The 57,671-nt window shown below is 66.6% G+C and carries 51 protein-coding genes and 2 tRNA genes (2 of these 53 cut by a window edge); 19 read left to right on the top strand and 34 right to left on the bottom strand.

Annotated features, from left to right (window positions below):
- From H7A87_RS09420 to hisS, 11 genes are all read right to left on the bottom strand, one after another.
- A protein-coding gene (locus tag H7A87_RS09420) for a calcineurin-like phosphoesterase family protein (RefSeq protein WP_104648630.1) crosses the window boundary here: on the bottom strand, positions 1–947 show its 5' portion. The gene continues 640 nt to the left of window position 1, outside the view; 947 of the gene's 1,587 nt are visible here — the first part of the coding sequence; the start codon lies at positions 945–947; the stop codon falls past the left edge of the window.
- Positions 948–1,096: 149 nt separating this feature from the next.
- The gene (hisIE, locus tag H7A87_RS09415; RefSeq protein ID WP_104648629.1) at positions 1,097–1,717 is read right to left on the bottom strand and encodes a bifunctional phosphoribosyl-AMP cyclohydrolase/phosphoribosyl-ATP diphosphatase HisIE; all 621 of its coding nucleotides are present in this window, start codon (positions 1,715–1,717) and stop codon (positions 1,097–1,099) included.
- Positions 1,707–2,483 (bottom strand): imidazole glycerol phosphate synthase subunit HisF, encoded by a 777-nt coding sequence (gene hisF / locus H7A87_RS09410; RefSeq protein ID WP_104648628.1) that lies wholly within the window; start codon positions 2,481–2,483, stop codon positions 1,707–1,709. The genes hisIE and hisF overlap by 11 nt, the downstream gene beginning before the upstream one ends.
- A complete protein-coding gene (hisA, locus tag H7A87_RS09405; RefSeq protein ID WP_104648627.1) occupies positions 2,477–3,211 on the bottom strand; it encodes a 1-(5-phosphoribosyl)-5-[(5-phosphoribosylamino)methylideneamino]imidazole-4-carboxamide isomerase in 735 nt (244 codons plus the stop codon). The genes hisF and hisA overlap by 7 nt, the downstream gene beginning before the upstream one ends.
- Entirely contained in the window at positions 3,208–3,810 is a 603-nt protein-coding gene (gene hisH, locus H7A87_RS09400) for an imidazole glycerol phosphate synthase subunit HisH (protein ID WP_016904936.1), read from the bottom strand. The genes hisA and hisH overlap by 4 nt, the downstream gene beginning before the upstream one ends.
- Positions 3,807–4,934 (bottom strand): bifunctional histidinol-phosphatase/imidazoleglycerol-phosphate dehydratase HisB, encoded by a 1,128-nt coding sequence (gene hisB, locus H7A87_RS09395; RefSeq protein ID WP_119128440.1) that lies wholly within the window; start codon positions 4,932–4,934, stop codon positions 3,807–3,809. Before hisB ends, hisH begins: the two co-directional genes overlap by 4 nt.
- The gene (gene hisC, locus H7A87_RS09390) at positions 4,931–6,022 is read right to left on the bottom strand and encodes a histidinol-phosphate transaminase (RefSeq protein WP_119128439.1); all 1,092 of its coding nucleotides are present in this window, start codon (positions 6,020–6,022) and stop codon (positions 4,931–4,933) included. Before hisC ends, hisB begins: the two co-directional genes overlap by 4 nt.
- Positions 6,019–7,314 (bottom strand): histidinol dehydrogenase, encoded by a 1,296-nt coding sequence (gene hisD / locus H7A87_RS09385; protein ID WP_119128438.1) that lies wholly within the window; start codon positions 7,312–7,314, stop codon positions 6,019–6,021. The genes hisC and hisD overlap by 4 nt, the downstream gene beginning before the upstream one ends.
- Entirely contained in the window at positions 7,311–8,225 is a 915-nt protein-coding gene (hisG, locus tag H7A87_RS09380) for an ATP phosphoribosyltransferase (protein ID WP_104535551.1), read from the bottom strand. The genes hisD and hisG overlap by 4 nt, the downstream gene beginning before the upstream one ends.
- A 9-nt stretch (positions 8,226–8,234) precedes the next feature.
- The gene (locus tag H7A87_RS09375; protein WP_039521339.1) at positions 8,235–8,561 is read right to left on the bottom strand and encodes a YerC/YecD family TrpR-related protein; all 327 of its coding nucleotides are present in this window, start codon (positions 8,559–8,561) and stop codon (positions 8,235–8,237) included.
- 222 nt (positions 8,562–8,783) lie between these two features.
- A complete protein-coding gene (hisS, locus tag H7A87_RS09370) occupies positions 8,784–10,217 on the bottom strand; it encodes a histidine--tRNA ligase (protein WP_119128437.1) in 1,434 nt (477 codons plus the stop codon).
- A gap of 246 nt (positions 10,218–10,463) precedes the next feature.
- On the opposite strand from hisS, the gene H7A87_RS09365 reads away from it, so the two are divergent.
- Positions 10,464–11,087: a helix-turn-helix domain-containing protein gene (locus H7A87_RS09365; RefSeq protein ID WP_080591401.1), complete on the top strand. Its 624-nt coding sequence runs from the start codon at positions 10,464–10,466 to the stop codon at positions 11,085–11,087.
- A gap of 28 nt (positions 11,088–11,115) precedes the next feature.
- Here H7A87_RS09365 and H7A87_RS09360 read toward each other — a convergent pair whose 3' ends face one another.
- Positions 11,116–11,862 (bottom strand): murein L,D-transpeptidase catalytic domain family protein, encoded by a 747-nt coding sequence (locus H7A87_RS09360; protein WP_119128435.1) that lies wholly within the window; start codon positions 11,860–11,862, stop codon positions 11,116–11,118.
- Positions 11,863–11,963: 101 nt separating this feature from the next.
- A complete protein-coding gene (gene thrC, locus H7A87_RS09355) occupies positions 11,964–13,271 on the bottom strand; it encodes a threonine synthase (RefSeq protein ID WP_119128434.1) in 1,308 nt (435 codons plus the stop codon).
- Positions 13,272–13,417: 146 nt separating this feature from the next.
- Between thrC and H7A87_RS09350 the strand changes: the two genes are divergently transcribed.
- The gene (locus H7A87_RS09350; RefSeq protein WP_104585347.1) at positions 13,418–13,732 is read left to right on the top strand and encodes an EthD family reductase; all 315 of its coding nucleotides are present in this window, start codon (positions 13,418–13,420) and stop codon (positions 13,730–13,732) included.
- A gap of 74 nt (positions 13,733–13,806) precedes the next feature.
- Here the strand turns inward: H7A87_RS09350 and H7A87_RS09345 are convergent, their stop codons facing one another.
- The 4 genes from H7A87_RS09345 to H7A87_RS09330 form a co-directional block, all read right to left on the bottom strand.
- Entirely contained in the window at positions 13,807–14,757 is a 951-nt protein-coding gene (locus H7A87_RS09345) for a homoserine kinase (RefSeq protein WP_119128458.1), read from the bottom strand.
- Positions 14,758–14,786: 29 nt separating this feature from the next.
- Positions 14,787–17,294: a bifunctional aspartate kinase/homoserine dehydrogenase I gene (thrA, locus tag H7A87_RS09340; RefSeq protein WP_119128433.1), complete on the bottom strand. Its 2,508-nt coding sequence runs from the start codon at positions 17,292–17,294 to the stop codon at positions 14,787–14,789.
- A gap of 93 nt (positions 17,295–17,387) precedes the next feature.
- Positions 17,388–17,621 (bottom strand): hypothetical protein, encoded by a 234-nt coding sequence (locus H7A87_RS09335; RefSeq protein WP_119128432.1) that lies wholly within the window; start codon positions 17,619–17,621, stop codon positions 17,388–17,390.
- Positions 17,622–17,814: 193 nt separating this feature from the next.
- Entirely contained in the window at positions 17,815–18,315 is a 501-nt protein-coding gene (locus H7A87_RS09330) for a TspO/MBR family protein (protein WP_180496960.1), read from the bottom strand.
- 767 nt (positions 18,316–19,082) lie between these two features.
- On the opposite strand from H7A87_RS09330, the gene H7A87_RS09325 reads away from it, so the two are divergent.
- From H7A87_RS09325 to pgaD, 4 genes are read left to right on the top strand one after another with little or no spacing between them, the layout of a single operon-like run.
- A complete protein-coding gene (locus H7A87_RS09325) occupies positions 19,083–21,041 on the top strand; it encodes a tetratricopeptide repeat protein (RefSeq protein ID WP_119128431.1) in 1,959 nt (652 codons plus the stop codon).
- A complete protein-coding gene (pgaB, locus tag H7A87_RS09320) occupies positions 21,023–22,921 on the top strand; it encodes a poly-beta-1,6-N-acetyl-D-glucosamine N-deacetylase PgaB (RefSeq protein ID WP_119128430.1) in 1,899 nt (632 codons plus the stop codon). Before H7A87_RS09325 ends, pgaB begins: the two co-directional genes overlap by 19 nt.
- A gap of 3 nt (positions 22,922–22,924) precedes the next feature.
- Positions 22,925–24,178: a poly-beta-1,6-N-acetyl-D-glucosamine synthase gene (gene pgaC / locus H7A87_RS09315; protein WP_119128429.1), complete on the top strand. Its 1,254-nt coding sequence runs from the start codon at positions 22,925–22,927 to the stop codon at positions 24,176–24,178.
- A complete protein-coding gene (pgaD, locus tag H7A87_RS09310) occupies positions 24,175–24,621 on the top strand; it encodes a poly-beta-1,6-N-acetyl-D-glucosamine biosynthesis protein PgaD (protein WP_104585335.1) in 447 nt (148 codons plus the stop codon). Before pgaC ends, pgaD begins: the two co-directional genes overlap by 4 nt.
- A 200-nt stretch (positions 24,622–24,821) precedes the next feature.
- Here the strand turns inward: pgaD and H7A87_RS09305 are convergent, their stop codons facing one another.
- From H7A87_RS09305 to H7A87_RS09295, 3 genes are all read right to left on the bottom strand, one after another.
- Positions 24,822–25,355: a GNAT family N-acetyltransferase gene (locus H7A87_RS09305; protein ID WP_180496959.1), complete on the bottom strand. Its 534-nt coding sequence runs from the start codon at positions 25,353–25,355 to the stop codon at positions 24,822–24,824.
- Positions 25,356–25,504: 149 nt separating this feature from the next.
- Positions 25,505–25,942 carry a GNAT family N-acetyltransferase gene (locus H7A87_RS09300; RefSeq protein WP_119128428.1) on the bottom strand — a complete coding sequence of 146 codons (438 nt, stop codon included), beginning with the start codon at positions 25,940–25,942 and terminating at the stop codon, positions 25,505–25,507.
- A 308-nt stretch (positions 25,943–26,250) separates the two neighbouring features.
- Positions 26,251–26,327, bottom strand: a tRNA-Arg gene (locus H7A87_RS09295).
- A gap of 133 nt (positions 26,328–26,460) precedes the next feature.
- Here H7A87_RS09295 and H7A87_RS09290 point away from each other — a divergent pair.
- The 8 genes from H7A87_RS09290 to H7A87_RS09255 all read left to right on the top strand — a co-directional run bounded on the left by H7A87_RS09290 (position 26,461) and on the right by H7A87_RS09255 (position 34,711).
- The gene (locus H7A87_RS09290) at positions 26,461–27,993 is read left to right on the top strand and encodes an aldehyde dehydrogenase family protein (protein WP_119128427.1); all 1,533 of its coding nucleotides are present in this window, start codon (positions 26,461–26,463) and stop codon (positions 27,991–27,993) included.
- 341 nt (positions 27,994–28,334) lie between these two features.
- Complete coding sequence (locus tag H7A87_RS09285; RefSeq protein ID WP_016903110.1) at positions 28,335–28,619, top strand: DUF4190 domain-containing protein; 285 nt, start codon at positions 28,335–28,337, stop codon at positions 28,617–28,619.
- Positions 28,620–28,621: 2 nt separating this feature from the next.
- Entirely contained in the window at positions 28,622–29,389 is a 768-nt protein-coding gene (locus H7A87_RS09280) for a class I SAM-dependent methyltransferase (protein WP_164739366.1), read from the top strand.
- A 5-nt stretch (positions 29,390–29,394) separates the two neighbouring features.
- Positions 29,395–30,450, top strand: coding sequence for a quinone-dependent dihydroorotate dehydrogenase (locus H7A87_RS09275; protein WP_104585325.1), 1,056 nt, complete (start codon positions 29,395–29,397; stop codon positions 30,448–30,450).
- Positions 30,447–31,499 (top strand): UDP-N-acetylmuramate dehydrogenase, encoded by a 1,053-nt coding sequence (murB, locus tag H7A87_RS09270; protein WP_119128425.1) that lies wholly within the window; start codon positions 30,447–30,449, stop codon positions 31,497–31,499. The genes H7A87_RS09275 and murB overlap by 4 nt, the downstream gene beginning before the upstream one ends.
- Complete coding sequence (locus tag H7A87_RS09265; protein WP_104585321.1) at positions 31,493–32,404, top strand: DMT family transporter; 912 nt, start codon at positions 31,493–31,495, stop codon at positions 32,402–32,404. Before murB ends, H7A87_RS09265 begins: the two co-directional genes overlap by 7 nt.
- A 138-nt stretch (positions 32,405–32,542) precedes the next feature.
- On the top strand, positions 32,543–33,247 hold the full coding sequence (locus H7A87_RS09260) for an aspartate/glutamate racemase family protein (RefSeq protein ID WP_119128424.1): 705 nt from the start codon (positions 32,543–32,545) through the stop codon (positions 33,245–33,247).
- 165 nt (positions 33,248–33,412) lie between these two features.
- A complete protein-coding gene (locus tag H7A87_RS09255; RefSeq protein WP_119128423.1) occupies positions 33,413–34,711 on the top strand; it encodes an MFS transporter in 1,299 nt (432 codons plus the stop codon).
- Between the two features lie 81 nt (positions 34,712–34,792).
- Here the strand turns inward: H7A87_RS09255 and H7A87_RS09250 are convergent, their stop codons facing one another.
- A complete protein-coding gene (locus H7A87_RS09250; RefSeq protein WP_119128422.1) occupies positions 34,793–35,491 on the bottom strand; it encodes a phosphatase PAP2 family protein in 699 nt (232 codons plus the stop codon).
- The gene (gene ispG, locus H7A87_RS09245) at positions 35,472–36,737 is read right to left on the bottom strand and encodes a flavodoxin-dependent (E)-4-hydroxy-3-methylbut-2-enyl-diphosphate synthase (protein ID WP_104585313.1); all 1,266 of its coding nucleotides are present in this window, start codon (positions 36,735–36,737) and stop codon (positions 35,472–35,474) included. The genes H7A87_RS09250 and ispG overlap by 20 nt, the downstream gene beginning before the upstream one ends.
- Positions 36,738–36,857: 120 nt before the next feature.
- On the opposite strand from ispG, the gene H7A87_RS09240 reads away from it, so the two are divergent.
- Entirely contained in the window at positions 36,858–38,084 is a 1,227-nt protein-coding gene (locus tag H7A87_RS09240) for an ATP-binding protein (protein ID WP_164739365.1), read from the top strand.
- Positions 38,081–38,659 carry a response regulator transcription factor gene (locus H7A87_RS09235; protein WP_104585309.1) on the top strand — a complete coding sequence of 193 codons (579 nt, stop codon included), beginning with the start codon at positions 38,081–38,083 and terminating at the stop codon, positions 38,657–38,659. Before H7A87_RS09240 ends, H7A87_RS09235 begins: the two co-directional genes overlap by 4 nt.
- Before the next feature lie 788 nt (positions 38,660–39,447).
- Here H7A87_RS09235 and H7A87_RS09230 read toward each other — a convergent pair.
- A complete protein-coding gene (locus H7A87_RS09230; protein ID WP_104648599.1) occupies positions 39,448–40,404 on the bottom strand; it encodes a glycoside hydrolase family 5 protein in 957 nt (318 codons plus the stop codon).
- Between the two features lie 477 nt (positions 40,405–40,881).
- Here H7A87_RS09230 and H7A87_RS09225 point away from each other — a divergent pair, with 477 nt between their 5' ends.
- Positions 40,882–42,738 (top strand): EAL domain-containing protein, encoded by a 1,857-nt coding sequence (locus H7A87_RS09225; protein WP_119128421.1) that lies wholly within the window; start codon positions 40,882–40,884, stop codon positions 42,736–42,738.
- 93 nt (positions 42,739–42,831) lie between these two features.
- On the opposite strand, the gene H7A87_RS09220 is transcribed toward H7A87_RS09225, so the two are convergent.
- On the bottom strand, positions 42,832–44,394 hold the full coding sequence (locus H7A87_RS09220) for a sodium/sugar symporter (RefSeq protein ID WP_115677099.1): 1,563 nt from the start codon (positions 44,392–44,394) through the stop codon (positions 42,832–42,834).
- Positions 44,395–44,649: 255 nt separating this feature from the next.
- Entirely contained in the window at positions 44,650–47,262 is a 2,613-nt protein-coding gene (locus tag H7A87_RS09215) for an exo 1,3/1,4-beta-D-glucan glucohydrolase (RefSeq protein WP_119128456.1), read from the bottom strand.
- Between the two features lie 435 nt (positions 47,263–47,697).
- Here H7A87_RS09215 and H7A87_RS09210 point away from each other — a divergent pair, with 435 nt between their 5' ends.
- On the top strand, positions 47,698–49,653 hold the full coding sequence (locus tag H7A87_RS09210; protein ID WP_119128420.1) for an alkaline phosphatase PhoX: 1,956 nt from the start codon (positions 47,698–47,700) through the stop codon (positions 49,651–49,653).
- A gap of 335 nt (positions 49,654–49,988) precedes the next feature.
- On the opposite strand, the gene H7A87_RS09205 is transcribed toward H7A87_RS09210, so the two are convergent.
- The 8 genes from H7A87_RS09205 to pcnB all read right to left on the bottom strand — a co-directional run bounded on the left by H7A87_RS09205 (position 49,989) and on the right by pcnB (position 56,731).
- Positions 49,989–50,612 (bottom strand): AAA family ATPase, encoded by a 624-nt coding sequence (locus H7A87_RS09205; RefSeq protein WP_180496958.1) that lies wholly within the window; start codon positions 50,610–50,612, stop codon positions 49,989–49,991.
- A gap of 3 nt (positions 50,613–50,615) precedes the next feature.
- Entirely contained in the window at positions 50,616–50,960 is a 345-nt protein-coding gene (locus H7A87_RS09200; protein WP_119128419.1) for a type II toxin-antitoxin system prevent-host-death family antitoxin, read from the bottom strand.
- A gap of 155 nt (positions 50,961–51,115) precedes the next feature.
- The gene (gene pgi, locus H7A87_RS09195; protein WP_119128418.1) at positions 51,116–52,630 is read right to left on the bottom strand and encodes a glucose-6-phosphate isomerase; all 1,515 of its coding nucleotides are present in this window, start codon (positions 52,628–52,630) and stop codon (positions 51,116–51,118) included.
- Positions 52,627–53,007: an aspartate 1-decarboxylase gene (gene panD, locus H7A87_RS09190; protein ID WP_104582937.1), complete on the bottom strand. Its 381-nt coding sequence runs from the start codon at positions 53,005–53,007 to the stop codon at positions 52,627–52,629. Before panD ends, pgi begins: the two co-directional genes overlap by 4 nt.
- A gap of 177 nt (positions 53,008–53,184) precedes the next feature.
- Positions 53,185–54,027, bottom strand: coding sequence for a pantoate--beta-alanine ligase (panC, locus tag H7A87_RS09185; RefSeq protein WP_119128417.1), 843 nt, complete (start codon positions 54,025–54,027; stop codon positions 53,185–53,187).
- Entirely contained in the window at positions 54,024–54,839 is an 816-nt protein-coding gene (gene panB / locus H7A87_RS09180) for a 3-methyl-2-oxobutanoate hydroxymethyltransferase (protein WP_119128416.1), read from the bottom strand. The genes panC and panB overlap by 4 nt, the downstream gene beginning before the upstream one ends.
- Before the next feature lie 35 nt (positions 54,840–54,874).
- The gene (folK, locus tag H7A87_RS09175; RefSeq protein ID WP_119128415.1) at positions 54,875–55,360 is read right to left on the bottom strand and encodes a 2-amino-4-hydroxy-6-hydroxymethyldihydropteridine diphosphokinase; all 486 of its coding nucleotides are present in this window, start codon (positions 55,358–55,360) and stop codon (positions 54,875–54,877) included.
- 3 nt (positions 55,361–55,363) lie between these two features.
- Positions 55,364–56,731, bottom strand: a complete 1,368-nt coding sequence (pcnB, locus tag H7A87_RS09170) for a polynucleotide adenylyltransferase PcnB (protein WP_104582933.1) — start codon at positions 56,729–56,731, stop codon at positions 55,364–55,366.
- Positions 56,732–56,778: 47 nt separating this feature from the next.
- Between pcnB and H7A87_RS09165 the strand changes: the two genes are divergently transcribed.
- Positions 56,779–56,853 (top strand) — tRNA-Glu (locus H7A87_RS09165).
- A gap of 436 nt (positions 56,854–57,289) precedes the next feature.
- Here H7A87_RS09165 and folE2 read toward each other — a convergent pair.
- Positions 57,290–57,671, bottom strand: the final stretch of a protein-coding gene (gene folE2, locus H7A87_RS09160; RefSeq protein ID WP_119128414.1) for a GTP cyclohydrolase FolE2. It continues 542 nt past the right edge of the window; only the last 382 of its 924 coding nucleotides appear in the window; its start codon lies beyond the right edge, outside the window — the gene reads right to left on this strand; its stop codon occupies positions 57,290–57,292.

The raw sequence follows: 57,671 nt of genomic DNA, 5'->3' as shown, positions 1-57,671 counted from the left end.
AAATCCTTCAACAGGGCGAACAGGCGGCGGCGATCGGCATGCCGGAAGGTCTCCTGCCCCGGCGCTGCGTCGAACAACGGAATATGCATGCCCAGCACCAGCAGCCGCTCGCGCGGCAGCTGCGCCAGATAGGCCTGCAGGAACGCGAACTGGTCCTCGCGCAGGCCGCCGACATAGGCCGGTTTGCCGCCTGGCGTATAGATCACATCGTCCAGGAACACGAAGCTGGCGTTGGCCTCTTCCACCGCGTAGGTGTCCGGGCCGTAGACGGCACGCCAGCTGTCCAGCGACTGCGCATCGTCGCCCGCGTCGAAGTTGAGATCGTGATTGCCCGGCACATGGAACCACGGCACGCCCAGCTGGGTGGTGACCTTGTTCAGGGCCGGGTACAGGCTCAGATCGTCGCTGACGATATCGCCCAGCGTGGTGCCCAGCCGGGCCGGGGTCTTGCCGACGATCGGCGCGACGATATCGCGCTGGTAGTACCCCACGTCGGTCAGGCTGGCGGTCTGGCTGTCGGCGAACACCAGCATCTGGAGCCCATCCTTGCCGGCGCTGGCGCGCGGGGTCAGCGCGAAATCCCAGTGCCGGGTGTTGCGCCCGGTGGCGGCGATGCCAGGGTACTTGCGCCTGGCCGATCCCGTGGGTGCGTAGTGACGCCAGAAACCCGGCAGTCCGTCCGCGCTTGGCACAAAGCTGCGGTCGCCCGGCTTGATCACGAACACCGTCTGCCCGTCACGTACCGGCAGGCGGTAGCGGCCTTGCGCGTCGGTGCGCACCAGCTGCGCGCCGTTGGAGACGCTCACGTCGCTGATGCCCGGCTCGTCGGCGCTGCGTCCGGCACGCCCGTCGCGCTCTTCGTAGACGATGCCATCGACCACGGCATCGCGTGCGTACGCGCCCCCCGCGAGCAAACCCAGGGCCAACAGAGCGAAGCGAAGCTGCATGCGTTTTCCCGCGGAAAGACCAGCGGAAATTGTACCTGCCACGGCCGAGCGCACATCACGCCCCCCCCTCATCGTAGGAGCGCACCCGGGCGCGACGGGCGTTATCGGTAACGCTCCGTCGCGCCCGGGTGCGCTCCTACGGGGTGATGCTATTGGTGGCGCGACTCCAGCAGTGCCACCGCATCGCCCAGGCCCAGGCCGCGCGCGCGCAACAGCACGATCAGGTGATACAGCAGGTCGGCCGACTCGCCGAGCAACTCGGCATCGCCCTGCACCACGCCGGCCAGCGCGGTTTCCACGCCCTCCTCGCCCACCTTCTGCGCGATGCGGCGGATGCCTTGCTCGAACAGCTTGGTGGTGTAGCTGCCGTGCGGGCGCTCCTGCTCGCGCGTGGCGATCAAGGCATCCAGGCTGCCGAGGAACTGGCCGGGCGCGGTGGGGAAACAGCTGGTGCGGCCAAGATGGCAGGTCGGCCCATGCGGGCGCGCCTGCACCAGCAGCGTGTCGGCATCGCAATCGGTCTGGATCGACACCACCTTCAACACGTTGCCCGAGCTCTCGCCCTTGGTCCACAGGCGCTGCTTGCTGCGGCTGAAGAAGGTGACTTCGCCGCGCTGCTGCGTGACCGCCAGCGCTTCGGCGTTCATGTAGCCCAGCATCAGCACGCGCAGGTTGTCGGCGTCCTGCACGACCACCGGCAACAAGCCATCGCCCTTGCTCCAGTCCAGCGCGGCGAGCGCGTCGCCCGCTGCCGTCTCGTTACTGCCCATCACGTACCTCGATCTGTTGCGCGCGCAGGAATTGCTTGAGTTCCGGGATAGGAATCGCGCCACTGTGAAACACGCTTGCCGCCAGTGCGCCATCGACATCGGCCTGGTCGAACACGTCGGCAAAATGCTGCATGTCGCCGGCACCGCCGGAGGCAATCAACGGCACGTGGCAGAGCGCGCGTACCTGGCGCAGCTGCGCGATGTCGTAGCCGCGCCGCACCCCATCGTTGTCCATGCAGTTGAGCACGATCTCGCCGGCGCCCAGACGCTGCGCTTCGGCGACCCACTCCAGCGTGCGCATCGGCAGGGCCTGGGTCTTGCTCGGATCGCCGGTGTAGCGGCGCACGCGCCACTGCCCATCGTCCTCGCGGATCGAGTCAATGCCGACCACCACGCATTGCACGCCGAAGGCGTCTGCGAGCTCGGAGATCAGCTGCGGCCTGCCGAGCGCCGGCGAGTTGATCGAAATCTTGTCGGCACCGGCATGCAGCACCGCGCGCGCGGTGTCCACATCGCCGATGCCGCCAGCCACGCAGAACGGGATATCGATCAGCCGCGCCACCCGCTCGACCCAGGTGTAATCGACCGAGCGCCCTTCCGGGCTGGCACCGATGTCGTAGAACACCAGCTCGTCGGCACCTTGCGCGCGGTAGCGCAGCGCCAGTTCGACGATATCGCCCATATCGATGTGGTCGCGGAACTTGACGCCCTTGACTACGCGTCCGTCGCGCACGTCCAGGCAGGGAATGATGCGGCGGCTCAGCATGCCAGTGCCTCCTTCAACGCCAGATGCCCTTCCAGCAAGGCCTTGCCGAGCACGATGCCGGCGCAGCCGGCAGCCTTGGCGGCAGCGACATCGTCCAGGTTGCGCGCGCCGCCGGACACCTGCACCTGCAACTGCGGCGCCAGCGCGCGCAAGTGCGCGTACAGGTCCATGTTCGGGCCAGACAACATGCCGTCGCGCGCGATGTCGGTGCACAGCAGATGCTGCAGGCCGGCCTGCGCGTAACGCACGGCCAGCTGATCCAGCGTGGCCTCGGCCGCTTCGGTCCAGCCATGCACCGGCAACTGCCACACACCGTCAGCGTCCTGGCGCGTGTCCAGCGCGATGGTCAGCCGGTCGGCGCCGAATTCCTGCAGCCAGGCGATGACGGTATCGGCCTGGCGCACCGCCAACGAGCCGATCACCACGCGCGCGGCGCCGGCATCGAGGATGCGCGCCACATCCTCGCGTGAGCGCACGCCACCGCCGGTCTGCACCTGCAAGCCGGTGGCACGCGCGATCTCGCCGAGCGTGCTGGCCAGCGTATAACCGCCGGCCTTTGCCGCATCCAGATCGACCAGATGCATCCACTGCGCGCCGGCATCGGCAAACGCCTGCGCGCGTGGCAGCACATCGTCGCCGTACTGCGTCTCGCGTGCGTAGTCGCCTTGCAGCAGGCGCACCACGCGACCGTTGCGGATATCCAGCGCCGGGTAAACGGTGAAACTCATGGGAAGCTCATCTCAAGAAAATTGCGCAGGATGCGTGCACCGGTCTCGGCCGAACGCTCGGGGTGGAACTGCGCGCCGCAGCGCAGGCCGTGCTGCACCACTGCGGTGAACAGACCGCCATGGTCGCAGGCGGCCACGGTGTCGGCCGTCATCGGCGCGGCATACCCATGCACGAAATAGGCACTGGCGCGCTCCGGCAAACCGGCCAGCAACGCGGAGTCGCGCATCGGCACCAGCTGATTCCAACCCATATGCGGCACGCGTATGCCGAGTGCGGGCGTCATGTGCCGCACGATGCCCGGCAGCACGCCCAGGCAATCGACATCGCCTTCTTCGGAATGTTCGAACAGCAACTGCATCCCCAGGCAGATGCCGATCAACGGCACCTGCAACTGCCGCAACGGCTCGACCAGGCCCTGTGCGCGCAGGCGCGACATCGCCTCGGGCGCGGCGCCGACGCCAGGCAGGATCACCCGCTGCGCGCCCTGCAACCCTGCTGCATCGCGTACCAGGCGCGCTTCCACGCCCAGCCGTTCCAATGCGTAGCGCACCGAGCCCAGGTTGGCGCCGCCGGCATCGATCAACGCGACATCGGTCATAGCGCACCCTTGGTGGTGGGCAACGCAGTGCCTTCGCGACGGATCGCCTGACGCAGCGCACGCGCCAGGGCCTTGAAGCAGGCCTCGACCTTGTGGTGGTCGTTCTCGCCACGCACGCTCAGGTGCAGGTTCAATCCGGAGGCATCGCAGATCGAGCGGAAAAAATGCGGGACCAGTTCGGTCGGCATGTCGCCCACGCGCTCACGCTTGAACTCGCCTTCGAACACGAAGTACGGCCGGCCGCTGAAGTCCAGCGCGGCGCTGGCGATGGTCTCGTCCATCGGCAACGTGAAGCCATGCTGGGTGGTATCGCCGGCCACACGCCACGGGCTGTCGTCGGGGTCGAAGCCGTAACGGCCGATGCCGCGCTTGTCGCCCAGCGCTTCGCGCAAGGCCTGGCCCAGCGCCAGACCGGTGTCTTCGATGGTGTGGTGCTCGTCGATATGCAGATCGCCTTCGGCGCGGATATCCAGCGCAAAGCCTCCGTGCTTGCCGATCTGTTCCAGCATGTGGTCGAAGAACGGCAGGCCGGTGGCGGTCTTCGGTTCGGCCACGCGATCCAGATCCAGTTCGACGCGGATTTTGGTTTCCTTGGTGTTGCGCTGGACCACCGCACGCCGTGGCGCATCGGCCAGCTCGTGCGCAATGCCTGGCCAGTCCCACTCGCCGCCGAATTCGTCGGTGCGCAGCTGGAAACCGCGGATATTGAGGTTCTGCGCGAACTGGATGTCGGTGATGCGGTCGCCCACCATCGCCGAGCGTGCCCAGTCGATCGTGCGGTCCTGCAGGTAAGGCACCATCAGGCCGACACCGGGTTTGCGCGTGGGCGCGTTGTCGGCCGGCCAGCTGCAGTCGATCAACACCTCGCGGAACACGATGCCCTGGCTGGCGAAGATCTGCAGCATCAGGTTGTTCGGGCCATCGAAGGACTCCCGCGGATAGCTCTCGCTGCCCAGGCCATCTTGGTTGCTGACGATGACGAATTGGTAGCCGGCGTCGCGCAACTTCAGCATCGCCGGAATCACGTTGTCGACCAGGCGCAGTTTTTCGTAGGCGTCGATCTGGTAATCGGCCGGCTCGGTGATCAGCGTGCCGTCGCGGTCGACGAAGAGAATCGGGGTCATGCGGCGGCCTCCTGCGTGCGTTGCAGCGCGCTCAGCACGCGCGCGTTCTGTTCGGGCGTGCCCAGGGTGATGCGCAGGGCATCGGACAGCTGCGGTACCGCGCGTTGATCGCGCACCACCACGCCGGCCTCCAGCAGCGCCTGGAATGCGGCTTCTGCATCGTCGAAACGCACCAGCAGAAAGTTGCCCTGCGAGGGATACACCTGACGCACGCCGGCCAGCTGCTCGAGTGCGGTATGCACGCGTGTGCGCTCGCTGTGCACCTCGGCAATGCGCCGGCGCGTGACCTCCAGCGCCGGCGCGGACAAGGCCTGTTCGGCCATTGCCGCGCACGGCGTCGGCACCGGGTATGGCGCCTGGCAGCGCCGCAACAAGGCGATCAACTCGTCGTTGGCGATCAGGCTGCCGATGCGTGCCGCTGCCAGCGCATGCGCCTTGGACAACGTGCGCAACACCGCCAGATTGTCGTAGCGCGCAAGCAGGCTCACTGCCGAGGCTATGTCGGAGAACTCGCCGTAGGCTTCGTCAACCACCACCAGCGCCCTGCCCTGCAATGCCTGCAAGGCGGTTTCGATCTTGTCCAGGGCAATTGCCGAGCCGGCCGGGTTGGACGGCGAGCACAGGAACACCAGCTTGGCCTGCGAGCTCAGCGCTGCTTCGACGATCGCCGGGATATCCGCGTGGAAACCGTCCGGTCCATCCACCAGCGGCACTTCGACCAGGGGTGCGTTCTGCAGGCGCGCGCAGACCGCGTACATGCCGAACACCGGCGGGGTCACCACCACCGCATCGCGCCCGGGCACGCACAGGCCGCGCACCAGCAGATCGATTGCCTCGTCGCTGCCACGGCCGATCAGCAGCTGCTCGGGCGTACAGCCATACAGCCCCGCCAATGCAGCGCGCAGACCCTTGGGCTGCGGGTCCGGGTAGCGCCGCGTGCTGCCGTCGGGATCGGCAGGATTGCCCCAGGCCGACTCGTTGGCGTTGAGCCACACATCGCCCTGCAACGCGCTGGTGCGTGCTGACGAATAGCCGGCGAAGGCACGCAGATCCTCGCGCACCAGTTCCAGAATCGATGGCGTACTCATGCTGCCACTCCCATGCGCAATGCCACTGCATTGGCGTGCGCATCCAGGCCCTCGGCGCGCGCCAGGATCAGCGCGCAAGCGCCGATGCCGTCGATGCCGGCCTTGCTGGCGGCCTGCACGCTGACCATGTTCTGGAAGCTGGCCACGCTTACGCCGCTATAGGCGCGCGCCGCACCGCTGGTCGGCAGCACGTGGTTGGTGCCGCTGCAGTAATCGCCCAGCGCTTCGGGCGTGTAATCGCCGAGAAACACCGAGCCGGCCGCTTCGACCTGGCCCAGCCACGCACGCGGCTCGCGCAGCGCGAGGATCAGGTGCTCCGGTGCATAGCGATTGCTGATCGCAAACGCTTCCTGCAGCGCCTGCACCTTGATCAGGCGCGATTGCGCCAGCGCCTGGCGCGCGATCCCGGCGCGGGAGAGTTGCGCCAGCTGGGCATCAAGTTCCACCTGCACCGCCGCGATCAGCGCATCGCTGTCGGACAACAGCAGCACCTGCGAATCCGGGCCGTGTTCTGCCTGCGAGAGCAGATCGGCGGCAACGAAGGCCGGCTGCGCGCCGGCATCGGCGATCACCAGCACTTCGGACGGGCCGGCCGGCATGTCGATCGCCGCCGCGCCGGACTGCGCCACCTGCTGCTTGGCCTCGGTGACGAAGCTGTTGCCCGGGCCGAACAACTTGTCGCAACCCGGAACCGAATCGGTGCCGTACGCCATTGCCGCAATCGCCTGCGCACCGCCGAGCTTGAACACACGGCGCACGCCGGTCAGTTGCGCGGCGACCAGCACCGCCGGATCGACGCTGCCGTCCTTGCGCGGCGGCGTGCACAGCACCACCTCGCGGCAGCCGGCCAGACGCGCGGGAACCCCGAGCATCAACGCAGTCGACGGCAACGGCGCACTGCCGGCCGGCACGTACAGGCCGACCCGGCCGATCGGCCGCACGATCTTTTCGCAGACCACGCCAGGCGCGGTCTCCACTGCATAGCCTTCGCTCATGCCCGCGCGGTGGAAGGTGTCGATGCGCGCCACCGCGTCCTGCATGGCCTGGCGCAGTTCCGGCGCCACCGCCGCTTCGGCGGCGGCAAATTCGGCCTCGCTCACGGCGAAGCTGTCCAGTGCCACGCCATCGAAACGCGCGGTGATCTCGCGCAGCGCGGCATCGCCACGCGTGCGCACATCGGCAATCAATGCGGCGACCGCCTCGCGCGTCTGCGTGGCCACGGTCTGCACCGGGCGGGTCAATGCCTGGGTCCGCGCAGCGGTGTCCAGTTGCGACCAATCGAGAATATTCATGCCAGCGAGCGCTCCACCGTCAACACCATCAGACCTTGCGCACCTGCGCGTTCGAGTTCTTCCAGCCGCTGCCAGGTCACCGCGCCATGGCACATGGTCTGCAGCCGCAGTGCGCCGTTGCCGTCGTCGGGCAGCTGCACCAGCGGCTCGGCATCGGGCAACAGGCGGCGCAGCGCATCCACGGCGTCCTGCTCGGCGCGGAACATCAGCAGCTTGCTGTCGCGCAGCTTGAGCACGCCGTCCATGCGCCGTAGCAGCATCGCCAGCAGCGCGGCGCGTGCGTCGGCCGGCTCGCGCACCGCACCGGCCAGCACCGCTTCGCTTTCCATCACCAGTTCCACCGGCTTGAGCTGGTTGGCGGCCAGGGTGGCGCCGCTGGAGACCAGATCGCAGATCAGATCGGCGGTGCCCAGGCGCGGGGCGATTTCCACCGAGCCGGACAATTCCACCACTGCCGCGTCGATGCCCTGGCGCTCCAGCCAGTCGGCCAGGATCGCCGGGTAGCTGGTGGCGATCCGCTTGCCGGCCAGTTGCGCCACGCCCTGCCAGTCCCACTCTTCCGGCACCGCCAGCATCAGCCGGCACTGGCCGAACCCGACCCCGCGCACCGCGTGATACGCGGCCGGCAGGCCATTGCGGCGGCGCTCGGATGCCTGCTCCTCGAGTTCGTTCTGGCCGACGATGCCCAGGTCGCAGACGCCATCGGCGATCAGGCCGGGGATGTCGTCGTCGCGCACCAGCAGCAGGTCCACCGGCAGCGATTCGCCGTAGCAGAACAGCTTGTCGCGGCTCTGCCGCCAGCTCAGCCCGCAGGCCGCCAGCAGGCTGCGCGCCGGTTCGGCCAGACGGCCGCTCTTCTGGATGGCGATACGCAACCGGTCACGTGCCGGTGCTGCCGTGGAAGCACTCATCTTGTTCTCTCAGTGGGATTCGACAGGGCGCGAGGATTGCTCGCGCAGGGCCTCGGCATAGCCGCCGGCACCATGTTCCAGGGTGCGCGCAACGCGCCCGATGGTGGTCACGCTGACCTGGGTCAGTTCGTGGATTTCGCGATACGGCACGCCCTTGATCAGCAACGGCACCACCCGCCAGCGATCCGACATGGCCTCCAGCTCGGCGGGCGTGCACAGATCGCGCAGGAAGGCCTCGACCGCCCCAGGCTCCTTCAGGCAGGCCAGGGCATCGGCCAGCATCTTGAGGGAGGCGGCGGCATCGGCACTTTCGCGGGGGGCGGGTCGTTGTTTCATTGCGTTAATGTAATAGCGTGTTAGCACATTAACGCAAACGCAGGCCATAGGACAAGCGCCGCGGGCAAAGCGTTCAGGGACGTCCCGGTCGGTGCGGCGAGTCAGAAACGACAAACCCACCGACACCGAGGCGTCGATGGGTTTGTCCGTGCATCGGGATGCACCCGGCGCCGCTGCTGCCGTTACCGACCAGGCGGCGCCTTCTCACCGCTTCCGGCGACGTCAATCGCCGTTGACGCCCCCGGCCACCAGCATCGCCCTGGCCTGCTCCAGTTCCACCAGCAAGGTGCTGGCCAGCTCGTCGCGGGCCACCTCGAACTGCTGCTCGCGCACCAGATCCTTGACCGCCACCACCCCGCGCGCCAACTCGTCGTCCCCGGCCAGCACCACGAAGCGGATGCCTGCGCGCGCGGCGTACTGGAACTGCTTGCCGATCTTCTTCGGCTCCATCTGCACTTCGGTATTGATGCCGCCGATGCGCAGCCGGCGCGCGATATCCAGCGCGTCCTCCAGCCGCGACTCGTCCATCAGCGCCACCATCGCGTGCACGCTGCTCTCGGCGATGCCCTGGATCAGGCCGGCCTCGCGCAGCTGCCAGAACAGGCGGGTCAGGCCGATCGAGATGCCCACGCCGGGCAATTTGGACTTGGTGTAGTGGCTGGCCAGGCTTTCATAGCGGCCGCCCGAGCAGATCGAGCCGATCTGCGGGTGGTCGGTCAGCGTGGTCTCGTAGACGGTGCCGGTGTAGTAGTCCAGCCCACGCGCGATCGAGAAATTCAGGCAGTACGCGCTCTCGGGCACGCCCAAGGCCTTGACCAGTTCCAGCACCTCGCGCAATTCGGCAATGCCCTCGCCCAGCGTGACGCTGGCGCCGACCGAGGCTTCCAGCGCCTGCAACTGCGCCAGCGCATCGGCATGGCCGCTTGAGCGCACCGCCACGAACGCCAGGATCTTGGCCACCTGCTCGGCGGCGATGCCGAAGCCTTCTCCCACCAGCGTGTCGCGCACGTAGTCGGCGCCGCGCTTGTCGATCTTGTCGACCTCGCGCAACACCGCCAGCTGCAGCTCGCCCTCGGCCACGCCCAGGCTTTCGAAGAAGCCGCGCAGCAGCTTGCGGTTGTTCAACTGCACCTTGAACGCGCCGATGCCCAGCTCGGCGAACACCGCGTGGATCACCGCCAGCACCTCGGCGTCGTAGCGGATGCTCAACGCATCCTTGCCGATCACGTCGATGTCGCACTGGTAGAACTCGCGGAAACGCCCGCGCTGGGCACGCTCGCCGCGATAGACGCGCTGCATCTGGTAGCGGCGGAACGGGAAGCTCAGGTCGTGCTCGTGCTCGGCCACGTAGCGTGCCAGCGGCACGGTCAGATCGAAGCGCAGCGCCAGCTCGGGCAAGCCCCCCTCGCCGCCTTCGTCTGCCGCGGCGGCGGCATTGGCCAGCGCACCGGTGGACTGCACGAAATACACCTGGCGCTCGGTCTCGCCACCGGACTTGGTCAGCAACACATCGGACAGCTCGAATACCGGCGTTTCGACCGGCAGGAACCCGAACCGCTCGTAGTTGCGGCGGATGACGTCCAGCATGCGCTGGAACGCGATCTGCTCGCGCGGCAGCAATTCCATGATGCCGGGCGGCGTACGGGGCTTGATCACGAGCGAAACTCCTGCAGGGCAATGTGGCGAACGCGCAATTCTACCGGCTGGGCGGCCGCGCTGACCGCATGGCGTATCATTCACCTGCGTTCCAGCAGTGCGTGACTCATGTACCGGCAGCTTTCAGACCCCAGCACGACCTGCCCGGCGCCCAGCGCGGCCGGGCGCAGCGATGCGCGTGGTTCCGACTGCGCGCTGTGTGCAGTCCGCGGCCGGGCCATCTGCGCGGCGCTGTCGCCGCAGGAAATGGACGCGCTCGACCAGGCCACCAGCGCCCAGTCCTATGCGCCCGGCAGCACCCTGGTGCGCGCCGGCGACATCCGCCAGCACGTCTATACGCTGACTTCCGGCGCGCTGCGCATGGTGCGCACGCTGGCCGACGGCCGCCGTCAGGTCACCGGCTTCGTGCTGCCGGGCGACTATGTCGGCCTGACCGAAACGCCGCAGCACCGCCACGACATCGAAGCCATCATCGACAGCCGGGTCTGCCGCACCCCGATGGCACAGATGCGCCAGTTGCGCGAGCGCTATCCGCAGCTGGAACGCAAGCTGCTGCAGCGCGCCAGCATGGAACTGGCCGCCGCACAGGACACCGGCCTGCTGCTGGCGCGCCTGCAACCCAGCGAACGGCTGGCGCACTTCCTGCTGCGCCTGGCGGCCCGCTCCACCCAGCCCGGCGCCAGCGGCGACACCGTCGCGCTGCCGATGAGCCGTAGCGATATCGCCGACCATCTCGGGCTGACCGTGGAAACGGTCAGCCGCACCTTCACCAAACTCAGGCAACAGCAGTTGATCGCGCTGCCGCAGCTGCACCTGGTGCAGATCCTGGATTACGCGGCGCTGCGCAGCCTCGCCGGCGATACCGTCTGAGACTTAACAGCTGGCAAGCCGGAACGCCTCAGCGCCCGCCCGCATTCGCACTTGCCACCGACGCACCACATCCGCCGCCCAGCAGCCGCGATTGCCGCAGCCAGGCCCGGTCCGGGTAGTAGGCGAACACGAAGGCGCCTTCACGCAAGGTATCGATCAATTGCCTGGCCACCGCCGGACGCACCGCCGGGCAGCCCAGGCTGCGGCCGAGCCGGCCCTGCGTTCGGATCACCGCCTCGCTGACATAGGGCGCGCCGTGGATCACTATTGCGCGGTCGCGCGCATGATCGTTGAACCCGGGCTCCAGGCCCTTGAGCCGCAACGAATAGCCGTTGTGGCCGGTATACGACTCCTGCGCGGTGAATGCGCCCAGGCTGGACTGGAAACTGCCGTCGTCATTGGAGAAATTGGCCGCCAGGTTGTTGCCGGTATTGCGCCCGTGCGCCACCCATTCCTGGAACAGCAGCCGCTGCCGCTCCAGATCGAACACCCATAGCCTGCGCTCGGTCGACGGCCGGCTGTAGTCGATGACGCTGAGCACGCGCTCGGTGCCCACCTGCTGGCGCTGCCGCGCGCATTGCAAGGCTTCGGCCGCCAGCGCCAGTACCTGGCGGTCCAGCGATGGCGCCTGCCGCGCCAATGCATCGACCAGACCGATACGCGGTGCGCCCAGCGTCGGCAACGGCGAGGCAGACATGACATCGGCCGCGCTGGCCGCTCCAGCCGCTGCCCACCCGCATAACGCGGCGGCAACGGCGATCACTCGATAAGACATGCACCAACCCACATCGGACGCGGCGCCACGCTGGGGCCGCACCTGCTAGAAATAGCCCCATGGGCGGCACTTTCCAACCCCAATACCCTGAACACGTTCGGTCAGGCCGCATCCGCAAGCAGGCGCTGCCGGAACGCGGCGTAGTCCGGCGCCAGCGTTTCGGCATGCGCGGGTCGCTGCAGCAGCGCGGCCAGCGCCGGCGGCACGCCCACCTCGCGCCCGATCAGGGGCTCGACCACGCCCTCGAACTTGGCCGGATGCGCGGTGGCCGCCACCGCCCAGTCGCCGGTGCCGCCTTCGGCCCCTTCCGCCCGCAGCTGCTCCAGCACATGCACGGCGGTGGCGGTATGCGGGCAATGCACTTCGCCATAGCGGGCAAAGCGCTGCTGCACGGTCTGGCGGATTGCCGCATCGTCCACCGAAAGCGCACGGAAGGCCTCGCGCAACGCGGCATCGTCGCCGTCGTAGAGCCAGCGCAGCCGTTCGAAGTTGCTTGGCGCGCCCACGTCCATCGCATTGGCCAGCGTCGCCACGCTGGGCTGCGGCGCGTAATCGTCGCCGGCAAAATAATCCGGCACTACATGATTGGCATTGGAGGCCAGCGCGATACGGCCCAGCGGCACGCCGAGCGCACGCGCCAGGATCGCCGCCAACCCGTTGCCCAGGTTGCCGGTGGGCACCACCAGGTTCAGCGCGGCACCTGTGCCGGCATGGTGCTGCAGGGCGGCATGCGCGTAATAGCTCATCTGCGGCAGCAAACGGCCCAGGCTGATGCTGTTGGCCGAACTCAGCGGTAGCTGCGCCTGCAGCGCGGCATCGTTCAAGGCCTGCTTGACCATCGCCTGGCAATCGTCGAACGTGCCGGCCACGCGCAAGGCCTGGATGTTGTCGCCGAAGCAGCCCAGCTGATGCGCCTGACGCGGCGACACGCGGCCATCCGGATACAGCACCACCACGCGCAGGCCCGGCTGGCGATGGAAGGCCGCCGCCACCGCAGCGCCGGTGTCGCCGGAAGTGGCGACCAGGATGGTGAGCGGCCGGCCTTCGGCACGCCGCAGGCGAGTCAGGCAGGCGGCAAGAAAGCGCGCACCGAAGTCCTTGAACGCGGCGGTCGGGCCATGGAACAGCTCAAGCGCGTAATCGCCGGGCGTGCCCAGGGCCACCAACGGCGCCGGGAAGTCGAACGCTTCGGCACAGATGGCCGGCAGCTCTGGCGCCAATGCATCGCCGTCGAAGAATGGCTGCAGCAACGTGGCGGCGGTGTCGGCCAGCGTGGCGCCTGCCGTCAGCGTGCGTGCCGGTGGCAGGGCCTGCGGCACGTACAGGCCGCCATCGGGTGCCAGGCCGGCGGCAATCGCCTGGCTCAGGCTTGCGGCGGGTGCGCCGCCACGGGTGGAGAGGAAGTTCATGGTGACGACTCCAGACAAGGCGAAGACGGGGCATGGCCCGCGAATGAAAAGACCGGACACTGCGGCATGGCCGCGTTGCGCCGCAGGGGCGCCCGGCAAGAGCGGCGCGGCGCTATGCTGCGCGCACCTTCCAGTGGAGCCGGCAGATGATCAAGGTCAGCGTGATGTACCCGTACCGCGAAGGCGCCCGCTTCGACCATGCCTACTACCGCGACGCGCATATGCCGCTGGTGAGCGCGCGGATGGGCGCGGCCTGCCTGCGCTACACGGTGGACAAGGGCATCAGCGGCGGCGAGCCGGGCAGCCCGCCGGCCTACATCGGCATGTGCCACATTTTCTGCGACTCGGTGGAGGCCTTCAACGCCGGCTTCGGGCCACATGCACAGGAAATCCTGGGCGACATTCCCAACTACACCGATCTTGCGCCGGTGATGCAGATCAGCGAGGTCGTGGTCGGTTGATGCGTGCCTTGCGCGCTGCATGGCCTGCCTGCCGTGTGCGGGCGATCGATCAACAGCGATAGGCGGGCGACGGCTCATGCGAGCAACCGCGCGGCCGGGCTGGCGATCGGGGATACCCAGTGCTGGCTGTCCAGGCCAACCCCTGCGAAGGCGGCCTTCACCGCTGCGGCGGCAGCGTCGGCGGCCGCGCGCGATGCAAACCAGGCAAACACGCTGGGGCCGGCGCCGGAAATGCTGGCACCCAGGGCATCATGGTCCAGCGCGGACTGCTTGGCAGCGGCAAAGCCGGCGATCAACGGCGCGCGGCGTGGTTCGATCAGCACATCGCGCAGGCCCGCACGCACCAAATCGGCATCACCGGCATGGCAACCGGCCAGCACCAGGGCCAGGTTGGTGCTCTGCGCGACGAACTCGCGCAGCTGATAGTCGCCGGCCAGGGCTTCGCGCGCGCGCCGCGTTTCCAGTACCGCGTCTGGATGCACCAGCAGGCTGTGCCACGCCGCCGGCACGTTGATCGGCACCAGACGCTCCAGCGTGCACAGCACCAGGCCGCCTAGAAACAGCGGCCCCAGGTTGTCGCCATGGCGGCTGCCGCTGGCCACCGCCTCGCCATCGAGGGCGTGCTGATACAGCTGCTCGTTACTCAGCGGCGCATCCAGCAGCGCGTTGGCCGCCACCAGGGCCGCCACGCACGACGCCGCCGAACCGCCCATGCCCGAACTCAGCGCGATGCCTTTGTCGATCTCGATCTCGAAACCGAACGGCAGCGCCAGCGCCGCGCGCAACGACATCAAGGCCGCACCCGCGGTGTTGCGCGCGGCATCCAGCGGCAAGGCCACGGTAGTGCCGCGGATGGCGGCGATGCGCACCAGTGGCGCCTCGATGCGCCGCACGGTGACGGTGTCGCCGACGCCGTCGATCGGATACCCGAGCAGATCGAATCCCACCGCCACATTCGCCACCGAGGCCGGTGCGAAGGCGCGTGCCTGGCCCAGCTCGCGCGCAGCAATCGCCACCTGTTGCATCTGAGTGGCCTGGTCTGCAACCGCCTGGTTCACAAGCGTGCCCCCTCGCCCGCCGCCACCCGCAGCAGATCGGCAAACACGCCGGCGGCGGTGACTTCCGGGCCCGCACCGGGCCCCTGCACCACCAACGGATTCTCGCAGTAGCGACGCGTGGTGAACTGCACCACGTTGTCGGTCAGGCGCAGATTGGCGAACGCGTGATCGGCCGGCAGCTCCACCAGGCCCACGCTGGGCGCGCGATCCGGCGGCAGCTGCGCGACATAGCGCAGCACATTGCCGCGTGCACGTGCATCGGCCAGGCGCTGCGCGAAGGTCGCATCCACCTCATGCAGGCGCGCCATGAAATCGTCCACGCTGGCCTGACGCAGTGCTTCGGGCACCAGGCTTTCGACCTGTACATCCTCCAGGCTGATCTCGCGCCCGGCTTCGCGCGCCAGGATCACCAGCTTGCGCGCCACATCCACGCCGGACAGATCGTCGCGCGGATCCGGTTCGGTATAGCCCATGCCGCGTGCCTGCGTCACCAGTTCGGCGAACGGCACGCTGCCATCGTATTTGTTGAACAGCCAGGCCAGCGTGCCGGAGAAGATGCCTTCGATCGAGGTCACCGTATCGCCGGTATCGACCAGGTCGCGCAGCGTGGTGATCACCGGCAGGCCGGCGCCCACGGTCGCTTCGTAACGGAAGCGCGCGCCGCTGGCATCGGCCGCCGCACGGATCGCCTGATACCGCTGCAACGGACCGGAGCCGGCCTGCTTGTTCGGCGTCACCACGTGGATGCCGGCGGCCAGCCAGTCCGCATAGCGATCGGCCACGTCCGCGCTACCGCTGCAATCGATGATCACCGTATGCGGCAGGTGCGCGGACAACAGATGCGTGGTGAAACGCTTCAGATCGGTCGCGGTGGCTGCGGAGGCGAAGGCATCGCGCCAGTTGCCGACCAGGCCGCGCTCATCGAGCAACATGCGGCCGCGCGAGACCACCGCGCGCAGGCGCAGATCCAGGTTGGCCTTGCCCAGCAACTGCGGTTGCGCGATGCGCAACTGGTCCAGCAGCGCCGCGCCAACATTGCCCGGGCCGATCACACCCACAGAGAAGGTCTGCGGCGACAGCCAGAAGCCGGCATGCGCCGCACGCAAGGCCTTGGTCGCATGCGCCGCATCGATGGCCACCGAGATGTTTCGTTCGGACGAGCCCTGCGCGATCGCCAGGATATTGACCTGCGCACGCCCCAGCGACTCGAACAGCCGCGCCGCCACACCGGGCTGCCCGGCCATGCCATCGCCCACTGCAGCGAGCACGCTGATGCCGGTGGTCAGTTGCACGCGCTGCACCTGGCCGACCGTGAGTTCATGCGCAAAGGCCTGCAGCAAGGCATTGCGTGCGCGCTCGGATTCATGCTGCTTGACCACGCAACAGATCGAATGCTCCGACGAGCCCTGCGAGATCATCACCACCGACACCTGCGCCGTGCGCAACGCCGCGAACACGCGCTCGGCGGTGCCCGGCACGCCGATCAGGCCGGTGCCTTCCAGGTTGAGCACGGCCAGATCCGGGCTCAGCGTCAGCCCCTTGATCGGCCCGCTCACCGCGCTGCTGGCGGTGATGCGCGTGCCCGGGTGTTCGGGCTGGAAGGTATTGCGGATGATGATCGGCAAGCCGCGCTCGATCGCCGGCGACATGGTCTGCGGATGCACCACCTTGGCGCCGAAATAGGCCAGCTCGCAGGCCTCGTCGTAGCTCAGCGTTTCCAGCTGTACCGCCTCGGGCACCACGCGGGGGTCCGCCGACAGCACGCCATCCACATCGGTCCAGATATGCAGCTCATCGGCATCGAACAAGGCCGCGAAGATCGCGCCGGAATAATCGCTGCCGTTGCGCCCCAACGTGGTGATGCGGTCGGCGCGGTCGCGCGCCACAAACCCGGTGACCACCACGCGTGTCTGCGGATGCGCCTGGCGCCAGGTCGCAAGCCGCTGCGCGCTGACCTCCCAATCCACATCCACGCCCAATTCGCCGCGGTTGACCACCAGCACATCGCGTGCATCCAGCACCGCGCAATCCTCGCCAAGCGCGCGGAAATGGTCGCCGAGCAATTGCGCCGAATACACCTCGCCCAGGCCTTGCACACGATCGAGCACTTCGCGCGGCAGCTCGCCGATCACCGCCAGCGCGCCAAGGATCTGCGCCAGATGCTCGAAGCGCTCGTCCAGCCATTCCACCGTCGGCCCGGAATGCTCGCCCAGCAAAGCCACCGCCGCACCACGATGGCGCGCACGCGTTTCATGCCAGCGCTCGCGCCACTCGGGGCGATCTTGCGCCGCCAGTTCGGCCAGTTCGATCAGCGCATCGGTCACGCCTTTCATCGCCGACACCACGGTGACCTGCACGGTCTCCTCGCGTGCCAGCAACAACTGCGCCACATGCCGGTAGCGCTCGGCATCGGCCACCGACGTGCCGCCGAATTTGTGCACGACGGTGCGCGCAGAGGACGCGAGAACAGCAGCGGGTTCGAGTGAAACAGCAAGCGATGACATCGACAGACCTCGTTAGGGAGGCCCCGTCCGCATCAGATGAGGGAGGAAAGCCCCCGCATCCTGATCCGGGTGCGGGGCCGTTGTTTTCGGAAGTTACGCGAAGACGACGGGCCGCACCGGGCGAATGGTGACGGTGGTAATGGTGGTGCTAATGCCGGCCACGCCCGCACCCGGCCGCAGCTGCAGCTGACAGGTAAGCGAGGTGATGGCGAAGGCATCAGGCATGTACGCAAAAGACATCACCGGGGTGAAGGCTGTCAAGCACTGCGCATCAAGCCAGCCTTGCGCAACGCAAGACCCACGCAGAAAGCCTTGCAGGACAAACATTTAAGCGATGCAGCCACAAGCGATTGATTGCTATGGAAACTTTTTGTGCGCCGCGCCGAGCGGCGCTTGCGCAGCATCCTGTCGCGGAGACCTGGTGCCGGACAACACGGATCCGGCTAGTCCAGCGTGGCGGCCACGCCACCTCTCGCGCCTGACGCAGAGGTCCATCAGACGCTTTTGACCCATGCAGGCCCTAGCCAAGCACCTGCGGATTGAGTTGCCACACCGCATGGTTCAACGCCGCCGCAAAACTCACCCACAACAGATATGGCACCAACAGCCACGCGGCAGCACGTTGTCGCCTGGCGAAAGCCGCAATCGTCAGCACCAACGTCAACCAAAGCGCCACGATATCGACAAATGCCCACGCCCCCATGTGCCAGGCAAAGAACAGCCAGCTCCACAACCCGTTCAACCCCAACTGCAACACGAACAGGCTCAGCGCCCCACGGGCACTGCTCCACCCACCGCGCCGCCAGACCAGCCACACCGACACCGCCATCATCCCGTACAACACAGTCCACACCGGCCCGAACACCCATCCCGGCGGTGCCCAATCCGGCCGCAGCAAGCCGGCGTAGAAGCTCGCCGCCTTGATTGACGCCGCCGCCCCTAGTGCCGCAACCAAATAGCACAGCACCAACCAGCCCAGCAGTCCCAGCAATCGCGATTTACCCGTCATTTTCCTGTCCAATCTCACTACGCCTGCTTTCGCAAAAAAAACGCTTGCCGTCGTGCCAACCCCTTCACTTCCGCAGCGCTAGCCAATGCCCAATAAATCAGAGCACGTAAATGATACATCGACGGGAGATTCAGCCCGCCGCATTCCCAGTGATCCACCTGATTTAGCGGCCGCCTGAATTTCCAAGCAGTTCCATTGACCTCGATTCAAGCCCGCCAACTCGCGAAGCCGATTAACTCAGGATAAAGTCAATCGACGGAGCAGCATTCAATAAAAAGCAAGGTTATTATCTATCACGAAACCTGCGCGGGCACTGCAACCAGGGAATATCAGACGCCATGACTGATTATTCCTGCTGGATGAGCTGGGCTGCACATCATGGTGTCGATCATTGTCCGGTCTGTTTTGATGAGCGTCTCCCGCTTGTCTACGGCTCCATCAGTCGACGGTGGACAGTGGCGCCAGTCGTCGACCCACCGGTTAAGTGTGCTGTACGTCACAATTCAAGCGAGCTGATACGATGAAGGTCGCGTCAATTTCTTGACGACGTAGGCTTTACATAGGCATACGCAGTATCGCCGGTCGTCATACGCCCGGATCGCTAATGCACTGCCTCCTCCCCCAGCTCTTGCAACCACGTGCGTCGCGGTTGTCCTGACCGCTCAGGCGCATTCACTCCTCTGCTCAGCCTTGCTTTGATTGCCGCATGTGTGCCCCAGGCGCACAGTGGTGAAGTGCGGCCGAACACGGTGACTGACGCCTCCATCGCCCTCACTCCCATGCGGCAGGCCGAACAGTTACGCGGTCAGCAGCGGTATGCGGATGCCTTGGCCATTTACGAGCGCGTGTTGCGTGCGAACCCACGGGATCGTGGCGCCTACACCATGCGCGCGATCACGCTGAGCGATCTTGGCAGTGCGCAGCTTGCGGCAGAGGCCGTATGGCGGCATCCGGACTGGTTCTCGCAGCAGGAGCGCGAGCGCATCGAAAACGACCGCGTCGCCCGCATGATCGGGTGGGCCAGCGCCGAGCCCATCGATGCCGTGCACCGCTATGCGGAGACCGATCAGGCCCTGGTCAACATCGCCCGCATCGAACGCGAATCACCACCGACGTCGAGGTGGGAAGCCACGCGGCTGCGTGTCGATAGCCTGGCCGCACTCAACCAGCGTCAGCGCCATCGCGACGTGGTGGCCAACTACCAGGCATTGAAAGCAGAAGGCATCGACGTTCCCGCGTATGTGCTGCCGACGGTCGGCGATTCGCTGATGGGCCTGCGCCGCCCGGCCGAGGCCGAGGCCGTGCTGCGGCAAGCCTTGCAGCACACCCCGGACGACTTCAATACACAACTGTTGCTGGGCTACGCCCTGCTGGAGCAGGAACGCTTCGATCTGGCGATGCCACTGTTCGAAACGCTCGCGGCCACGCAGGCACCCTGGCCGCGTCGCAACGGTGCGAACAGCGGCTACGAAAACTGGGATCGCTTCAGCGCAGACATCGCCCTGGCCACCGCGCGCTCGGCCGCCAATGACAATCGCGGCGCGGACCGCCTGCTGCGCGAGCGCGTGGCCATCGGCCCCGACAACGCGGAACTGCAGGCGGCACTGGCCTCGATCGAATTCCGTCGCGGGCACCCCGGCAAAGCGCTGCAGCGTCACGCGGTGGCATTGACGCTGGACCCGCATCAAAAGCAGGCGCGCAGTGGCGTGGTCGAGGCGCAGCGCGATCTGGATCGCCTGGACCTGGCCGATGCGACGTTTGCCCCGTTGCGCAAGGAATATCCGGATGACGCCGGCCTGCAACGGCTTGGTGCTTCGCTGGAACGTCAACGCGGCTGGCAGGTGCATCTGAGCCATGCACGCGGACGCAGCGACAACGACACCTTGACCAACAGCACCTCGCCGCTGGGCAACGACTTCGGTAGTACGTTGCTGGAAGCCGAATCGCCATTTCTCGGCGAAGGCTGGCGTGTGGGTTTGCGTGCACGCGACGACTGGGCCGACTTCCAGGACACGCGTGTGCGCTATCGCAGCTTCTGGCTGGGAACGCACTATCACTACGACCGCCTGGATGTCAGTGCGTACGGCGGACGGGCGCTCGACGACTTCGATCGCGATGGCACCGCCTGGGCACTGGATGCCGGCTGGCGTTTTTCCGATGCCTGGTACGGCAGCGTTGCGTGGCGCACGCGCGATCCGGAAGCCTCATTGCAGGCCCGCCGCTTCGGCATCACCGGCGACAGCATCGGCGCGGCCCTGCGCTGGACACCCAACGACGAAAGCCGTTGGGAACTGCAGGCACGCCAATTGCGTTACAGCGACGGCAATCGGCGCGATCAACTCGATCTTTCGGGCAGCCAACGCCTGTGGGCCAGCCCGCATGTGCTGCTGGATGGCCTGTTCGCCGCTTCGGCCGGACGCGCCGAAGACGAGCGCGCCGTCAATTACTTCAATCCGCGCCGCAGCTCTGCGGTGGCGGCCGGCGTGCGCATCGATCAGATCGGCTGGCGTCGCTACGACTACGCGTTCCGGCAGCGGCTGGAGGTCACGGTCGGGCCGACCTATCAGTCCGGCTTCGGTAGCCAGTGGGTGCCCGGCGCGGCCTACCGGCACCTGTGGTCACTGGGCGACGGCAGTGCGCTGAGCTACGGCGTGAGCTGGTCGCGCCCGGTCTACGACGGCCAGCGCGAACAACAACTTGGATTCGACCTGGATTTCCGATGGGGAGGTACGCCTTGATCCGCCTGCCGCTGCTGCTGGTCGCCTTGTTGCTGATGACGTTCGCGTCGTCGGCGCAGGCGGGCCTGCTGGTGCTCAGCTACCACGATGTTCGCGACGATGTCGCCGCCAAGGGCGATCCCGATCGTTATGCGGTGTCCACCAGCAACTTCGCCGCGCACCTGGACTGGCTGCGCTCGCACGCCTATCACCCGGTGAGCGTGCAGCAGGTGCTGGATGCACGTGCCGGCAAGCGTGCCCTGCCCTCCAGGCCGGTGTTGCTGACCTTCGACGACGGCTTGCGCAGCGTCTACACGCGTGTGTTCCCGTTATTGCAGGCCTACGGCTATCCCGCATTGGTCGCACCCGTCACCAGCTGGGTCGAACTGCCGGCCGGCCAGGTGGTGCCCTACGGCCATCGCGATTTCACCCACGAGGATTTCGTCACCTGGGCGCAGCTGCGCGAGATGCAGGACAGCGGCCTGGTCGAAATCGGCTCGCACAGCGACGATCTGCACAAGGGCATCGCGGGCAACCCGTTCGGCAATCAGACCCCGGCGGCGGTCACCCGGCGCTGGGATGCAGGCAAGGGCTACGAAAGCGAAGCGGAGTATCGCCAGCGCATCCAGACCGATCTGCGCCATAGCCGCGACGCCATCGTGGCGCATCTGGGCACACCACCGCGCGCCATGGTGTGGCCGTATGCCGCCTACAACCGCGCCAGCAACGCCATTGCCGCGCAACTGGGCATGACGCTGAGCTTCGACCTGGAAGGCCGCTCGCACGAAGCCGATATCGGCCAGCAGGGCCGCGACCGCGTGGACGGGCAATCGCTGGCCAGCCTCGGCCGCCTGTTGCTGTTCAACAATCCCGATGTGCGCGACCTGGCCGGCGAACTGCGACGCGATCTGTCGCGCGATGGCCTGCGCGCGATCCAGATCGATCTGGACTACGTCTACGACCCGGACCCGGCGCAGCTGGCACGCAACCTGGACATCCTGGTCCAGCGGGTCAAGGACATCGGCCCCAGCCATGTGTTCCTGCAGGCCTTCGCCGACCCGGACGGCGATGGCGCCGCCGGTGCGTTGTATTTCCCCAACCGCCATCTGCCGATGCGTGCGGACCTGTTCGGGCGTGTGGCCTGGCAGCTGCGTACCCGTGCCGGCGTGCGCGTGTTCGCCTGGCTGCCGGTGCTGGGCTTCCATCTGCCCGATGCACAGCAGCAGGCCGCGCTGCAGATTCGCGGCAAGGACGCCAAGGATGTGCCGCGCCTGGATCCGGGCAATCCGCGCACGCAGCAGCTGGTCGCCGACATCTACGAAGACCTGGCCGCCAACACCTACTTCGAAGGCCTGCTGTTCCATGACGATGCCTACCTGCGCGACGACGAAGTCCCTGCGTACGGCGGTGGCGACCCGACCAGGCGCACGCAGCAGCTGATCGGCTTCACCCAGGAGCTGAAGGCGGCCGCCGAACGCTGGCGACCCAAGCTGGTGACGGTGCGCAACCTGTTCGCGCAGCCAGTGCTGGAGCCGCACAGCGAGGCCTGGTTTGCGCAGCGCCTGGACGCCTTTGCTTCGGCCTACGACTACACCGCGCTGATGGCGATGCCGTACATGGAGCAGGCCAACGATCCGCAGCAGTGGCTGCAGCAGCTGGCACAGCGTGTCGGCCAGCAGCCGCATGGTTTGGAGAACACCATTTTCGAACTGCAGACCGTGGATTGGCGCACCGGCAAGCCATTGCCCGACGGTGTGCTGCTCGCACACAGCAAGTTGCTCCTGGCTGCGGGCGTGCGCCATCTGGCGTACTACCCCGACGACTTCATCGGCGGCCACCCGTCTCTTCCCGAAGCGCGCGAGGCCATGTCGGCTCGGCAATTCCCATATATCGAGCGGTAGCCGATGACGACCAGCATCCTCTTGGGCGCCCTGTTCAACTTCGCGTTTTTCTATCCCATCATCATGGCGTTCTTCTGGATGATCGGAGGCACGTACTACTACCTGCGACGCGAACGCGGCACGCCCGGCCCCTCGTCGCCGCCACCGTTGGCCAGCGAGCCGTTCGTATCGCTGCTGGTGCCCTGCTACAACGAGGCCAAGCATGTCGGCGAGACCATCGCCGCGATGAGTGCGCAGAACTATCCGGATTTCGAGATCATCGCCATCAACGATGGCAGCAGCGACAACACGGCCGAGGCACTCGACGATCTCACCCACCAGCATCCGCGCCTGCGCGTGGTGCACCTGGAACAGAACCACGGCAAGGCCAACGCACTGCGGGTCGGCACGCTGGCATCGCGCTCGGACTACCTGGTGTGCGTGGATGCCGACGCCATCCTGGACCCGAATGCCACGCGCTGGATGGTGGGCCACCTGATCTCCGGCCCGCGCGTCGGCGGTGTCACCGGCAATCCGCGCGTGCGCAACCGCACCACGCTGATGGGCCGCATGCAGGTGGGCGAATTTTCCGCCATCGTGGGCCTGATCAAACGTGCGCAGCGCGTCTACGGGCGCCTGTTCACCGTGTCGGGCGTGATCTGCGCGTTTCGCCGCTCGGCGCTGCACCACGTCGGCTTCTGGTCCGACAACATGGTCACCGAAGACATCGACATCTCCTGGCGTCTGCAGCTGGACGACTGGGATATCCGCTACGAGCCCAACGCGCTGTGCTGGATCCTGATGCCGGAGACCTTCCATGGCCTGTGGATGCAGCGCCTGCGCTGGGCGCGCGGCGGCGTGGAAGTGCTGCTGAGCCATGGCCGCCGCGTGCTGTCCTGGCGCAGCCGACGCATGTGGGGCGTGTTGCTGGAATACGCGCTCAGCCTGGCCTGGGCCTACACCATGCTCTTCATCATCGTGCTGTGGCTGCTTGGCAAGGTCATCCCGCTGCCGCCTGCGCTGTACGTCGACACCATCCTGCCGCGCTGGCACGGCCTGGTGCTGGCGGTGGTGTGCCTGATGCAGTTCGCCACCAGCCTGGTGATCGAACGCCGCTACGAAAAAGGCCTGGCGCGCCAGTTCTTCTGGGTGATCTGGTATCCGGTCGCCTTCTGGATGATCGGCATGCTCACTGCCGTCATCGCCTTCCCCCGCGCCCTGCTCGCACGTCGCAGCAAACGCGCCCGCTGGAAAAGCCCCGACCGAGGAATCCAATGACACCGCCCATCATCAACCTGCCACAACGCCTCGGCCGCTCGCGCCGCCTCGCCTACGGCGCCGCCACCGCCGGCGCCTGGATGGTCTATTTCTATCTATGGGCACCACTGGCGACGCTGATCGCCTGGTTCTTCGGCCTGCGCAGCGCCTACACGGAGCTGTATCTCAAGCACAACGCCCTGGATCCATTCGCGCTGGGCGCCCTGCCGGTGATCGCGCTGATGAGCGCCATCACCACCGTCGGCTGGGCCGAGTACAACCGCATCCGCTTCGCCAAGGCCGACCGGCGCAAGCGCCGCCCCACCGTGCTCGAACCGGAAGTCGATCAACGCCTGGGCGTCCCCGAACAGCTCGGCAGCCTGCTACGCCACAGCCGCATCTCATCGGTGGCGATGGACAAGTTTGCGCGGCCGGTGGGGGTGCGGGTGGTACGGCGCGGGTGAGTGGTTCTTGCAGTTCGTGCAACATCCTGGCGCAAAACCATGATGTTCGCTCCAGGCTCGGCCCGTATCAAAGAAACTGTGCAACGTGCGCACCGGCGGATGCACATTGCGGACAGGAGCCTGGGCACCGTGACGATTTATACGGTGAGAACAACCATGGCAACTCTCCACATCCACGCCATCAAAACAGCGGGCGCAGATCAGCTTCGGGCCGGGATCCTGTACACCACGGAATCGTATTTGACTCCCGAACTTCGCCCAACCTCGACGCCACCAAGGGACTCGGCGATGCGACGGCTTGGCCTATTCACATCCGCTACGGGATAGATGAATCCGGCAGAGCCAAACGCTTCCGCCCCCCAGCCGACAATTGTTCTAACCGCTTCACGCCCGTACCCATGGCCATGTTCGCTTTCCCGGATCCAGATGCCGACTTCCGGCTCAGGCGTACCTGTGCGATGAAGACCGCACAGTCCAGCAAATGCTCGCGTAGCGTCGATCCGTATCACAAAGTTGAAATCCTCCCCCTTTTCATTTTCCTTCAACCACCCTTGCCAGACACCCTTGAAATCCATCCGTGATTGCGGAGGATCAAACGACATGTAGCGCGTCACGGAAGGAGTGATGCATGCAAACACCTCGTCTGCATCAGCTGGCGTAAACGGCCGAAGTCGTAGGCGCGGCGACACCAGTTCGATCTGGCTCCAGTCCACTCGCAGGTGTTCCAACGTCATGCATTGCGATCCTTATCCAAGCAACGTCCCTAGCGTACTGCTGAGGTGCTCCCACGGCGATACCACGGTAAGCACATGCTCAATACACCTCGCGTGATTAAGCGGGCACCCGCCTAAGCCCGAGTCTCTCGTCAGTACATTTCCGGTTGTTATCTCTGGCACTTTTCAAAGCGGACATCACCTCCCGGCAAGTTCTTCACAGGCTGCCAGCCCAGGCTTCGATAAAAGCCACTCGCACGGCTAGCCTCAGCCGTTTCCAGCCAAATCGTCCGATGGCGCTGAAATAAGCAAGCCTCCGCTTTATCCATCAATCTGCGCCCCAATCCGTTCCCCTCGAAGCCGGGTAGAACGAAAGCGGCGAACACACATCCTTCCTCGACATCCACTATAGAAAAACCGACGGGGGCACCATTGACCTCGGCGACCCAAGCGCATGGGGTTTCTAGAATTGCCTTCTGTATGGTTGCGGGGGTAATACCCATTTCCACCAGTTGATCGCGGGAGAAATGATTTTCGTGAACCCTGGTGCGAATATCAAAAATTGCATCGATATCGGCCGGGCCAGCGAGTCTGCTGGTTTTCTCCATGATGCACTGCTTTATATTCAATCCATATGATCCAGATGGTTTTTAGATATCTGGCGTAATCAACGGCGACCTCGTTCGCATGGCAGCAGCTCCGTCATCTCACTCCTCCCGCTGCGTCGCAGCCGTGGCGGTACGTCTTTGAGATCGGCTTACGCATCATGACCGCTTGCGTGCCGGTTGGACCAGCCCATGACCGCCGCTGCCCATTTGCCAGATCATTCCGATCAGGTGGAAACATCTTCGAGGATGAGCCGGCACACATGTGCCTGCCGAAACCAAACCGCTCGAGATGCTAAGTGATTGATTCCTGGTGACCCCGGCCCGATTCGAACGGGCGACCTTCCCCTTAGGAGGGGGACGCTCTATCCAGCTGAGCTACGGGGCCAAGGTGGGCATTGTCGCACGATCGTTGCGATTGCCAAGCCGGTGGGTGGTTGGCGGAGCCTGCTAAAATCGGCGGCTACCCGTGTCGCGGTGGCCCTGGCTGCCGCGCGACCGTCCCGACCTTTGGAGATCCCATGTCCGCTGACCTGCTCAAGGCGCTCGACCTCGCCGCGTCCAATTCCGGTACCTATCTTGGCGAGGCGACCTGGTCGCAGGCGACCGGCGCCGGGGTGCTGCAGCCGCTCAATCCGACCACCAATGCGGTGATCGCCGATGTGCAGGCGACCACGCCGGAGGATTACGAGCTGATCGTCCAGCGTGCGCAGGCCGCCTTCAAGGTCTGGCGGACCACGCCGGCGCCGCGCCGTGGGGAAGCCGTCCGCCTGTGTGGCGAGGCGCTGCGCGCGCACAAGGATGCGCTGGGCTCGCTGGTGGCGCTGGAAATGGGCAAGAGCAAGCCCGAGGGCGATGGCGAGGTGCAGGAGATGATCGACATCGCCGACTTCGCAGTGGGCCAGAGCCGCATGCTCTATGGCTACACCATGCATTCGGAACGTCCCGGCCACCGCATGTATGAGCAGTACCAGCCGCTGGGCCTGGTCGGCATCATCAGTGCGTTCAACTTCCCGGTGGCGGTGTGGGCGTGGAATGCGTTCCTGGCGGCGATCTGCGGCGATATCTGCATCTGGAAGCCGTCCAACAAGACCCCGCTGACCGCGATCGCGACGATGAAGATCTGCAATGCCGCGCTCAAGGACGCCGGCTTCCCGGACATCTTCTTCCTGATCAACGATGCCGGCACCTCCCTGTCCGAGAAGCTGGTCGAGGACGGCCGCGTGCCGCTGATCAGCTTCACCGGGTCGACCCAGATCGGCCGCGTGGTTGCGGAAAAAGTCGCGCGCCGCCTGGGCCGTTGCCTGCTCGAACTGGGCGGCAACAACGCCATCATCCTGGACGAAACCGCCGACCTGAAGCTGGCCATCCCCGGCATCGTGTTCGGCGCGGTGGGCACCGCCGGGCAGCGCTGCACCACCACGCGCCGCCTGATCGTGCATGAATCCATCTACGACAACGTGCTGGCCACGCTGGTCAAGGCGTACAAGCAGCTCGACAGCAAGATCGGCGACCCCACCGACCCGGCCAACCTGATGGGCCCGCTCAACAGCCAGGGCGCGGTGGAGCAGTTCCTGGCCTCGATCGCCAAGGCCAAGGCGGCCGGCGGCACGGTCGAAGTGGGCGGCACCGCGATCGATCGCCCTGGCAACTTCGTGCTGCCGGCGATCGTCACCGGGCTGCAGAACAGCGACGCGGTGGTGCAGCACGAGACCTTCGCGCCGATCCTGTATGTGATGAAGTACAGCACGCTGGACGAGGCGATCGAGCTGCAGAACGGCGTGCCGCAGGGCCTGTCGTCGTCGATCTTCACCCAGAACCTGAAGGCGGCCGAGAAGTTCCTGTCGGCGGCCGGCAGCGACTGCGGCATCGCCAACGTCAACATCGGCACCTCCGGTGCGGAGATCGGCGGTGCGTTCGGTGGCGAGAAGGAGACCGGCGGTGGCCGCGAATCCGGCTCGGATGCGTGGAAGGTCTATATGCGTCGCCAGACCAATACGATCAACTACTCCGACTCGCTGCCGCTGGCACAGGGCATCAAGTTCGATCTCTGATCGACGTGTGCAGGCGCGCCGGGCATCGCGCCGGCGCGCTATCGCATGCGTGCCGGACCATGGCTGCTCCGGTGCGTCCGCGCCCGGCATCCACGCTCCCGGCGGCGTGGCCCCGATGCCGTGGTCACAGCCGTGAGTCGCACCTGCGCATCATCTGTGCGTCCACGATTGCCCTCGCCGCTCAGTCCGATGCCGGGGCGAGCAGACCTCCAGCCCCGCCCGTTCGCGTCAAACCCGACCACGCGATTGCGTTTGGCCGCAGATGGCACGCCATTCGGGCGGCGGCTCTGGGATAATCGGGCCACGCCAGCCGTCGGCTGCCGCCACTTCAGGAGTTCATGATGAACGTCGTCGTTCGACAGACCAGCGCCATGGCCATCGTCAGCCTGGTCTCGGGCATTCTCGGCTGGACGCTGATCCCGTTCCTCGGCAGCCTCTGCGCCATCATCACCGGCCATCTGGCGCGCGGCGAAATCCGCCGCAATCCGCAGGGGCTGGACGGCGACGGGCTGGCCATCGGCGGGCTGATTCTTGGCTGGTTGGCGGTTGCGCTCTGGGTGGCAGGGGTGGCGATCTTCATCCTGTTCTTCGGCGGCCTGGCCTGGCTTGCGGCCGCCAACAGTTGAGCATGGCCGCGCCCTCCTCCGCCCAACGCTTCAACGACCGCGTCGCGGCCTATGTGCGCTACCGGCCAAGCTATCCGCCACAACTGCTGCGCTGGCTGCACGAAGAGCTGGGCGTGACGCCGGCCACCACGGTGGCCGATATCGGTGCCGGCACCGGCATCTCCAGCCGGCTGTTCCTGGAGGCCGGCTATCCCGTCACGGCGGTGGAACCCAACCCGGCCATGCGCGAAGCCGCGCAACAGTGGCTGGCGGAATTCCCCACCTTCCGCGCGGTCGACGGCACCGCCGAGGCCACCGGGCTGGCCGCTGCCAGTGTCGGATTGGTGTCCGCAGCACAGGCCTTCCACTGGTTCGACGTTCGGGCGGTGCGCGCCGAATGGGCGCGCATCCTGCAGCCCGGCGGGCTGGCAGTGATCTACTGGAACAGCCGCGAACTGGACACCACCGACTTCCTGCGCGGCTACGAACAACTGCTGCTGGACTACGGCACCGACTATTCGGCCGTGGCCGAGCGCTATCAGGACGATGCCACCATGCAGGCGTGGTTCGGCGACGGCTTCCGCGCGATGGCACGCTTTCCCAACGTGCAGCGGCTGGATTTCGATGCCTTGCGTGGCCGGCTGTTGTCTTCGTCATATGCGCCGCTGGCGCATGACCCGCGTCATGTCCCGATGCTCGCCGCGCTGCGCACGCTGTTCGATGCGCACGCGCGCGACGGGCTGATCGACTTCCAATACCAGACCCGGGTGTTCGCCGGGGGATTGAACTGACCCACATGTATTCGCTTGCCCGCCCCTTGCTGTTTTCCCTCGACGCCGAGCGCGCCCATGCGCTGGCACTGCGCTCCATCGATGTTGCCTACCGCACCGGTACCACGTCGCTGCTGGCCAGGCGCCCGGAACCGCTGCCGACACCGGCCTTCGGGCTGATGTTTCCCAACCCGGTCGGTCTCGGTGCCGGCCTGGACAAGAACGGCGAGCACATCGATGCGCTGCTTGCGCTTGGCTTTGGGTTTGTCGAGATCGGCACGGTGACCCCGCGGCCGCAGGAGGGCAATCCCAAGCCGCGCATGTTCCGCTTGCCGGAGTACCAGGCGGTGATCAACCGCATGGGCTTCAACAACCTGGGCGTGGATGTGCTGGTGGCCAACGTGCAACGCGCGCGTCGTCGCGGCGGCCTGCTCGGCATCAACATCGGCAAGAACAAGGACACGCCCAACGAAGAGGCGACCAGCGATTACCGCTATTGCATGGAGCGCGTCTACCCGCTGGCCGACTACATCACCGTCAACATCTCCTCGCCCAACACCGCCGGCTTGCGCGAACTGCAGGAAGAACAGGCGCTGCGTCGGCTGATCGCCGACCTGCGCGAAACCCAGGAAGCCCTGGCCGCGCAACACGGCAAGCGCGTGCCGATGCTGGTGAAGGTGGCGCCCGACCTCAACGACCGCGACATCGATGCGGCCGCGCGCGTGCTGGCCGACCTGGCGGTGGATGGCGTGATCGCCACCAACACCACGGTGACGCGCACCTTGATCGCCAATCATCCGCTGGCTGGCGAGGCTGGCGGCCTGTCGGGTGCACCGCTGCTGGGGCAGTCCACGCTGGTGCTGCGCCGCTTGCGCGCCCGCCTGCCCGAGTCGATTCCGTTGATCGGCGTGGGCGGCATCAATTCCGGTGCGGACGCGGTGGCCAAGATGGCGGCCGGCGCGACCCTGGTGCAGTGCTACAGCGGCCTGGTCTATCGCGGGCCGCCGCTGATCGGCGAATGCGTCAATGCAATCCGCCGCCGCCGCGAGGCGCCCAGCGGCGGTGCGGTGTCGCCGTTATGAGCACCGCAGCGCAGGCCGGCTGGCGCTTGAGCGAGCACGCGCCACTGCGCGCGCTCAATACCTTCCATGTGGAGGCCACGGCACGCTGGTTGCTGGGCATCCACGCACCCGATGCGCTGCCGCAGGCGCTGGCGGCACCGGAGATCGCCGGGCAACCACTGCTGGTGTTGGGCAGCGGCAGCAACGTGCTGCTGGCCGGCGACCCGCCGGGCTGCGTGCTGTGTTTCGAAAACCGCGACATCGCCATCATTGCGCACCACGCCGACCATGCCATCGTGCGCGCCGGTGCCGGCGTCAACTGGCATGCGCTGGTGTTGTATTCGCTGCAGCAGGGGTTGTCGGGGCTGGAGAACCTGGCCTTGATTCCCGGCACGGTCGGCGCCTGCCCGATCCAAAACATCGGCGCATACGGCGCGCAGGTGGGCGACTTCATCCATGTGGTGGATGCCTTCGACCTGCAGGCCCAGCAATTCGTGCGACTGACGGCGGCCGAGTGCGCCTTTGCCTATCGCGACAGCGTGTTCAAGCAGCAGCCGGAGCGTTACCTGATCGTCGCGGTGGAATTCAATCTGCCGCTGCTGCATGAGTTGCGGCTGGACTATGCCGGCATCCGCGAGGAACTGGCCAGCATGGGCGCCGAACTGGCCGGTGCCGCAGATGTGGCGCAGGCGGTGATCAATATCCGTCGGCGCAAGCTGCCGGACCCGGATGTGCTCGGCAATGCCGGCAGCTTCTTCAAGAATCCGTTGCTGCCCAGCGAGCAGATCGCCGCGTTGCAGGCCACATTCGCCGACATGCCGGTGTATCCCGGCGAACAGCCCGGCCAGGGCAAGTTGTCGGCGGCCTGGTTGATCGAACAGTGCGGCTGGAAAGGCCGGCGCGAGGGCGATGCCGGGGTATCGCCGGACCACGCGCTGGTGCTGGTCAACTACGGCACTGCCAGCGGTGCGCAACTGCTGGATGTTGCGCGGCGCATCGCCGAGTCGGTGCGCGAGCGTTATTCGGTGATCCTGGAGCCGGAGCCACGCATCATCGGAGCGCATTGGTGACCGCAGCGCAGGCGTCGCGACGTGCCGCGCTTTGGATGCTCACCAGTACCTTCGCCTTCGGCCTGATGGCCATCTGCATCCGGCTGGCGTCAAGCACGATCGCCACCACCGAGATCGCGTTCTTTCGCAATGCGTTCGGGCTGCTGGCCCTGTTGCCGCTGATCCTGCGCCCCGGCAAGGCGCTGCCGCGCACGCGGCAGTTGCCGCAATATCTGGCACGCACCCTGATCGGCCTGGCCTCGATGCTGTGCGGGTTCTGGGCGATCGGCCACCTGCCGTTGTCGCAGGCGATCTCGCTGTCGTATTCCACCCCGTTGTTCGTCACCGTCCTTGCCGTGGTGTGGCTGCGCGAACAGGTGCGCCTGCGGCGCTGGCTGGCGGTGGCGGCCGGATTCATCGGCGTGCTGGTGATCCTGCGGCCGGGCTCGTCCACCTTTACGCCCGGGCTGCTGATTGCGCTGCTGGCGGCGGTGATCAGCGCCGTGGTGGCGATCCAGATCAAGCAGCTCTCGCGCAGCGACGACTCGGACACCGTGGTGTTCTACACCTATGTGTTCTGGGTGCCGATGTCGCTGATTCCGGCACTGTTCCAGTGGACCTGGCCGCACGGTATCGACTGGCTCTGGCTGGCGGCGACCGGCATCTTCGGTACCGCCGGGCAGCTGTTCTGGACGCGCGCGCTCAAGCTGGGCGAAGTCTCCGCACTGCAGCCGATCAGCTTCATGCAGCTGCCGCTGGTGGCGCTGCTGGGCTGGTGGCTGTTCGGCGAGGCGATCGAACACCATACCCTGGTCGGTGCGGCCATCATCATCAGTGCCAACGTCTACATCGCGCATCGCGAAAGCGTGCTGGCACGCCGCGCCGCCACGCATGCGCCGCTGGAAGGCGCAAAACCGGGCGAGTGATCGACCGTCCGCAGGCGGCCTGACCGGCGCGCAATGGCGTGGCGACGCTGCCGACGTACACTGCGCCGGTACGCGCTCCCCGGGCATCGAAGGGCGATGCGTACGCACATTCGTTGACTGTTCCAAGGTGAGGTCGGTATGCCGGTTCCAAGCAAAACCATCGGCCTGATCGGCGGCATGAGCTGGGAATCCACCCTGCCCTACTACCGCATCATCAACCAGCGGGTGCGCCATGCCTGCGGCGGCCTGCACTCGGCCAAGGTCTTGCTGTACAGCGTCAATTTCCATGAGATCGAGCGCCTGCAACACGCCGGCGACTGGGACGGCGCCGGCCGGGCGATGGCAGCAGCGGCGCGCGCGCTGCATGCCGGTGGCGCCGACTTCCTGGTGCTGTGCACCAACACCATGCATTGCGTTGCCGATGCGATCACCTCCGCCACGCCGCTGCCATTGCTGCATATCGCCGATGCCACGGCCGAGGCGCTGATTGCGGCGGGCGTCACCCGGGTCGGGCTGCTCGGCACGCGTTTCACCATGGAACAGCCGTTCTATCGCGAGCGCCTGGCTGCGCGTGGCCTGCAGGTGCTGGTACCGCCGGCCGACGTACGCGCGCAGCTGCATCGGGTGATCTACGACGAACTCTGCCAGGGCATCATCCGGCCGGCGTCGCGCGGCTATTTTCGTCAGGTCATGGCCGACCTGGGCCAGGATGGCGCGCAAGCGATCATCCTGGGCTGTACCGAGATTTCGCTGCTGGTGGACAGCAGCGATGCACAGTTGCCGTTGTTCGACACCACCGCCCTGCATGCCGAAGCGGCCGCGCACGCAAGTGTGCGCGACTGACCGCCACCAAAGGCGCAGCCAGCGCGCCTTTCCCGAAGTGCCCCCGCCCCGCCGTTGCGTGCAAACGTGCAAGCTGCGCATTGCCGCAGCGATGGCATGGGTGCCTCACACTCCGCGGCTGCAGCACACGCATGCGCGCGATCACCTGCCACAGGATGTCATGCCTTGAAGACCCGTCCAGCAACAGGCACTGCACCAGCAAGCCAGCTCACACGCGGCGATTACAAGACGCTGGCCTTGTCCGCACTGGGCGGCGCACTGGAATTCTACGACTTCATCATTTTCATTTTCTTCGCCACGGTGCTGGGGCAGCTGTTCTTCCCGCCGGGCATTCCGGAGTGGATGCGGCAGTTGCAGACCTTCGGCATCTTTGCAGCCGGGTACCTGATCCGCCCGCTGGGCGGCATGGTGATGGCGCACTTCGGCGATTTGCTCGGTCGCAAGCGCATGTTCGCGCTGAGCATCGGGCTGATGGCGTTGCCGACGCTGGCCATCGGCGTGCTGCCGACCTACGCGCAGATCGGCCTGGCCGCCCCCTTACTGCTGCTGACGATGCGGTTGCTGCAGGGCGCGGCCATCGGCGGCGAAGTCCCCAGTGCATGGGTCTTCGTCGCAGAACACGTGCCTGCACAGCGCAGGGGACTGGCGTGCGGGACCTTGACGGCCGGCCTGGCAGCCGGCGTGTTGCTCGGCTCGCTCAGTGCCGGGGCGATCAATCGCGCCTTCACATCGCAGGAAATCGCCGAAGGCGCCTGGCGCCTGCCGTTCCTGGCCGGTGGCATCTTCGGCCTGCTTTCGGTGTATCTGCGGCGCTGGCTGCACGAAACACCGGTGTTCGCCGAGCTGATGGCGATGCGTGCCCTGGCACGCGAGACGCCGCTCAAGGTGGTGCTGCGCGATCATCCACGCAGTGTGGCGCTGTCGTTGTGGCTGACCTGGATGGTGGCAGCCGGGGTGCTGGTGGTGTCGTTGATGACGCCGACGCTGCTGCAGAGCGCGTACCACTATCCGGCAGCGGTCGCCTTGCAGGCCAATCTGCTTGCGGTCCTGCTGCAGGCGGCCGGCTCGATCGTGGCCGGCGCCTTGTCCGATCGCTACGGCAATGGACGCGTGCTGCTTGCCGGCAGCGTATTCCTGGGCGCCAGCGCCTGGCTGTTCTATCGGCTGGCCGGCGATCCGCAGTTGCTGTTTCCGCTGTATGCCCTGATGGGCGCGGCGCTCGGCGTCCTGGGCGCGGTCCCGCGCGTCATGGTCGAGGCGTTTCCGCCGGTGGTGCGCCTGTCCGGCGTGTCGTTTGCCTACAACCTGGGCTATGCGGTGTTTGGTGGCCTGACCCCGCTGGTGGTGGTGATGCTGCTCAAGCAGCACCCGATGGGACCGGCGTATTACATGATTCTGCTGGCCGTGATCGGCAGCGTGATCGGGCTGCAGTTGCGGCGCCGGGAGCTGGCAAGCCCTCGCTGAGTCAAAGACAGCGGGGTATTGGCGCCACGCTAGGCACCCCGGCCTGCGCCGACCGCGTTCGACTGCAAAGCGGTCGTGCCCTCAGGTCGAAGCGGGATGGCGACGCCAATGCGGCCGCCGCGCGCCGCGAAACATCACCAGATACAGCCCGACCACCCACACCAGCGCGGCCGACCAGCCGCCCAGGATGTCGGAGGGATAATGCACCCCCAGGTAGATCCGCGACACCCCCACCAGCACCGCGAACCCACTTGCGGCAATGGCCACCGGCCAGCGCCAGCGGGTGTTCCACGCCAGCGCGACGACCACCGCGGCGAGCGTCATCGAGCCCATCGCATGCCCGCTGGGAAAGCTGAAGGTGCTTTCCGGGGCGATCGATTCCCACAGGCTGGGGCGGTCGCGCTGGAAGACCTGCTTGGCGCCCATGTTCAACAAGGCCGAGCCAGCAAAGCCAAGTGCGGCAAAGGTTCCCTCGCGCCAGCGCCGCAGCATCAGCAATACCAGCACGATGGCGATATCGGCCGGGATCACCCCGTACTGGTAGCCCAGCTTGGAAACCACCCCGAAAAACGCATCCAGCCCCGGCGTGGCGACGCTGCGCATGCTCCACAGCAAGGGTTCGTCGAAGTAAAAATTTTCCAGTTCGTGGACTTCGTCGGCCAGGTCGACGAACAGGCCCAGCGGCAGCAACACGCCGGCAAACAGCAGCGCCATGCGCCACGCATTGCTGCGCAGCCATCCCCTGAAACCGGCCGGCGATTCAGCCGGCGCGGCGGACATAGGTGCGTTCGACGTACTGATCGATCAGATCGATGAACTCGTAGGCAATGTTCTCGCCACGCAGGGTGACGCTTTTCTCGCCATCGATGAACACCGGCGCCGACGGCGCCTCGCCGGTGCCTGGCAACGAGATGCCGATGTTGGCATGGCGCGATTCGCCCGGCCCGTTGACCACGCAGCCCATCACCGCCAGGGTCATGTTCTCCGCGCCGGGGTTGCTGATCTTCCACTCCGGCATCTTGGCGCGCACATGGTTCTGCACCACGCCGGCCAGTTCCTGGAAGAACTCGGAGGTGGTGCGGCCGCAGCCCGGGCAGGCCGTGACCATCGGCGTGAAGGCGCGCTGGCCGGTGGTCTGCAGCAATTCCTGCGCGACGACCACTTCCTGGGTGCGCGACTGGCCCGGCTCCGGCGTCAGCGAGATGCGGATGGTGTCGCCGATGCCTTCCTGCAGCAGCACGCTCAGCGCCGCGGCCGAGGCCACGATGCCCTTGCTGCCGATACCGGCTTCGGTCAGGCCCAGATGCAGCGCAAAGTCGCAGCGGCTCGCCATGTCGCGATACACCGCGATCAGCTCCTGCACGCCGGACACCTTGGCCGACAGGATGATGCGCTCGCGCGCCAGGCCCAGTTCCACCGCGCGCTCGGCCGAATCCACTGCCGAGCGGATCAGCGCTTCGCGCAGCACGCGGCCGGCATCCCAGGGCGTGTCGCGCTGCGAGTTCTCGTCCATCAGCTGCGCTGCCAGCGACTGGTCCAGCGAGCCCCAGTTGGCGCCGATGCGCACCGGCTTGTCGTACTTGATCGCAAACTCGATCAGCTGCGCGAACTGAAGATCCTTCTTCTTGCCGAAGCCGACATTGCCCGGATTGATGCGGTACTTGGCCAGCGCTTCGGCGCAGGCCGGCTCGGCGGCAAGCAGCTGATGCCCGTTGTAGTGGAAGTCGCCGATCAACGGCACCTCGATCCCCATCATGCGCAGCTTGTCGACGATGCGCGGAATGGCCGCGGCCGACTCGGCGTTGTTGACGGTCAGGCGCACCATTTCCGAGCCGGCGCGCCACAGGTCGGCCACCTGCTTGACGCTGCCGGCGATGTCGGCGGTGTCGGTATTGGTCATCGACTGGACGACCACCGGGTGGCCACCGCCAACGGTCACGCTGCCGATCTTGACGGCCTGGGTGATGCGGCGCGGCCAGGCGGTGGCGTCGGCGGGAGGGGTTGGGCGAGTCACGGCGTCGTACATCGCGGTATTTTAGCCTGTCATCGGTCCGCTCACAGCTGAAGCGCTGCGCGCGCCGTCTTCCAGGCCGATGCGACGGTTTGTCGCAGGCCGCCACGCCCCCGAGCGCATAGCATTGCCGTGATGAATTCCTCAGACGCCTCCTTCCTGCGGACCCTGTGCAGCCTGCGCTGGCTGGCCACTGCCGGCCAGGCCGCCACCATCCTGGTCGCCACCGGGCTGATGGGCCTGGATCTGCCGCAGCAACCCTTGTGGGCCGGCGTGGCCGCGCTGGCGGTGTTCAACCTGTATGCACAGCTGCGGGTGGCCCATCGCGGCGCGGTCAGCCCGGCCACCGAATTCGGCCACATCCTGGTCGATGTCACGGTGCTGACCTGGATGGTGGGCTGGAGCGGCGGCATCGCCAACCCGTTCGGCTCCCTGTTCCTGGTGCTGATCGCCCTGGCCGCGCTGGCCCTGCCGCTGGGCTGGGCGATGGCGGTGGCGGCGGCCTGCGTGGCCGGTTATGTGATCAGTGCAGCGTTCGGGCTGCCGCTGCCCTACGGCAGTTTCGACCCGCTAAGCCTGCACATGTGGGGCATGGCCGCCAACTTCCTGTTGTCCACGGTGGTGGTGCTGGCCTTCGCCACCCGGCTGGCCTTGTCGATGCGCGAACGCGAGCGCGAGATTTCCACGCTGCGCGAGCGCTTTGCGCGCAACGAGGGCATCGTGGCGCTGGCCACGCATGCGGCCTCGGTCGCGCATGAGTTGAACACGCCGCTGGCGACGATGACGCTGCTGGTCGACGACATCGCCGACCAGTGCGACCAGAGCGAATTGCGCGAGGACCTGGACACCCTGCGCGAGCTGCTGGTGCAGTGCCACGAGCGCGTGCTGGCGCTGGCCGCACCGGCCGACAACGGCCACCTCAGCCGCGAAGTCGCGGTCAAGGACGTGCTGGAACAATGGCGGCTGGTGCGCCCGACCATCGAGCTGCGCCGCAACGACGATGCGCCGATGCGCCTGCTGCTGCAGCCCGGGGTCAGCCATCTGCTGATGGTGTTGCTCAACAATGCGGCCGATGCCGGCGAACGGGCCGGCCGGCCGCAGATCGACCTGACGCTGCGCGTGGAGCAGGATCATCTCAGCGGCGAAGTACGCGACTACGGTCCGGGCTTCGATACCTCGCAAGCCATGCTGCCCGGCACCCTGTTCAACAGCGGCAAGCATGACGGCATGGGTGTTGGGCTGGCGCTGTCGCATGCCACCGTCGAACGGCTGCAGGGCGAGTTGTGGATGCTGCCCGCCGAAGGCAGCGGCGCCCGCGTCGGTTTCCGTCTGCCGCTCTCCGAACACGAGGCACTTGCATGACAAGCACTCCCCTGCGCACCGGCCTGCTGGTCGACGACGACACCTTGTACCTGCGCACGCTGCAACGCAGCCTCGCCCGCCGCGGTGTGGACACCCTGACCGCCACCGATGCGGCCAGTGCCTTGTCGACCGCACGCAGCGCCCTGCCGGATTTCGCCCTGATCGATCTCAAGCTCGGCCATGATTCCGGCCTGAGCCTGATCCAGCCGTTGCGCGAGATCCGCGCCGACATGCGCATCCTGCTGGTCACCGGCTACGCGAGCATCGCCACCGCCGTGGAGGCCATCAAGCTCGGTGCCGACGACTATCTGCCCAAGCCGGCCAATATCCCCACCATCATGCGGGCACTGGGCGAAGAGGACGACGAGCTGCCCGAGCCGGACGAAGAAGAAACCGCCCGGGAAATGATGACACCGCTGAGCCGCCTGCAATGGGAGCACATCCAGCAGGCGCTGCACGAGACCGGCGGCAATGTCTCGGCTGCCGCACGCCTGCTCGGCATGCACCGCCGCTCGCTGCAGCGCAAGTTGACCAAGCGGCCAAGCCCGGGGCCATTACGCGAGCCTGGGCGTTGAGACGCGGCCAGTTGCCGTGAGGACAAATCGGTCGAGGGCGCAGCGCCCTCGCCGCTCGCCGGACACGCCGTGACCCCATCCCCAGGGGCGCGTTGGCGGCATCCATGCCGCCAACGTTCCGGCGACCGGCAAGGACACCGCACCAGGCAGTTGGTCGACGCTCTTGTGAGAGCTGTCTGTCGTGCGGCGCCCATCAGACAGGGAGCCCACGCGTCGTGAGCGAACGACGCATCCAGCACCGCGCTTACCGTGCACACCGACCATCTCAACTGGTCCTTGCCCGCTCACCGTCGCGGGACCCTGAGCGGCATGGATGCCGCGCCGGAGCCTACATGGACGTACTTGCGGCGTGTCCCGCGATGGTGGGCGGGCAAGGGCCCTGCAGCCAACGCGCAGCGTCGAGGGCGCGGCGCCCTCACCGCTTGCGGGACACGCCGTGAACCCATCCCTGGGAGCTCGGTGGCGGCATCCATGCCGCCACACGGTCCCGCAACCGGCAAGGACACCGCACCAGACAGTTGGTCGGCGCTCATCTGAAAGCTGTCTGTAATGCGGCGGTGTGCAGATGCTTCACGATCGAGCAAGGCGTATCCGGCACTGCTCTTAACTTTGAGTACCGACCATCTCGACTGGTCCTTGCCCGCTCACCGTCGCGGGACCTTACGCGGCATGGATGCCGCGTAAGAGCCTCCATGGACGGATTCACGGCGTGTCCCGCCATGGTGGCCGGGCGAGGGCCTGCAACCAAGCGCCGGATCGACCGCTCTACCGACTGTGGAGCTTCAATCTCAACGCGGGCCGAATACGCTCGCCCTGCGCGAGGTCGCGGTGATGCCATCGGCGCCCAGGATCAAGTTGCGGCCCCAACTGCTGAGGCGCGTGGCGTTCCAGCCGATTGCGATATCCAGCGATTGCGTGCTGCTGTCGTTGCCCGACCAGGACCAGCCCAGGTAGCCAACGTTGTATTCGCGGGCGCGACGCATGATCGCCGCCTCGTCCACCTGCGCGCCGCGATGGTCTCCTCCGAACTCGCCGATGACCAGTGCCAGCTTTTTATCGCGGAAGGCGCGCAAATACTTGTTGACCGTTGCATCGCTGCCGAACACTTCGTACATGTGCACGCTGAAGATCAGGTTGCGGCGGCTGTCGCGCGCCAGCAAGGCGGCCGCGTTGTCGCGCATGTAGAACTTCCAGTCCTGGCCCCAGTTCGGTGCATCCACCATCAATGCGTGGGTCAGCCCGGTCTTGCGCAACGCGGCGATCGCCGTTGCATGGCCATTGACCCATTCGCTGGCGCTCAACTGGTTGCCGAACGGCTCGTTGCCGATGTTGATGATGACGTGGTCTTCGTTGCCGATCAGTGCCTTGCGGATGCTGGTCCAGTACGCAGTGGCATGGGACAGACCAGCGGCGGCGCCGTCTTCGCCATAGCCGGTGGTGTCGTGCACTTCCAGCACCGCGATCAAGCCCAGGCTTTTGCAACGCGCGATGATGCGCGCCACCTCGGCCTCCGGCGTACGGTTCCAGCGATAACCGGAACTGAGCACCACACGCACGCTGTTGGCGCCGGTGGCGGCAATGGCGGCCAGGGCCGCATCGGTTCGGCTTGCGTACCAGGCGTGCGGCAGATTGACGCCACGCAATACCACGGTATTGCCATTGGACTCACGCAGCTGGGTGCCGGACACCGACAGCCCTGCGTGCGCGGCAGACGACAATGCCAGGCCTGCAACGACCAGCAGCATGCGGCGGGCAAAACGGGGCAACGGTGATTTCACGATCGATTCCCAGGCAGCGGGGAGGATGACGGGCGATGGCGTAACTCACAGCGCCCGTGAACACTGTGTCAATTTGCGGTAGCTGTTGATGCAACCCCTGTCACACAATGAGCAGGCACCGAAATCAGGTGCGCTGAATCGTTACGGCTCGTGGGACGACAAGGCGGGCTTACCACCAGTGATCGGCCAGGCGTCGATAATGTTGAGCAACGCGCATCGGTGCCGACGGCGCTGCCGGACCGCTGCTTACATCGGGCATGACGCAGGAGCCGGCGCACTCGCCGGCCTGGCGCCCAGCCGTTGCCCAAACCGTCGCCTGATGCCGTCCCGTTGCGGCCGTCGCCGCGGCGATTCAACCGCGGCCACCGTGCGGGAAAGCCGCGTCAACTGAACAAAGCCCGGTGCTGTCGATCAAGGGATCACGCTTCAGGCCGATACGAGCACATGCATTCCGCGCTCGCTCCCGTCAGTTCCCCTCCTCCGCCCGAGGTCGATGAGTCGACCCGGTTGGCCGTCCTGCGTGGTCTTTGCCTGCTGGACTCGCCGCCCGATCCGGTGTTCGAGACCATCGCCGCGATGGCTGCCCGCAACCTGGGCGCGGAAATCGCACTGGTATCGCTGGTGGACGAGCATCGCCAGTGGTTCAAGGCCCGCATCGGCCTGGAGCCGCAGGAAACACCGCGCGACCAGGCGTTCTGCGCGCATGCGATCCGCACCCACGAGGTGATGGTGGTGCCCGACGCACAACTGGATCCGCGCTTTTGCGACAACCCGCTGGTGCTGGGCCCGCCGTTCATCCGCTTCTACGCCGGCGCACCGCTGACGCTGCGCGACGGCCACCGCATCGGCACCTTGTGCGTGATCGGAACCAGCCCGCGCCCGGGTCTGGACGCCGAGGCGATCACCCAACTGGAAGGCCTGCGCGACCTGGCGGTGCTGCGGGTGGAAAACCTGCGCAGCACCACCTATCGCGACGGCCCGACCGGGCTGCCCAATCGATCGCGCTTTGCCGAAGACCTGGATGCCTGGCTGTCGCAACGCGACAGCGCCCCGGCCACCACCGCCGTGGCGGTCGACATCTGCGGCAGCGATTATTTCCGCGAAATGGTCAAGGCGCTGGGCTGGGACTATGCCGACGGCTATGTGGCGCTCGCGCAGCGTCGCCTGGCGGCCTATCTGCCCGCCGGCACCGCGTTGTACCGGCTGGACCCGACCACCTTCGGCTTCCTGGCCCAGGTCGAGACGCACCGGTTGTCCACGCTGTGCACCAAGGTCTCCAAGGCCTTTGCCGAGCCGCTGGAACATCAGGGCATTCCGCATACCCCAGTCGCCTCGATCGGCGCGGTCTCGCTGCAGACCAGCTATGGCGCGGCCGACACCATCCGTTCGCTGACCACTTCGGTGGACATCTCGCGCGAGCGCGGTGCGCCCTGGAGCATGTACGAGCGCAAGCACGACGTGGCCCAGCGCAATACCTTCCGCCTGCTGGCGGCCCTGCCCGCCGCGCTGGACAGTTCCAGCCAGCTGCGTCTGCACTACCAGCCGCGCGTGGACCTGCACGATCACCGCTGCGTCGGGGTGGAAGCGCTGCTGCGCTGGCAGCATCCGATGATCGGCCCGGTGATGCCCGCCGACTTCGTGCCGATGGCCGAGAAGACCGCGTTGATCAACCGCATCACTGCCTGGGTGATCGACAACGGCATCGCCCAGGCCGCGCGCTGGCAGCAACAGGGCCTGGATTTCAATCTGGCCTTGAACGTATCGGCCGCCGACCTGGACAGGCCCGGCTTCGTCGGCCTGCTGCGGCGTGGCCTGGAGCGCCACAAGCTGGATCCGCGCCGGCTGGAGATCGAATTCACCGAAAGCGCGATGATCCGCCACCCCGAGCATCTGGCCGAGCAACTGGCGGCCATCGCGGCGCTGGGCGTGCACATCGCCATCGACGACTTCGGCACCGGCTACAGCAATTTCAGCTATCTCAAGCAGCTGCCGGCCAGCTCGTTGAAAATCGATCAGTCCTTCATCCGCTCGTTGCCGGACAACCGCACCGACCGCACCCTGGTGCCGGCCATGATCCAGCTCGGCCACAGCCTGGGCCAGCGCGTGGTCGCCGAAGGCATCGAATCGGCGGAGGCCTACACGCAGTTGCGCGCCTGGGGCTGCGACGAAGGCCAGGGCTACTGGATCGCCAAACCGATGCCGGCGGCCGCACTGGAAACCTGGCTGCAGACGCCGTGGCACGAGCAGTTCGAAGCGCCGGTCAACCTGCTCGCTGCGAGCCTGGCGGCGGCGCGGGTGTAAGCGGCAACCGCACAACGTCCAAACGCAATGCGGCGCGACACCTGCGTGTCGCGCCGCATATGCACGGCTGATCTCAGCGTGCGGTCTGATCGATTACCAGAACACCGCATAGAGCGCGATCAGGATCGCCACGACCCCGATCGCACCGATCTTGAAGCCCAGCGTGGTGCCGTAGGCCACATCGTCGGTGCGGATCAGATCGCGTGCCTGGGTCGGGGCGGTCATCAACGACACCAGCACCGCCAGTACCAGCGCCGCCACGAACACCACCCCAATGCGGTCCATGAACGGCAGTTCCGGCCAGGCGAACTTGAGCGCGAACGACAGCACCACCGAGCCGATCGCCGCGGTCAGCGCACCGGCTTCGTTGGCGCGCTTCCAGAACAGGCCAAGCATGAAGATCACCACCACGCCCGGGGTGAAGAAGCCGGTGAATTCCTGGATGAACTGGAAACCCTGGTCGAAGTTGCCCAGCAACGGCCGCGCGGTCAGGATGCCGATGATCACCGCCACGATGGCCACGATGCGGCCCACGCGCACCAGTTGCTTCTGCTCGGTCTGCGGCCGGAACTTGGCGTAGAAATCCAGGGTGAAGATCGTCGCAACCGAGTTGATCTTGGAGGCCAGCGAGGCCACGATCGCCGCCACCAGCGCCGCGAACACCAGGCCCAGGATGCCGGTCGGCAACAGCTGCATCATGGTCGGATAGGCCTGGTCGGGCTTGGCCAGGTCCGGCGCCAGCACCACTGCGGCAATGCCCGGCACCACGATCACCAACGGCATCAGCAGCTTCAGGAACGCGGCGAACACCATGCCCTTCTGCGCCTCGCCGATGTTCTTGGCCGCCAGCGCGCGCTGGATGATGTACTGGTTGAACCCCCAGTAGCTGATGTTCATCACCCACAGGCCGCCCAGCAGCACGCTCAGGCCGGGCAGGTCCTTGTAGAACGGGTTGTCCTTGCTCAGGATCATGTGGAAGTGCTCCGGGTGCGCATTCCACAGGTGCTTGAAGCCGGCCAGCACGCCGGCACCGTCGCCGATCCGTGCCAGGGTCAGCCCGGCCACCAGCAGGCCGCCCAGCACCAGCAGCGTGACCTGCACGATGTCGGTCAAGGCCACCGCCTTCAACCCGCCATACAGCTGGTAGACCAGCGCGAACACGCCGATCAACGCCAGCGCCAGGGTCTGGTCCATGCCGGTGACCTGGCTGACCGCGATCGAGCCCAGCCACAGGATCGAGGTGAGATTGACGAACACGTACAGCAGCAGCCAGAACACCGCCATCAGCGTGCGGATCCACTTGCCGTAGCGCTGTTCCAGGAACTGCGGCATGGTGTAGATGCCGTTGCGCAGGAAGATCGGCAGGAAGAACTTGCCGACGATCAGCAGCGTCAGCGCCGCCATCCACTCGTAGGACGCGATCGCCAGGCCGATCGCATAGCCGGAGCCGGCCATGCCGATGATCTGTTCGGCCGAAATGTTCGCGGCAATCAGCGAGGCACCGATCGCCCACCACGGCAACGACTTGCTCGCCAGGAAGTAATCCTCGGCGCTCTTGGTGTGACCGGCCTTCTCGCGCGAGACCCACTGCGCGAGCACGAAGATGCCGGTCAGATAGACCAGCACAATCACGATATCCAACGTCGCCAAACCCACTGCACTCTCCTGTCTGGCTCTGGGCGGCGCGTCGTGGAGCGGACAGGCCTGCAGACTGCCGCCGCCCGCACCGCGTGCATGGCGGCAGCGCGGCGAACCGCAGCTGCAGGCCTTCCCGGCCGATCGACGCGCGCGTCCCGCGGCGGCTGATGACACCACCGCTGAGGGTGGCCGCTGTAGCACGTCGCCGGGACCGGCGACGCGTGTGTCCTGGTTACCTGGACACACCCGCAGGCGCGCCTGCGGGTGTGCTGCTTACTTGACCGGGCAGTCGAGCGTGACTTCGGCTTCGTTGAGCGCGCCCAGCGCGATCTTCGACACCGACAGGTCCAGCGCCGCAGCGCTTTCGATGCTGGCGACCTGGGTCAGCCTGGTCACGTCCGCACCGGCCACCGCAAAGCACTTCAGCGGCACGCCCAGCACCTTCCACTGGCCCTGCGGCAGCGCGGCCAGGGTCTTCTGCGCATCGACACGGCCGCCGCAGTTGTCGCCACAGCCCACGCCCAGCCATACCGGCCCAGTTACCGCGCTGTCGCGGCGCACGGTCAGCTGCAGCTGCACATCGCCGTTGCTCTCGCGCGAGACGTCGACCGGTTTGCCGGACACCAGCAATACGCTGGAGGCCTTGGCACCGGACCACACCAGGCGCCGCGCATCTTCCTGCGCCTTGTGATCGACGGCGGTCATCTTCAGGCTGCCATCGGACAGACCCACCGGCAGCGTGGTCGCCGGCATGTTGGCCTGGCCGGCGTTGGACAGCTGCATCGCAATGCCTAGCGCCGGCTTGCCGCGCACGAAGTACACCCCGCCCACCGACTGCTCGCCGGACACGCCCGATTCCTCCGGCAGCGCGGCCAGGTCGCCCTTGTCGGCATAGGTCAGGCCGAAGCCGAACTTGAACTGCGGGTCGTAATCCTTCTGGCCGACGTTGTTGGCGAACTGCACCGCGGTCCTGGGCCAGGAGAAGCTCAGCTTGCCCTTGAAGTCGTTCTGCACCGTGCCATCGGCCTTGCGCAGCAGCACGTCGGCAATGCCCTCGCCTTCCGAACCCGGCAACCAGGCGGCGACGAACGCATCGGCCGCGTTGATGTACTGGTTCATCCACAACGGGCGCCCGCTCAGGAACACCGCCACCACCGGGATGCCCTCGGCCTTGAGCTTCTTGATCAATGCCAGCTCGCTCTCGTCGCCCGGCTTGTACAGCAGGGTGGCGATGTCGCCCTGGAACTCGGCGTACGGGTTCTCACCGAACACCACCACCGCCACGTCGGGCTTGGTCTTGTACGCACCATCGACTGCCAGCTCGGCGGTGCCGCCGGCGGCCTTGATCTGCTTGTCCAGGCCTTCCCAGATGGTGTTGCCGTTGGGGTAGTCGCTGCGCTTGGTACCGGTGCCCTGCCAGTTCAGCGTCCAGCCGCCGGACTGCTTGCCCATGTCGTTGGCGCCATCGCCCAGCACCAGCACGCGCTTTTTCGGATCCAGCGGCAGGATGCCGGCCTGGTTCTTCAGCAGCACCAGCGACTCGCGTACCGCCTGGCGGGCGATCGCGCGATGTTCCGGCGCGCCCAGCAATTCGTACTTGCCGCCGAGCGGGCGCTTGGACGGCTTGCCGGCTTCGAACAGGCCCAGGCGCAGCTTGACGCGCAGGATGCGGCGCACCGCATCGTCCAGGCGCTCCATCGAAATCTGGCCAGACTTCACCGCGGCCAGCTCGGTCTCGTAGATGCCCTTCCAGCTGTCGGAGGCCATCGCCATGTCGACGCCGGCGATGAACGAGGCCGGGCAGTTCTCGTTGGTGCAGCCCTTGACCTGGCCGTGGCCATTCCAGTCGCCGACCACGAAACCGCCGAAGTTCATGCGGCCCTTGAGCACGTCGGTCAGCATGACCTTGTTGCCGTGCATCTTTTCGCCGTTGAAGCTGTTGAACGAGGCCATCACCGTCTGCGCACCGGCCGCGATCGCCGGCGGATAACCGGCCGCGTGGATGTCGCGCATGGTGGCTTCGGACACCTTGGTGTCGCCCTGGTCCTTGCCGTCGGTGGTGCCGCCGTCGCCGACGAAATGCTTCACCGAGGAAATCACGTGGCTGCCGTCGAGGAACTGCGGGGTGCCCGGCGTGCCCTGCACGCCTTCGACCATCTTGCCGGCAAAGCTGGCCACCACGTCCGGCGACTCGGAATAGCCTTCGTAGCTGCGCCCCCAGCGGTCGTCCTGCGGCACCGCCACGGTGGGCGCGAAGGTCCACTCCATGCCGGTGACGCGGGTTTCGGCGGCGGTGACTTCACCGATTTTCTTGATCAGCTCCGGGTTGCGCGTGGCGCCCAGGCCGATGTTGTGCGGGAACAGCGTGGCACCGACGATGTTGCTCTGGCCGTGCACCGCATCGATGCCGAAGATGATCGGGATCGCATTGCCGCCCTTGGAGGTGTCCATCGACGCTTCATAGAAGGCGTCGGCCAGCTTCAGCCACTCGGCCGGCTTGGCGTCGTACTTGCCGCCCGGGTCGGAGTTGCCACCGGCCAGCACCGACCCGATGCGGTACTTGCGCACGTCGTCCGGGGTCATGCTGGCGATGTCGCCCTGGATGGTCTGGGCGACCTTCTCTTCGACACTCATCTTGGCCATCACATCGGTGATGCGCTGCTCCAGGGCCTGGTCCTGGGCGAACGGCCACTTCGGCGACGGCCACTGGTCGGGATGGATGGCGGTGGACGCCTCGGCGGGCGCGGCGGCCGGTGCAGTCTTGCTTGCCTCGGCGGCGGTGTCCTTGCCTTGGCAGGCGGCCAGCATCAGCACCGCGGCGGCGGTAGCCAGAGAGAGGGCACGACGCGCGACAGGCGCGGCGGTACGACGAAGCAGCTTGTCCAAGATCCAGGTCTCCAGGTGGTTCTCCCCACGGCGATGCGTGACGCCGCAGGCCATTAGGCGGCGTACGCTTGCGTGATTCCCCTACCCTGTCAACACCGCGCGCTCGTATGCCAAACGACGGGCAACTTATTGGCCCGGGCTATAGGCTTGGAATACCGGCAGCACCCGTCAAACCACGGGAAACCGCCAAATCCGGCGTGGCGCCTGGGCTTGCGTGGCGGCGCACTTTGCTGCGATGCACCACCATGCCGGCTCCGCACTGCGCAGCCCACCTCGCCGGTGCAGGTATTGCCGGGTTCGCTTGCGGCGCCCTGTTCGAATGCCCGCCAACAGGTGAACTCGCCGTCAAACAACTGTCATACCCCGGGCCTAGCGTGACCGGCTTGCCGATGCGCCACCGGCCATCGTTGATCGTCGTCTTTGCCTGGAGTTTCGATGTCCGCCTCCCCCGATCCCGCCCGCCGCCGCCTGATGCACCTGCTGGCGGCCGTCCCGCTGTTGCCTCTGGGCAGCGCTAGCGCCGCCGCCCTGCAACACCTCGGTGGCACCGCCTTGGCTGCACGCCCATTACGGCCTTCGGAAAATCCGACCCAGCTGGTGTCGGCCACCTTCCACGGCATGCCGGCGCCCAGCCTGGCCAACCCCGCGGCGATGGCCACCACCACGGTGGGCTCGTCGCTGACGGTGGCGCGCAGCGACGGCAGCACCCAGCGGTATGCGCTTGCGTACCACCCGTTCTTCGTCACCGGCGACCAGGTGCCCGACGGCAAGGGCGGCACCGTGCTGGCCGGCGGCTACTACGACATCCAGCACCGCCCGATCATCGACCGCTCCAAACCAGGTGCCGAACGGCCGTTCTTTTCCGACTGCCCGGACGGCTCCTCGCTGCTGACCCTGCCCGATGCCAAGGTGCCCGGGGTCAAGGGCAATCACGTCTTCGCGGTGGTGCAGTTCGAATACACCACCCGCGACCAGGCCGGCAACGACACCAACCGGCACCTGCCCGCGCCGATCGCCGTGCTGACGCTGGATCAGGACCCGGCCACCGGCAAGCTGTCGCTGGTGAAGTACCACAACGTCGACACGGCACCGGTGCACGGGCTGTGGACCACCTGCGGGGCCAGCCTGTCGCCGTGGAATACCCACCTGTCCAGCGAAGAATACGAACCCGACGCCACCGCGCTGGCCGGCAATACCCAGTTCCGCAGCTACAGCACGCATCTGTATGGCGACCCGGAGAAGGCCAACCCGTATCACTACGGCCATCTGCCCGAAATCACCGTCCACCCGGACGGCACCGGGAGCGTGCGCAAGCATTACTGCCTGGGCCGCATCTCGCACGAGCTGGTGCAGGTGATGCCCGACCAGCGCACCGTGCTGATGGGCGACGACGCCACCAATGGCGGGCTGTTCATGTTCATCGCCGACCGCAAGGCGGACCTGTCGGCCGGCACCCTGTACGTGGGCAAGTGGCAGCAGACCTCGGGCGTGGGCCCGGGCGCGGCCACGTTGCGCTGGATCAAGCTCGGCCATGCCACCAGTGCCGAGATCCAGGCCATGGCCGACCGCCTCACCGCCGCCGACATCCTCGACGTGCATCTGAGCGACCCGGGCGATGCCGCGTTCACCAAAATTCCGTTCAACGGCACCTTCAACTGGATCCGCATCAAGCCCGGCATGGAGAAGGCGGCCACGTATCTGGAAACCCACCGCTACGCCGCCCTGGCCGGCGGCAGCCTGGGCTTCACCAAGCTCGAAGGCACCACCGTCAACGCCCGCGACAAGATCGCCTACATGGCGATGTCCTACATCGTCACCAGCATGCGCAACGGCTCGGGCGATGTGAAAGTGGAAGGCCCGGATGCGGGTGCGGTGTACGCCCTGAATCTGCGTGGCGGCCAGCGCGACAACCACGGCGCGCCGATCCACAGCGACTGGGTGCCGATCGACATGGCCGCACCGGCCGCACTCACCGGCCACGATCTGGCCAAGGCCGACGCGCTGGGCAACCTGGCCGACCCGGAACGGTTGGCCAACCCGGATAACCTCAAGTTCTCCGAAGCGCTACGCACCTTGTTCATCGGCGAAGACAGCAGCCTGCACGTGAACAATTTCCTGTGGGCCTACAACGTGGACAGCGGCACGCTGACGCGGGTGCTGTCAGTGCCGGCCGGCGCCGAATCCACCGGCCTGCACGCGGTCGACCAGATCCACGGCTGGACCTACGTGATGAGCAATTTTCAGCATCCCGGCGACTGGGAAAGCCCGCTGCACGACACCGTCAAGGCCACGCTGGATCCGCTGATCCGCGCCAACTACAAGAACCGCTTCGGCGCAGCGGTGGGCTACCTCACCGGCGACCCGGTGGCGGTGAAGCTGGGCAAGGCGTAAGCGCCGCCGTTGCAGTTGCAGCGTTGCGTGACGCTGCAACTGACACATACAGCATGGCGTTCTCGTTGCTGTCGCGATGCCGGCAGGAGCGCACCTGGGCGCGAGGAACTTTGCCGGTATGGCCTGTCGCGCCCGGGTGCGCTCCTACGGGTGAGGCCGACGCGTGCGCCGTGGCGTCTCGCCGCTGTCGCAATGCCGGTAGGAGCGCACCTGGGCGCGAGGAGCTTTACCGATCTAACCTGTCGCGCCCGGGTGCGCTCCTACCGGTGAGGTCGCTGGATGTCGGGCCGCGTCGGTGAGAAGCGGATCGGACCGCAAGTGCATGAGCGCGCGGCTCAAGACTGCCGCAACTCCAGCGCCGCCATCACGATGGGCTTGGACCAGCCGGGCACCTGTGCCAGTTCTTCGGGCGTTTGCGGGTACTGCAGGCCGTTGCGGTCCAGTTCCAGCACCAGCAGCGGCGCGACCTGCCCGGTCGCGTCGGCAGGCGCGCTGTTGTCGTAGACATGCAACACCGACAGGTGAGGCAACAGCGCGATCAGGTTGGCGCGCGAGGCATCGTAACGTTCGCGGATCTTGTGCTCGGGGATGGCATGCCCTCCAGCGGCCACGCGCGCTGCCACACGTGCGATATGCAGCTCGACGCTGGACAGGCCGCAGAACCAGACCGCCACCGTGTGCGTCGCACAGGCCTGCCGCAGCAGGCGTGGGATGGTGGTCGCGCCCAGGGTGGTTTCGAACGCATAGTCATGGCCGGCGTCCATGGCCTGACGCAGCCGCCGCACGCCTTCCTGCCAGGCTTGCGCATTGGCGTCTCCGGGTGACCAGCCCTGCTCCACCAGGTCACGGGTGAACGCATCCGGGTTGAACCAGGTGGCGCCGTCTTCCCGCAGCAGGCTGCCCAGCAGCGAACTCTTGCCGGTGCCGTTGACGCCGGCAAGCACCAGAATGTTCCCCACGATTTAGAGCGACGGCCCCAGGCTGATCTTGCTGCCCCGGCGTGCCGGCTTGCCGATCACCTGGGCCAGGCCTGCGCCATCGGTCACCGCCGCAAGATGCGCATCGAACTTGGTCTGCAATACCTGCAGCGACTGCGCCCGCGTCGAGGCGGCCGTCACTGCACTCGCCTGGCTGACCAACCGGCGGTATTCCTCCGCGTCCACCACTACCGCCTCGGGGTGATTGTGGTTGGTGATGACCACCGCGCCATGCGAGCGCACCTTGCGCATCAGGCTGGGCCAGCCCTTCACCTTGATGTCGGCGGCAGGGGATGTTTCGAGCTCGGGCAGATCCTGGAGGCGAGACATGGGACGGTCCTGCACGTGATGGTGACTCACAGCCTACGCTCAACTTCCCATTTTGGGAAATTTGGCTATTTTGACCCAATCCCATGCCTGCTAGTCCGCCGCACAACGAAAACGGGGCCCGCAGGCCCCGTCGTCTTGCAATCGATGCGCCAGGCTCAGCCGCGCAGCTTGACCAGCAGTTCGCGCGTCACCGGGTCCGCCACGTCGGCCGACTCGCCCTTCAGTGCCGGCAGCAACTGGCTGGCCAGCTGCTTGCCCAGCTCCACACCAAACTGGTCGAAGGCATTGATGCCCCACATCACCGACTGCACGTAGACGCTGTGCTCGTACATCGAGATCAGCGCGCCCAGCGCTTGCGGGGTCAGCGCGTCGAGCAGGATCACCGTGCTCGGGCGGCCGCCCGGATAACTGCGGTGCGGATCGCTGCTGTCCTGGCCGTTGGCCAGCGCCTCGGTCTGCGCCAGCACGTTGGCCATCAGCGCGACATGGTTTTCCGCGTACGGATCGTCGTTGTGCACGGTGCCGATGAAATCGGCCGGCACCACGCTGGTGCCCTGGTGCAACGCCTGGAAGAAGCTGTGCTGCACATCGGTACCGGCACCGCCCCACCACACCGATACGGTGTCGCTGTCCACGGCAGAACCGTCCAGCTTGACCCGCTTGCCCAGGCTTTCCATCACCAGCTGCTGCAGGTAGGCCGGCAGCAGGGCCAGGCGCTGGTCGTAGGTCATCACCGCATGCGTGGCGCTGCCGAGCAGGTTGCGGTTCCACACCGCCGTCAGGCCATGCAGCACGGCGACGTTTTCTTCCAGCGGCGTGTCGAGCGCATGCGCGTCGAACTGCGCCGCGCCTTCCAGCAATTGTTCGAAACGTTCGAAGCCGATCGCCAGGGCGATCGGGAAACCTACCGCCGACCACAGCGAATAACGGCCACCGACCCAGTCCCACATCGGCAGTACGCGGCTCGGCGCGATGTCGAAGGCCTTGGCGGCGCGCTCGGGATTGGCACTCACCGCGTACAGCCGCTCGCTGCCACCCAGCCAGGCGTGCAGGATGCTGCCGTTGAGCAGGGTTTCCTGGGTGCCGAAGGTCTTGGAAATCAGGATGCCGGCAGTGTGTGCCGGGTCCAGCGTGGCCAGCGTGCGCTGCATTGCCGCGCCGTCGACGTTGGAGACGAAATGCACGCGGAACCGCGCACCCGACGGCGCACGCAAGGCGTCGGCCACCAGCCGCGGCCCCAGGTCCGAGCCGCCGATGCCGACGCTGACGATATCGGTGACGTCGGTGGCTTCCAGTTGCTGGATCAGCGCGCCCATGCGCTGGCGCACTTCCGCAGCGGTTGCATACGCTTCGGAGGCCACCGGCGCATCGGTCAGGTCGCCGCGCAACGCGGTATGCAGTGCAGCGCGCTGCTCGGTGACATTGACCTGCTCGCCACGGAACAGGCGCTGAAACGCGCCGGCCAGATCACGCTCGCGCGCGATGGCGAACAAGGCATCGAGCGCGGCGCGGTCGTACTTCTGCCGCGCGAAATTGAAATACAACGGACCGACCTGCCTGGCGTACTGCGTCGGCCGTTGTGGCTCGGCGGCAAGCAATGCGGGGATGGCAGCGCCGCGCAGGCGCTGGGCGTGGGCGTGAAGCGCGTCGAATCCGTTGGTGTGTGTCATGCGGCCTGCGTGGGGATGCTGTGGTTGGTGTGGGTGATCGTGTTGCTGCCGTCCACGTATACCAGATTGGGCTTGAAGGTCTCGGCTTCGGCTTCGCTCATGCTGGCGAAGGCGGCCACGATGATCAGATCGCCCACCTGCACGTGACGCGCGGCGCCGCCGTTGAGCGAGATGATGCCGCTGCCTTCCTCGGCACGAATGGCATAGGTGCTGAAACGCGCACCGTTGGTGACGTCCCAGATATGCACCTGCTCGAACTCACGGATGCCGGTGGCTTCCAGCAGCAGGCCGTCGATGGCGATCGAGCCCTCGTAATTGAGCTCGGAATGGGTGACGGTGGCGCGGTGGATCTTGGCTTTCAGCAGGGACAGGTGCATGACGGGCAACGGCAAAGGAAAGCCGGCATTTTAGCGGAAAGCGCCGGTGTCCACCGACCTGCCCTACAACCGGTGGTGAGTGCTTCAGGCCGGCGCTGGACAAACGTGCCCGTGCGCCGGTTCGCAGGCGTCGCCGGTCATGGCCCGACCCGGCGCTTGCAGCGGCATGGGGACCGCTCAGAATTCCAGGTTGTCGATCAGCCGCGTGGCGCCCAGGCGGGCGGCGATCAAGGCCACGCGCGCGCCGGCATGGCTGTCGCCCGGCTCGCTCAGATCGGGCAGCCGCACCACCGCGTAATCGACGCGGAAACCGGCCTGTTCCAGCGCCTGGGTGGCGGCCTGTTCGACCTGCGCACGCGGGGTGCCGGCGGCGTAGCTGTCGCGCATCTGCAGCAGCACCTTGCGGATCTGCGTCGAACGTGGGCGCTCGTCGGCCGTCAGATACTGGTTGCGCGAGCTCATCGCCAGGCCATCGGTCTCGCGCACGATGCTGCCGCCCAGGATCTCGATCGGAAACGCCAGGTCGGCCACCATCTGGCGGATCACCGCCAGCTGCTGATAGTCCTTCTTGCCGAAGGCGGCCACGTCCGGCTGCACCTGGTTGAACAGCCGCGCCACCACCGTGCACACGCCGTCGAAATGCCCGGGACGGCACACCCCTTCGAGCACGTCGCTGACGCCCGGCGCGTGGATCGGCGTGGCCAGCGCGGTGCCGAGCGGATACATGGTGTCCACGTCAGGCAACCACAGTGCATCGCAGCCGGCGTCTTCCAGGCCGCGCAGGTCGGCCTCCGGCGTGCGCGGGTAACGCGCGAAATCTTCGTTGGGGCCGAACTGGGTCGGGTTGACGAACACGCTCGACACCACGCGGTCGGCGTACTGGCGCGCCAGCATCACCAGCGAATAGTGGCCGGCGTGCAGGTTGCCCATGGTCGGCACCAGCGCCACCCGCAAGCCCTCACGCTTCCAGCCGGTGACCAGCGCGCGCAGGGCGGAAAGATCGGTCAGGGTCTGGATCATGCGGCGTACGCGTGCGCTGCATCGGGGAAGCTGCCGTCGCGCACGGCCTGCGCGTAAGCGCGCACCGCGCCCGCCACCGAGCCGCCTTCGGTGAGGAAATCCTTGACGAACTTGGGACGGCGGTGGCCGCTGTCCAGGCCCAGCATGTCGTGCATCACCAGCACCTGGCCATCGCAGCCGGGGCCGGCGCCAATGCCGATGGTGGGCACCTGCAGCTCGGCGCTGATCTGTGCGGCGATCGGCGTGGGTACGCATTCCAACACGACCAGGCTGGCGCCGGCATCGACCACGGCCTGCGCATCGCGGCGCAACTGCTCGCCGGCTTCGCCGCGCCCCTGCACCGTGTAACCGCCAAAACGCAGCACCGATTGCGGGGTCAGCCCCAGGTGCGAGCAGACCGGGATCTCGCGCTCGACCAGATAGCGGATCACCTCGAGCTTGTGCCCGGCGCCCTCGATCTTGACCATCTCCGCGCCGGCCTGCAGCAGCCGGGTGGCAGCGTCCAGCGCGCGCTCCGGCGTGGCATCGGCCTGGAACGACAGATCGGCCACCAGCAGTGCCTGCTCCAGCACCCGCGCCACTGCGGCGGTGTGGTAGACCATGTCGGCAGTGGTCACCGGCAAGGTGGAATCGTGCCCCTGCACCACCATGCCCAGCGAATCGCCGACCAGGATCAGGTCCACGCCGTTGGCATCGAAGGTCCGCGCGAAACCTGCGTCGTAGGCGGTCAACATGACCAGTTTTCGACCCTCGCGCTTGGCCTGCGCCAAGGCGGGCACGGTCCAGGGCTTGCTGTCGGTATGGCTGCTCATGAAGTCATTACGTGGGGTGATAAGCCGGCCATTATCTACCCAATCGGCTCCAGCCCACAGGCATCGATGGCCTGCAGAGCGTGTCGCACTGTTCCATGGCCCGGAATGATCGCGTCCGGGGCAAGCTCGGACAGCGGCAACAGCGCAAAGGCGCGCGCCTGCAGATGCGGGTGCGGTACCTGCAAACGCGGCAGGTCGATCACCTGCTCGGCGTACAGCAGCAGATCCAGGTCCAGCGTGCGCGGGCCCCAGCGCTCGCCAGCCACGCGCTGCCGACCGAAGGCCTGCTCGATGCCGAGCAGGGCCTCCAGCAGCGGCAGTGGCGCCAGCGCAGTGCGCAGCTGCGCCACGGCATTGATGAAATCGGGCTGGTCTTCGCGGCCCCAGGCCGGCGTGCGGTACAGGCGCGAGGCGGCAATCAGCTTGGACTGCGGCAGCTCGCCCAGCGCGGCGATGGCCGCGCGCACGCTGGCCTCGGCCAGGCCCAGGTTGGCGCCCAGGCCGACAAAGGCGGTCTGCACGCCCTATTCGCCTGCGGGCGCGCCGGTGCGACGGCGGCGACGGCGCCGCTTGCGCGGTGCATCCTCCTCGCCGGCGTGATCGGCCTGCGCGGTTTCGATCGCATCGACCAGTTCCTGGCCGGAGGACTTCTGTGCCTCGCGCCAGAACTCCACATCGGCGGCATGATCGGCCGAGGCGAACTGGCGCAACACCAGGAAATCGAACGCGGCGCGGAAACGCGGATGCGACAAGGTGCGGAACACGCGCTTGCGCTGGCGCGAGGAGAAGCGCGTCTGCAGCAGCCAGATTTCCTGCATCGGCAGCGAGAAACGCCGCGGCAGCGCCACGCGTTCGAGCTGATGCAGGGTGACCCTGTCGGCGGCGCGACGCTGCGCATCTTCCGGCTGCACGCCTTGCGCCTGCAGGCCCATCAAGGTGCGGCAGAACGCCGGCCAGAGCAGCAGGGCGAACAGGAACGCCGGCGACACCGGTTCGTCGTTGGCCACGCGCGCATCGGTGTTGCGCAGGCCTTCCAGCACCATGGCGCGCAGTGCGCCACTGCGGTTGGATTTCAGGGCCGCCGCACTTTCCGGGAACAGCGCACCGAGCAGGCCGTAACGCTCCAGGCCTTCGAAACTGGCCACGCCGTGCCCGGACAGGAACAGCTTGAGAATCTCTTCGAACAAGCGCGCTGGCGCCGCTTCGGACAACAGACCGGCCAGGCGCGGAATGGGTTCTGCGGTGCCGGCTTCGATGTCGAAGTTCAACTTGGCCGCCAGACGCACCGCGCGCAGCATGCGCACCGGATCTTCCTGGTAGCGCAGCTCCGGGTCGCCGATCAGCTTCATCAGGCGCGCCTGCACGTCTTCGAAGCCGCCGCAGTAATCGCGTACCGAGAAATCCTCGATCGCGTAGTACAGGGCGTTGCAGGTGAAGTCGCGACGGATCGCATCGTCTTCGATGGTGCCGTAGACGTTGTCGCGCACCAGGCGGCCGTTATCCAGTTCGCGGTCGCCGCTGCCATCGTCGATGTTGGCGCGGAACGTGGCCACTTCGATGATCTCGCGACCGAACACCACATGCGCCAGGCGAAAGCGGCGGCCGATCAGGCGACAGTTGCGGAACAGCGCTTTGACTTCTTCCGGCGTGGCACTGGTGGCCACGTCGAAATCCTTGGGATGGCCGCCGACCAGCAAGTCGCGGACCGCGCCGCCGACCAGGTAGGCACCAAAGCCCGATTCGCGCAGGCGGTACAGCACGCGCAACGCGTTGGGGCTGATGTCCTTGCGCGAGATGGTGTGCTGATCGCGTGGGATGACGCGCAGCGTGAACGGAGATGTAACTGAGGATTCGATGATGGCGCTTCCGTCTTGTGTTGCAGGATTGCCCAACGGGTTTGAGCGCACTATACTAGCGCGCTGCACAAGACGCACCAAACGCTCCCTTCGTCTAATGGTTAGGACGTGGCCCTCTCAAGGCTAAAACAGGGGTTCGAGTCCCCTAGGGAGCACCACCGTCGTCTGGCTGCAGAACACGCCAAGGCCCCGCATTGCGGGGCTTTTGCGTTGCTGGGCATCGGTGACTGCCGCTGGTCGGGCGACGCGCGATGATCCCGTTCCCCGCCCCGGCGAACATGTCGCCCATGGCGACTGCGTCGATCCGATCTACCGGTGCGCCGACTGGCTGAGGCCGGTTGCGGGCCAAACACCCGTGCACCAAGCCGCGCAGTCGGCCGCCCGCTCCACGCCTGCGGCTGCATGTGCTGCCACGCGAGGGCGGCGCATCGGCCTGGCCGATGCCGATCACCCCGCGACAAACATCACGTACGGCCCGATCAGGACATGGACCTGCGCGACAATGCGTCCGCATCGGCGCCACGTGCGATCGCCCTCGTACTTGCGCGCAGCGATTGCAGATCGACGTGGATGTTTGCAGTGCATGGCAACGCCTCACTCGGCCAATGGATGAAAAATGCCGGCATCACTGTCGGTTTCGGCGACGGCGTCGTGGGCATGCAGACTTTCCAGGTGGCGCACCGCCACATGGAAAACGGCATGGTGCTCGGCCAGCACCTTGCGCAACCGCCGCGCGGCATCTTCGACATACATCAGGTTGGCGCCATTCAAGCGGGCGAACGCCTGCTCGTCGACACGCCGTACCGCCGCCTGTACCGGCGTCGCCAGCGCCTGCTCGCACAGGCCGACCAGCGCGCGGATACCGAAACGCGGCAAGCTCGCGCCCAGCTCCACGCGTATTTGCGCCACGCTGCGCTGGCTGTGCGGCGTGGCGTACGAACCGTGCTGTTGCAGCCACTGCGCCACCTCTTCGACC

The sequence above is a fragment of the Xanthomonas sp. CPBF 426 genome (genome assembly GCF_903989465.1).
GTDB classification, from domain to species: Bacteria; Pseudomonadota; Gammaproteobacteria; order Xanthomonadales; family Xanthomonadaceae; genus Xanthomonas; species Xanthomonas euroxanthea.
This window is presented reverse-complemented; position numbering and strand designations above follow the sequence as displayed.

Coding starts and splice junctions, on each gene's coding strand:
- hisIE (WP_104648629.1), bottom strand. CDS start 1,717: ATGGGCAGTAACGAGACGGCAGCGGGCGACGCGCTCGCCGCGCTGGAC.
- hisF (WP_104648628.1), bottom strand. CDS start 2,483: ATGCTGAGCCGCCGCATCATTCCCTGCCTGGACGTGCGCGACGGACGC.
- hisA (WP_104648627.1), bottom strand. CDS start 3,211: ATGAGTTTCACCGTTTACCCGGCGCTGGATATCCGCAACGGTCGCGTG.
- hisH (WP_016904936.1), bottom strand. CDS start 3,810: ATGACCGATGTCGCGTTGATCGATGCCGGCGGCGCCAACCTGGGCTCG.
- hisB (WP_119128440.1), bottom strand. CDS start 4,934: ATGACCCCGATTCTCTTCGTCGACCGCGACGGCACGCTGATCACCGAG.
- hisC (WP_119128439.1), bottom strand. CDS start 6,022: ATGAGTACGCCATCGATTCTGGAACTGGTGCGCGAGGATCTGCGTGCC.
- hisD (WP_119128438.1), bottom strand. CDS start 7,314: ATGAATATTCTCGATTGGTCGCAACTGGACACCGCTGCGCGGACCCAG.
- hisG (WP_104535551.1), bottom strand. CDS start 8,225: ATGAGTGCTTCCACGGCAGCACCGGCACGTGACCGGTTGCGTATCGCC.
- H7A87_RS09375 (WP_039521339.1), bottom strand. CDS start 8,561: ATGAAACAACGACCCGCCCCCCGCGAAAGTGCCGATGCCGCCGCCTCC.
- H7A87_RS09365 (WP_080591401.1), top strand. CDS start 10,464: ATGGACGCGCTCGACCAGGCCACCAGCGCCCAGTCCTATGCGCCCGGC.
- H7A87_RS09360 (WP_119128435.1), bottom strand. CDS start 11,862: ATGTCTTATCGAGTGATCGCCGTTGCCGCCGCGTTATGCGGGTGGGCA.
- thrC (WP_119128434.1), bottom strand. CDS start 13,271: ATGAACTTCCTCTCCACCCGTGGCGGCGCACCCGCCGCAAGCCTGAGC.
- H7A87_RS09350 (WP_104585347.1), top strand. CDS start 13,418: ATGATCAAGGTCAGCGTGATGTACCCGTACCGCGAAGGCGCCCGCTTC.
- H7A87_RS09345 (WP_119128458.1), bottom strand. CDS start 14,757: ATGCAACAGGTGGCGATTGCTGCGCGCGAGCTGGGCCAGGCACGCGCC.
- thrA (WP_119128433.1), bottom strand. CDS start 17,294: ATGTCATCGCTTGCTGTTTCACTCGAACCCGCTGCTGTTCTCGCGTCC.
- H7A87_RS09335 (WP_119128432.1), bottom strand. CDS start 17,621: ATGTTTGTCCTGCAAGGCTTTCTGCGTGGGTCTTGCGTTGCGCAAGGC.
- H7A87_RS09325 (WP_119128431.1), top strand. CDS start 19,083: ATGCGGCAGGCCGAACAGTTACGCGGTCAGCAGCGGTATGCGGATGCC.
- pgaB (WP_119128430.1), top strand. CDS start 21,023: ATGGGGAGGTACGCCTTGATCCGCCTGCCGCTGCTGCTGGTCGCCTTG.
- pgaC (WP_119128429.1), top strand. CDS start 22,925: ATGACGACCAGCATCCTCTTGGGCGCCCTGTTCAACTTCGCGTTTTTC.
- pgaD (WP_104585335.1), top strand. CDS start 24,175: ATGACACCGCCCATCATCAACCTGCCACAACGCCTCGGCCGCTCGCGC.
- H7A87_RS09305 (WP_180496959.1), bottom strand. CDS start 25,355: ATGACGTTGGAACACCTGCGAGTGGACTGGAGCCAGATCGAACTGGTG.
- H7A87_RS09300 (WP_119128428.1), bottom strand. CDS start 25,942: ATGGAGAAAACCAGCAGACTCGCTGGCCCGGCCGATATCGATGCAATT.
- H7A87_RS09290 (WP_119128427.1), top strand. CDS start 26,461: ATGTCCGCTGACCTGCTCAAGGCGCTCGACCTCGCCGCGTCCAATTCC.
- H7A87_RS09285 (WP_016903110.1), top strand. CDS start 28,335: ATGAACGTCGTCGTTCGACAGACCAGCGCCATGGCCATCGTCAGCCTG.
- H7A87_RS09280 (WP_164739366.1), top strand. CDS start 28,622: ATGGCCGCGCCCTCCTCCGCCCAACGCTTCAACGACCGCGTCGCGGCC.
- H7A87_RS09275 (WP_104585325.1), top strand. CDS start 29,395: ATGTATTCGCTTGCCCGCCCCTTGCTGTTTTCCCTCGACGCCGAGCGC.
- murB (WP_119128425.1), top strand. CDS start 30,447: ATGAGCACCGCAGCGCAGGCCGGCTGGCGCTTGAGCGAGCACGCGCCA.
- H7A87_RS09260 (WP_119128424.1), top strand. CDS start 32,543: ATGCCGGTTCCAAGCAAAACCATCGGCCTGATCGGCGGCATGAGCTGG.
- H7A87_RS09250 (WP_119128422.1), bottom strand. CDS start 35,491: ATGTCCGCCGCGCCGGCTGAATCGCCGGCCGGTTTCAGGGGATGGCTG.
- ispG (WP_104585313.1), bottom strand. CDS start 36,737: ATGTACGACGCCGTGACTCGCCCAACCCCTCCCGCCGACGCCACCGCC.
- H7A87_RS09240 (WP_164739365.1), top strand. CDS start 36,858: ATGAATTCCTCAGACGCCTCCTTCCTGCGGACCCTGTGCAGCCTGCGC.
- H7A87_RS09235 (WP_104585309.1), top strand. CDS start 38,081: ATGACAAGCACTCCCCTGCGCACCGGCCTGCTGGTCGACGACGACACC.
- H7A87_RS09230 (WP_104648599.1), bottom strand. CDS start 40,404: ATGCTGCTGGTCGTTGCAGGCCTGGCATTGTCGTCTGCCGCGCACGCA.
- H7A87_RS09225 (WP_119128421.1), top strand. CDS start 40,882: ATGCATTCCGCGCTCGCTCCCGTCAGTTCCCCTCCTCCGCCCGAGGTC.
- H7A87_RS09210 (WP_119128420.1), top strand. CDS start 47,698: ATGTCCGCCTCCCCCGATCCCGCCCGCCGCCGCCTGATGCACCTGCTG.
- H7A87_RS09200 (WP_119128419.1), bottom strand. CDS start 50,960: ATGTCTCGCCTCCAGGATCTGCCCGAGCTCGAAACATCCCCTGCCGCC.
- pgi (WP_119128418.1), bottom strand. CDS start 52,630: ATGACACACACCAACGGATTCGACGCGCTTCACGCCCACGCCCAGCGC.
- panD (WP_104582937.1), bottom strand. CDS start 53,007: ATGCACCTGTCCCTGCTGAAAGCCAAGATCCACCGCGCCACCGTCACC.
- panC (WP_119128417.1), bottom strand. CDS start 54,027: ATGATCCAGACCCTGACCGATCTTTCCGCCCTGCGCGCGCTGGTCACC.
- panB (WP_119128416.1), bottom strand. CDS start 54,839: ATGAGCAGCCATACCGACAGCAAGCCCTGGACCGTGCCCGCCTTGGCG.